This window comes from Bilophila sp. (assembly GCF_057864385.1).
Genome location: NZ_DBMAFI010000018.1, coordinates 1 through 57,671, shown reverse-complemented (window position 1 = coordinate 57,671; position 57,671 = coordinate 1). Strand labels below are relative to the sequence as shown.

Below are 57,671 nucleotides of genomic sequence, written 5' to 3'. Positions count from 1 at the left end.
AGGATGCGGGGGTTTCCGTCAGTGCGACCCTGACCCCCTCCGCCCAGAAATTCGTCACGCCGCTGACGTTCGCCGCACTCGGCGCGGCCCCGGTATACACGGCGGCCTTTGATGATCCGCAGGCGCCCTCGCCCTTCGCCCATCTCGAACCGGGCCAAGTGGCGCAGGCCCTCGTCATCGCCCCCGCCTCCGCCGCCACCATCGCGCGGCTGGCGCAGGGACAGGCCGACGAACTGCTGGCCTGCCAAGCCCTTGCCTTCCGGGGCAAGGCCGTCATCGCCCCCGCCATGAATCCCGCCATGTGGAGCCATCCGGCTACGCAGGCCAATATCGCCGCCCTCCGCGGGAGGGGATGCGCCGTGGTCGAGCCCGGCTGCGGGCGTACGGCATGCGGCGAGGAAGGGCAGGGACGCCTTGCCGACCTGCGGGAAATCTACCTCGCCGGGCTGCGCGCGCTGGCCCCGCAGGATATGGAAGGCATGCGGGTCATGGTCACCCTCGGCCCCACCCGCGAGCACTGGGACGGGCTGCGTTTCTGGACGAACCCGTCTACCGGGACGATGGGCGCGGCGGTCGCCGTGGCCGCATGGCTGCGCGGCGCGCGGGTTGAGGCCGTCTGCGGGCCGGGCACGCCGTGGCTGCCCGCCGGGATCGCCCGGCACAACGTCGGATCGGCCCGGCACATGCTGGAGGCCGCCGCTTCGGTGTGGCCGCAGTGCGACGCGGGCGTGTTTACCGCCGCCGTAGCCGACTTCTCCCCTGTGCCTCCGGCGCAGGGCGGCGACAAGAAGTTTAAGAAAAGCGACGCCCCCGACGGGTTCGACGTCCATTTCGCACCCAACCCGGACATCCTGAAAACGCTCGCCGCAGGCCGCAGGCCGGATCAAAAGGTCGTGGGCTTTGCCGCAGAATCGCAGAACCTCGAAGGCTCCGTCCGCGGCAAGCTCGTTTCCAAAAAAGCCGATATGGTCGTGGGCAACCTGCTCCAGGACGGTTTCGGCACGGCGGACAACACGGTTTTCGTCGCCGACGCCTCCGGGCGCGAAGAACGCTGGGCACGCCTTTCCAAAACAGACGTTGCGTGGAGACTGCTCTCGTGGCTCCTGTCCCGCTGAACATTTCCCCGGCCTTCCGTCCGTGGCGTCAGGCCGGGATCACGCATCTGCTCCTCGACGAGGAGGTCAGGGAACGGCTGCTGGCGCGCCCGGAACCCGAACCGTCCGAAGCCGCGCCTCCCGTCCGCCCCCCCCGGCAGTACGGCGCGCCGCCGCAGCGCGAGGGACGCCGCCAGCCGCCTCCCTACGTCCCTCCCCAGCAGCCGCAGGCTGTTTCCAGCGCCCCCCAAAAAGCGGCGCGGGCCGCCGACATCCTGCCGCCGGACGCATGGCCCGCCTATTGGCAGGCGCTGCTTAAAAAGACCCCGCCCCGCCCCTTGCTGGTCTGGTCTTATCCGTCCCTCAGCCGTGACCTGGGCGGCGACGCCGATGCCGCCCACCGCGATTTCCTGCGCCGTTTGCTTGGGGATATGGCGCTCCCCAAGGGGAGCCATGCGTTCTGGCCCTTGAACCGCTATCCCTATGGGGACGGCGAATCGGAGGCGACGGTTGACGCCCGGATGTTTTTGAGCGGCATAGCCGCGCTCAAGCCCGAAAGCGTCATCCTCATGTGCGGGCAGGTTCCGCCAGCTCTCGGCCTTGCCGATCTGCGCCCGCTTTTGCCGAGCATCGTGCACGGATACCGCTATGTGGTCACGCCGCACGTCGACGGCCTCATTGGGGAACCGCAGCGCTATGCCCAGCTTATCACCTTCTTAAAATCCATTATTGCGGGAAGATAGAAGGGGGTTGGGGAAGACGGGGCAGCCCTTCCGGGTGTGTCCCTTTCATTGGGGGGGGCGGCGTGCCATCCGCAGCGGAACAGCCTTTTTACGGGCAAACTATCGGAGGCGTCCCCTTTGCGCGGAAAGCGCGGCCGGGCACCTCTTCCCACGCATCAATCAGCCAAAGAGGTCTACATGCACGTTCTCGTCACCGGCGCAGCCGGGTTCATCGGATTCCATCTTTCCAAACGCCTAGTCGCCGAGGGGCATACGGTCGTCGGCATCGACAACCTCAACGATTACTATTCGGTACAGCTCAAGAAGGATCGCCTTGCGCAGTTGCTGGCCCTGCCCGGATTCACCTTCGAGCATACGGATCTCGCCGATGATGCCGCGCTGGAAGCCGTATTCGGCCGCAACACGTTCTCGCATGTCGTGAACCTCGCGGCGCAGGCGGGCGTGCGCTACAGCCTCATCAACCCCAAAAGCTACGTCCAGTCCAACCTTGTGGGCTTCGGCAACCTGCTCGAATGCTGCCGCCACGGGAAAGTGGGGCATCTGGTGTTCGCCTCGTCCAGTTCCGTGTACGGCATGAATACGTCCATGCCCTTCTCCGTGCGCGACAACGTGGATCACCCGGTCAGCCTGTATGCGGCCTCCAAAAAAGCCAACGAGCTCATGGCCCACACCTACAGCCACCTGTACCGCCTTCCGGCTACGGGGCTGCGCTTCTTCACCGTCTACGGGCCGTGGGGCCGCCCGGATATGGCCCTCTACCTGTTCACCAAGGCCATCCTCGCCGGGGAGCCCATCAAGGTCTTCAATGAGGGCAAGATGCGCCGCGACTTTACCTACATCGACGACATCATCGAGGGCGTGATGCGCGTCATGGCCCGCATCCCCCAGCCCGATCCTGAGTGGGACAGCGCCAGGCCCAACCCTTCGACCAGCACCGCGCCGTGGCGTATCTACAATATCGGCAACAACAATACGGTCGAACTGGGGACTTTCATCAGCACGCTTGAAGACGCCCTCGGCAAAAAAGCCGTCCGCAACCTCATGCCCATGCAGCCCGGCGATGTGGAAGCCACATGGGCCGACGTCTCCGACCTCATCGCGGACACCGGGTTCCGCCCGCAGACGTCCGTGGAATACGGCGTCGGGCAGTTCGTGAAGTGGTATAAGGAATACTACGGCGCGTAGCCCCCAGTTTTTGGAAGGCGGCGGATACGCTTTTGGGAACTTCCCGCCTGACGGGGGATTCCCTACGAAAAAAGGGAAGACGGCATGCCGTCCTCCCTTTTGCTTTGCGCTTGATGAAAAAGGCTGTGTCATAGAAAATGGTTGATGCTTTTTTCCTTGAAGCTCCAGAGGGATAACCGGCAAAACGCCTTGGCCGTGGTTCCCGCCGAGGGGAAAACCGGAGAAAAAGGCTGTATTTTCACCGCACTGTGGAGATGAAAAACCACATGCTACAACAGAGCCATAAAAAACTTAGATGCGTATGCTGTTGCGGATGTCTTCAAGGCGGTTCTTGGCGAACAGCACATAGGAAATGATGAGTTCGCCGGAGTTGACCTTAGAGGTGACGTACAGCGGATCATAGGTACAGATCCGGTTCATGTATTCTATCGCGGCGGCCATGTTGCCCGCATTCCCCTTGCTGCTGATTTCGGGGTACAGTTCATACAGCGCGTTGATGAAGTCCCTCACGACCAGCACAATGCCCTGCACTTCATAAATGCGGTTGTCCAGCGTGTAGAACGGCAGTTCCTGCGAGTTTTCGAGCAGGCCGAGCGCGTAGCCGAGCAGGTTTTCGCCGATCACAAGGTCAAAGGAGGCATACAGGTCGTCAGTCCGGCAGTTGTACACGCCGGTGCCCTTGTCGAGGCTTTCCTTATACTGCTCAATGAGCTTGAGCCCCTTCTTGTAGGACGACTCGGCGGACGGGAACATGAAGCTGCGCGGATCGATGGCGAAGCTGTTCAGGCGGGCCTTGTAGAGCATCTCGTTCTCGCGGTCGTTGGTGCCGAGCTTGGCGATGGTCATGGAATACAGATCCATCAGCACCTTGGTGGCATGGTACACGCCGTACTGCCGGTACGCCCGGTTGTCCAGCACAAACCGGTTGAACAAAATGTCGTTGATGCTCCATCCGAACGTGGAGTCCAGTTCATAGCGCATCTGATGCGTGATGGCATCCACCAGCGCCTTCCCTTTGGCGTTCTCATCGAGCTTGTCGGCTTCGGCGATCTGGACGGGGGTGGGGAATTCCGTGCGATCGATCTTCGCATACAGAGCCTGGCTGCCCCACGCGAGCAGCAGCAACGTAATGAACAAACAAACCTGCACCAGCAGCGTCTTGCCGACAATCTTGCATTTTTCCAAAAAACCAAATTCGGGGAGTTTCACCAAAACACCTCGTCTCGCTACGTTTGTACGGAAAGAAGAGGAAAGCCGGAGCGCCCGGCTTCCAAAGAAAATCGCCTTATAACGTTAATGCCGTTTCCGTAAAAGACAAGCACGCCGCCCCCTCCTGAGGCCGCCTTTCCCGCCCTGCCCGCAGGCCGTCCCTATTGCCCGCTTCCGCAAGCAAGGATTCAAGATAGGGCAAACGGCTTGAAAGATAAAGGGATAGGCTCAATCGAGACATTCGCCTTTTTGATGATTTTCTAAGGCTCTGTCAGAGTACATGGTTGTTTTGTTTTAGCAATATACTGAAAATATATGTTTTTTCTCAAAATTTTCCGCTGATGGGCTCTGTGATTGGGGGATTTTATTGGTTATTTCTTTGAAATTTCAAGGAAATAAAGCATCAACCGTTTTCTACGGCACAGCCTTTTTTAAAAAATTCATTTTGAATTTCAGATAGCTGGAATGTTGTTTTCATTGCAGAAGCGAATCTCCCGCACAATCCGGGCCGACACTCCGGGAAGGGGCAGGGGCCTTTTCCAGAAGATGCCGCCACAGTAATCTGTTGATATTTTTCTTAAAATCACAATAACCACAATGCCGTTCTGCAGCCACGCTGTGCGGGCCCCTCGTCAACAAGCCGCGTGAGAAGTGCCTGTTCACCGATCCAGCCACGCTGTGCGGGCCGCTTGTCAGGCTTTCGCCCCCCCCAAAACAAGTTGCCTCGGCCATGAGGTTCGCCAGCAGAAAAAGGAAAAGCCCTGCCTTCACCATATTGTGGAGAAGCCCCCCCATTTCACTTCCTGACATCGCCGGATCAGCGGTACAATGCCATCTCTGGCGGAGCCTTCCGAAACTTGTGGGGATGAAACAACACGCTATGGCGGATCCTTTCGGAAAGGCTCTGTTAAAGTATGTAGTTGTTTCATCTCCGCAGTGCTGTGAAAAATAGAGCTTTTTTCAGTTTCCCCCTTGGCGGGATCCGCGGTTAAGGCATTTTTCCGGTTATCCCTTTGGAGTTTCAAGGAAAAAAGCATCAACCATTTTCTATGATACAGCCTTCGGAAAAGGCCGCTTCCCCAACGGCCCATCAATATGCCGGGATACGGTCAACCGCTTCTGTCAGAAGAAACTCGCCTTTCCCGATCCACGCCTTGAGCGTATCGGCGATTTCAAGGGAAATCACATGGCTGGTCAGAGGCACGGTCGGGATCTTGCGGCCCTGGATTTCCACCTCGCCGGAAAGCAGGTCGGAGAAACGCACATGCTGGATGATCCGGGGCAGCCCATTGGGGTAGTCATACCCGTAATCCTTCACGGGCATCAGGATGTCCTCGTTGGAAACCCCGGTGAAGGCCGCCATGTCCTCATTGAGGATCGGGATCGGAATCCCCACGCCCACCGCCAGCGAAACGCCGTATCCGGTGAGGGACAGGCCGCGCAGGTAGCGGGGCTTCATGCCCTTGAGGTCGCCGCGCACCATGAGCGTGCCCGATCCGCTGAGGGGGAGCCCTTTTTCAGTGCGCTGGGGTGAGGGGTCGTGCTGCGTGCCCGCACCGATGACGTAACCTTGCCCGCCTCCGAGGAAAATGCGCGTCCCGGTGCCGATGGTACGGAACCACGGATCATTGAACAGCGGCGAGAGGCAGCCCGCCGTGGCAAAGTTCACATTCCGCATGTCCGGCTTGAGCGGCCCCATGTACGTATAAATGGTGCGGCTGGTGCAGTTCACCGCCGCATTGTAATTCTGGTAGCAGTTGCGCGGGTTCAGAAGCTGCGCGAAAGCCAGATCCGCCAGCGTGATGGTGCGGTCGAGGGCCCGGCGGGGATAGCAGTCCGTCCCGTATGAAGCCGCCCGCAGATGGACGCTGCGCCCGGCTACGAGATCTTCGATGACGTGTGCGCCGCCGTATTTGAACTGGCCCGGATAGACCTTGTTCTGGGGATCGTCTTCGGGCAGCTCGGTAGCGCCGAGATAGGCGTCCACGGCGGCAAGCCCGGCATAGGCGGGGACGTCGTTCATCCAGACCTTGGTGGTGCGGATCTTCGGCGGTTCGGGCTGGCCGATGTTGAACAACAAGCCGGACGAGCACATGGGCGAGAACGTGCCCGTGGTCACCACGTCGACTTCACGGGCGGCTTTTTCCGGGCCCATGCGCCGGACGGCCTCGACCATTTCCTCGGCGTTGAGGACTACGGCCTTGCCTTTTTTGATGCGCTCGTTGATTTCCGCAATTGTCTTGATAACCTTGTGAAAAGACACGATAGTTTTCCTCGGCAGATGGTTGGTTCCCTCGGCGGGCGCGGTTCGGTTCGTTTGCCCTTTACCGTTATCATACCCCCTTCCGCCAGTCCATGACCGTGCTGGGGCGGGGATTCGCCTTTCCGATGCCTTTTGAAAGGGTTCGGATGCGCTTTTTGGCCCGTTATGGCGTCATGCCTATTGAAAGTGCCGATGTCCCGTGTGCGGCTCAGGGAAGACGCCCCAGCGGTGGAGAGGCGGGCCATAGCTTGGCGGACGGCACGGCTTTATGATACTACCCCAGCTTGAAACCATACCAATGGTGTCCATCACCAAGCAATGGAGCATACATGAACCTTTCCAAATACGAACATGCGGAGCGCAAGGAGGCCGAAGCCTCCAAGGATGCCCCCGAAACCCCGCAGGACGGCGGCGCGGAACAGAAGCACCACACGCTGTTCGGCAAGCAATTCACTGAAAAAGAGCAGAAGACCTTATTCCTCTACCTCGTCATCGGCATCGTCCTCATGGAGCTCGCGGTAACGGTGGGCGCCATCATCATCAGCATCACCAACGCCCAGCCCTCGTCCAGCGGCGTGCCGCACTTCCAATTCCCGTGGATAGGCTATCTGGTCGCCGTGGTCATGGTTCCCGTGCTCGCCATGCTGCTGGTCAACCTCGTGAGCCTCGGCTTCTCGCGGGGGGCGCGCGGCGGCGAAGACGTGAACCTTGAAGGCGTCCCGCAGCGGATGCAGACGTTTTACGCACTGGTCCGGGGAGCGCCCACGGTGATCCTGTTCGCAGGCTTCGTGCTCATGTGCGCCGCGATCTACTATCTCGACGGGGTGATGAGCCTGCTCCTGAAACTGGGGGAAAACTTCCATATGGTCGCCATATGGGTCGTGGGCGGCTTCGCCGCAGCCTGGATCATCAGCTATGTCGTCCGGGCGTGGATGCACTACAAAACCAAGCAGATGGAAGCGGAATACGCATTCCGCCACGAAGTGCTGGAACGTACCGGCATGGTCATCCTCGACACCAAGCACGCGCCGACCACGGAACTGCGCATGCTGCCCTCCGTCCCCGGCGGCCAGTCCGGGGCCCTGCCCCCCGCCGTGGATGTGGACGCTTCAGCCGCGCTTCCGCCCTCCGAAGGGGATGCGGCGCAGGAGGATCCCTCCCAAACAGCCGTGGACATCGACGGCGGGAAAAAATAGCGATTCCCTCACGCGCCCGGAAAACTTTTCCCGCGAACGGGCATTACCTCAATAAAACAGGCCCGCTGCCCCACCAAAAACCATCACGGCGCACAGCCCATCAACCAAACGGCAAGCCCTTCCGCCATATATCGGAGGGGCTTGCCGTTTATCAAGTGAGGATGAGGTGGACGGGAGGGGATTCTCCCGAAGAAAAAAGGGAAGGAATCTTTCGCCCAAAAGGGCACGGCGATCAGCCGCCCGCCTTAAGGGTCTCCTCCCACCCGCATGATGCGTTCATGGCGTTGAGAGGAAAGGGAGGAATCCCCGGCTTCCGCCTTTGGGTGAGGATTCCCCCTTCATCATACGCCTACTGGATCTTCTTGTTGCCTTCCCACATCTGTCCGGCCTTCGGCAGGGGCTTCAGGTACGCGAACCACGGATGGGTCTTGAGGTATTCGGGGTCCTGCTGGAGCTTGCGGCTCATCTTGAGGATGGGCGGCACAACCTGCTTGATGTCGCCTTCCAGCTTCGGCGCGATGCCGTAGTTGGTGGCCTTGAGCGCCGCGTTGATGGCGTCCTGGCTCAGGGTGATGGAACTGGTCAGGGTGTCGAGGGCCTTGGCGGGGTTATGGAACCCGACGCTGTTTTCGGCGGACACGAAATCCCAGAACATCTGGCCCTTGCGGACGGCTTCCTTGGCCCGGATGATCAATTGATCATAATCGGCGGGCTTTTCTCCGGCGTACTCAAGGGCAAGGCGCACGGCTTCGTGGGCGCGCACGGAGTATTCCTGCGCCACGAGAAGCTGCTTATAGGTCTTGTCCTGCGTGTATTCGATGCGCCCGCGCAGGTAGGCAGCCGTCTTGTCGGCATGGCACTGGCGGCAGGCGCGCAGTTCGGGGTCACGCAGGGGCGAGGTCCACCAGTGGCTGGACATCTTCTTGCCTTCCTCGCGCTGGTACGGCATGTGGCAGTCGGCACAGGCCACACCGGCGGCGCCGTGCGGACCGTCGATCCACGTTTCATAGTCGGGATGCTGCATCTTCAGCATGGGCGTCTGGGAAACGGGGTGCACCCAGTCGGCGAACTTGCCCTTGAAGCCGGGCATGTCCACATTGCCGTTGTCTTCATACACGCTGTAGATGGCTTCGGGCGTGAAGCCGTTCTTCCACGGGAAGACAGGGCGCTTGGTGGGGCCATGGCCGGGATCGTTGAAGTAGTATTCCACATGGCACTGGGCGCACACGAGCGAACGCATCTCGCTGCGGGGGAGCTTTGCGGGGTCCTTGCCCACGGACTTCAGATAATCCTTGAGCGGCTCGCTGTAGAGCTGGAGCTGCATGGTTTCGGCGTTGTGGCAGGTCGCGCAGCCGATGGAATCGTCGTCCGTGACTTCCGTACGGAACTGGTTGAAGTCCTTGGCCCAGAAATCGTCGCCGTACTGCTTGATCCACTGCACCATCTTGGGGGTCTTGCAGTTCCAGCAGGTGGCGGGCATCCCGCCCTTTTCACCGTACCGGTTGATGCGGTCGATTTCGAGGATGTCGTGGATCGCATACGTGTGGCCGCGCGCTTCACGGTATTCGTACATGAAGGGATAGCCGAGCCACAGGTTCTTGAGGTAGGGCTGGGCCGCCTGCTTGTAGCCTTCGGGCAGCGGGTCCACGTCGTCGTTCTTCATGAAGTTGACGGAACCCTTGTACTTGCTCATGAACGTGGATTCGTTGTTGCGGTCGTAGCTGGCGGCCTGAAGGGGAAAGTCCTTGCGAAACGCCGAGGTCTTGTTGTCGTCGGAGTCCTTCAAGCCCGTCTTGTAGACCGGGGTCTTCAATTCGGCTGTGGACACGTCGTCGCAGCCCGCGGCAAGTCCCAAGGCGGCGCACACCACCGCCAACCTGATCAGAGTGTAAAATACTCGGCTATTCATCGGCCACCATCCTTGTGCTGATGGGCTTCATGCGCATGTGCTGCGCACTACGGTGACAGTCGACGCAGTAGGGCTTGGCGTCCATGCTGGCGACATTCTCGTTGGTTGCAAAATGACAGGCCTTGCAGTTCGCGTTGACGACGTCCTTCGTCGCCATGCCCGCCACAATGGGAAGGTCCACATCGCCCAGAGTATTCATGTAGAAATCCCTGGCGCCTTCCTTCGCCTTAAAGGGCAACTTCGACAGCAACGCCGCCGGAGCGTGACATTCGTTGCAAGCCAGCTTGGCATGGGGGGACAGCTTGTGCGTCCGTGCGGCCTGTTCCATGATATGACAACTGGAACAGAAAGGACGCGCATCCGTCACCCGCATACCCCACGCCAGCCCTGCCAGCACGAGCACGCCCAGCGCAACGCCGCCCAGCAGTATCTTCAACCACGGGCACTTGCGGGGTGACACCTCAGACATTCTTGCCTCCTCTTGCAACAGATACCAAAACCGCTTTGGCGGGCCGTCTCCCGGCGCGCCGCGAACGGCAATCCTCTCAGCCCTTCCATCAAAAACCATGCCGGGATTGCGCCTTTTCGTACGAGATGCAATCCTCTTGAAATGACAAAGGATACCGGAGCGGCAAAAATGAAGAGGGGGTTCTATCCTTCCTTTTCCCTTGCTACAGTATGGTTTTTATGACAGCTAGTCAGAAAAAACTGACAACTTGTCCGATTCAGGCAACCTGTTAAGAATGATTCCTCTTTTATCATAGCCCAAACGCCGCCCCGCCGGTTCGAGAGAGCAAAAACGGTGCGGGGGGCGGCAGGCACCGGGCAAGCCGTCCATAATTTCAGGGATGCGGACAGCCGGGACCACGGATTCCCCTGCCTCTGTTCCTGAGAGGAGCCTTCCATGTCCACGTTCTCATGGCGCGTACTGCGCCTTCCCCTGCTGATCACCCTGCTCTGGGGGCTGCTGCTGTTTACGTTGTTCCGCTGGACCGCCCAGCGCGAGGACGAGTACACCACGGGGCTGGCCCGCATCCAGACGGCGACGCTCTTCTCCAGCATCGTGGATACCCGCAACTGGAACGCCAACAACGGCGGCGTCTGGGTCCGCGAGCACCCCGGCTGCCCCGCCAACCCGTGGCTGCCGGAGGAGGAACGCACCCTCCGCGCCGAGGGCGGCACGACCCTCGTGAAGGTCAACCCCGCCTATATGACCCGGCAGATCGCGGAAAGCTTCACCTCCACGCTGGCGGGCTTCCGCATTTCCAGCCTGTCCCCGAAGCGCCCGGAAAACCGGGCCGATCAGTGGGAAACCGGGGCCCTGCTCTCTTTTGAAAAGGGCGGGCACGAGCTTTTCGATCTCGTTTCCGACGAGGAGGGCATGCGTTACCGCTATATGGCCGCCCTGCCCGCCAAGGAAAGCTGCATCCAGTGCCATCAGGACAAGAAGGTCGGCGACGTGCTCGGCGGCATCAGCGTGTCCATCTCCGCCGAGCCCCTCTTTGAAGCGGCGACCGAACGCAAGCGCACCACCGGGCTCGCATTCGGGATCATCGGGATCATCGGCATGGTGGGGATCGGCGGGGCCACGTTCCAGATCAACCGCAAGAAGGAGCTTGCCGAAGCCGCCAACCGCACCAAGAGCGCCTTCCTCGCCAACATGACCCACGATATGCGTACCCCGCTGACCGGCATCCTCGGCATGGCCGAACTGCTGGAACGCGAAACGCAGGATTCGCGCCACCGCTATCTGCTTGCCAACCTTCGGAAGGCCACCGGCAGCCTGCTTGCGGTCGTCGACGGCATCATGCGCTATTCCCTGCTTGAGGCCGACAGGCAGCCCACCTGCTGCGCGCCGTTCTCCCTGCGCGCCGAGCTCGACGCCTGCATCGCCGTGCTGCGCCCGGCCTGCGCCAGCCGGGACATCCGGCTTTCGCTCGTGACGGACGACGCCGTCCCCGACAGGCTCATAGGCGACGGTTTCCGGCTGCGCCAGGCGCTCGGCAACCTGCTCGGTAACGCGGTGAAATTTACGGAAAAGGGTTCCGTGACCCTGCGCGTCACCCGGTCGGAAACGCAGGCCTCCGAGGGCCGGTGCGCGCTGTCCTTCCAAGTCATCGACACCGGCAGGGGCATCCCTACGGATGAACAGGAACGCATCTTCGAGAGCTTTGAGCAGGGTGCGGGCGTCCGGGATTCGGGCGGCCCGCACGAAACCGGCGTCGGCCTCGGGCTTGCCATCGCCCGCGGCATCGCGCGGCGCTTCGGCGGCGACCTGACGCTCTCCAGCACGCCCGGCATGGGCAGCGTGTTCACCTTCACGGCCCTGTTCCGTCTGGCGGCCGACGCGGACGGCCTGCCGGAAACGCCCGCCTCACCTTGCCCCGCTTCCCCCTCCACCCTCGCCCAGCCTGAGCGACCCGCGGAAACGGGGACGAGCGGGCGGCTGGTCGTCGCTGAAGATACGGCGGTTACGGCCCTGTTCCTCAGCGAAGCGCTGACGCAGGCCGGATATGCCGCGCACATGGCGAACAGCGGCGAGGACGCCTTATACCTCATCCGCAAGCTGCAGCCCGACGCCGTACTGCTGGACATGCGCCTCCCGGACATGACCGGGCTCGACATCGCGGGGCAAATCCGTTCCGGGGAACTCGGCGTCGCGCCGGAAACCCCGATCCTTGTGCTGACCGCCACGCTGAACCCCGGCGACGAAGAGGCATTCCGCCGCATGGGGATCAACCGCTGGCTGCTCAAGCCCGTACAGGCCGGCAAGCTGGCCTCCGCCGTGGCCGGCCTGCTCCCATCCACCCGCAGGAAACAAGGGGAAACGCCCATGCCCACATCCGAACAGCCTGAACAGCACGCCTCCGTCTTCGATCCCGCCGCCGCGCTGGATGCTCTGGGCGGTGAAGCCCTCCTCAAACGGCTGGCGGGGATATTCCTCAGCGAGGAGCCCAACATCCGGGCCAACCTGCAACGCTTCGCCCTGTCACCGGAAACGCTTCCCGATCTCTGCCCTGAACTGCGGCGTCAGGCGCACAGCCTCAAAAACGGCGCGGGCATGCTGCACCTTGGGAACCTGCGCAAGGCCAGCTCCGATCTGGAACAGGCCGCCGCGTCCCCGGACGGGCAGGACTTTGCCGCCCTGCTGCGCACCGCCATCGAAGCGCTGGAACAGGCTTCCGCCGCTCTTCGCAAACACTGCGGGGCGTAAATATGGCACGTATCCTTGTTGTCGATGACGAAAGCCTGATCCGGGCACTCGTGGCCGATGTGGGGGAGTCCCTTGGGCACGAAGTGCTCACCGCAGCCTCGATCAAAGAAGGGCAAGACCTCGCACAGCGCGGCGTGGACATCGTACTGCTGGACGTCCTGCTCCCGGACGGGGACGGGCTCGCCCATGTGGAAACCTTTTCACAGCTTCCGGGCCGTCCTGATGTGATCATCATTACGGGGCATGGCAACGCCGACGCCGCCGAGTCGGCCCTGCGATCCGGGGCGTGGGAGTATCTGGTCAAGCCGCTCCGCGTCCGCGACCTCTCGAAGGCGCTCATGCAGGCCGTACAATGGCGAAACAGCCGGGACAGCCACCCCCGCAGCCTCCTGCGGCATCCCGACATCATCGGGGAAAGCCCCGCGCTGGCCGAAGCGCTGGAAGCATTGCGGGAAGCCGCCGCAAGCAACGTCAACGTGCTCATCACCGGGGAAACCGGAACCGGCAAGGAACTGTTCGCCAGCGCCCTGCACGCCAACAGCCTGCGGGCGTCCGGCCCGTTCGTCACCGTGGACTGCACCACCCTGCCCGAAACGCTGGTGGAGGCGCATCTGTTCGGGCACGCACGGGGCGCGTTCACCGGGGCAGACAGGGCGCGCGAAGGGCTTCTCGCCGCCGCCGACCACGGCACGCTGTTCCTCGACGAAGTGGGCGAGCTGCCCCTCCCCGTACAGGGCGCCTTCCTGCGGGCGCTGGAGCTGCGCCGCTTCCGCCCCGTCGGTGAAGTGCGCGAAGTGGAAAGCGATTTCCGCCTCGTCGCCGCAACCAACCGGGATCTCGACGACATGGTGAGCATGGATCTCTACCGGAGCGATCTCCGCTTCCGGCTGCGGGGCATGACCATCCATGTGCCGCCGCTCCGCCGCCGCACCGAAGACATCCCCCTGCTCGCCGAGCACTTCACCGTACGCTACTGCCAGCGCCACGGGCTCCCGGACAAGGAGCTGACCCCCGACTGTTACGCGATGCTGACGGACTATTCGTGGCCCGGCAACGTGCGCGAACTGCGCCACACCATCGAACGGGCCTGCGCAGCAGCGGGGGACGGCACCCAGCTGTTCACCCGGCACCTGCCCACGGAAATCCGCATCGAACTGGCCCGCAAACGGCTTGTGCCTCTCTCCAAGCCTGAGAAGCCCGCGCCGGCCGAACCTCTCCCGAAACCGGAACCCTCCACGCAGCCCCGGAAGCCCGAAACCTTCCCCACCCTGCGCGACATGAAGGCCAAAGCCGAGCGCGATTACATCGCCGGGCTGCTCGCCGCCTGTCTGGGGGATGTCCGCCGCGCCGCCGGGATTGCCGGCGTTTCACGCGGGCATTTCTATGAACTGCTGAAAAAATACGGGTTGGACAGGTCGTCTTCCATTCCGAAATTTCCAGCCGTTTGACGCCGGGCTCAGAGGCCCTTTCAATTGGAACGCCACTGCTTCAAAGCCCGGAAACATTGGGCCGTGTCGCCAAGTAGATATAATCTATTGAAACCATTTCATTACTCTTCAAGCCATAAAAGGATCATTTTTAATACTTTCAAATAGTTATATACAAAATGGCGACACAGCCTAGGGCGTGTTCACACTATGCCGCATTTTTTCCATGATTGAAAAGAGTTGAAGGAAAATGCAGCATCGCTCAAAAAAATCATAACCATTTGTAAAAATACATTTATTACCTTTTTGCGTGGACAGGCCCTAATCATCCCATGCCATTCCGACGATACGGTATTCGCCGTCCTCCTGTTTCTCCCAATAAAGGCGGCGTACCCCCGTCTCCGCGCCCCCGCCGGGCAAAGCCGTGCGCTGGGCAAACCACGAAACCACATACCCCGGCCCTTCCAGAACCCGGACAGGCCCGAATGTGGTCCGCGCACGTTTTTCTTGGCGCTCTATCTTGCTTATGGATGCGGCACGTTCCGGCGCAATGTACCCGTCCCCGGCCTCGCCGCGGCGCCAAGCCTTACGCCAACCACGGGTACGCTCCTCCACTTCGCGCACGACACCCTTCTGAGGCACAATTTCCACCCGTTCACCGATAAGCACGGGCGTTCCCCGCTTCAGTTCCGGCCCCACTTCAGCGATGCCCTTGAGGTTCAGGACGACACATCCACGGCTCTCAAACGGCGTGATAGCCCTGCCCCGGCTGTGTACCCAAATTCCCGATCCCGTCTTGCCGCGCAGCCGATCCACGGGATTCGGGTAGTCAAGGATATAGGCTTCCCCGCCGTACTCCTGAAAATCCAGCCGTTCCGTCCGCTTCCGCACAACAAAATAAACGCCCTCCGGCGTCTTCAAATCGCCGCGTACCTGTTTGTCGCCCCGCGCCTTCCCGGTCGTACACGGATAACCGCGGGCTCTCCCCTTCTCCATGAGAAAAAAACGCTGCCGCGACTTGTCCACGGCAACCACCGCCTGATCGGGCAGCCCACCGGTTACGGCCTCCCATGCCCTTGCCTCCGGCACGCACATCAAACCGACAGCCAACAGCGCGGCACAACACCATCCCCTCACGGGAACACACCCAAACGGCATGGACATCTCCTTTTTGCAGAACCCAAGCCGTTACCTTCCATTCCTCACACGTTTTTGTCGACCCCCTTATTCTTTTTGGCTGTGTTCAATTTTACGTTTGATGATTTTTTCAATGAAAATCAATAGATAAAAGTCCATTCCACGTCTAGTGATGTGGGCCTCTCTCATTTTTTGTTCATTACATGAAATCCAGTTTTGAAAAATTGTTGTGAGATCTCCAGATAATTTCCAAAGAACTCTTCCTTTCCAGTTGGAATCTTGTATCAACCACAAACTTAAACACAGCCTTCTTTTTCCCTGCCCGCCAAACAAAAGCCCCCCGGAGATTCCTCCGAGGGGCCTCATCACAAACGCCAATGCGCCCGGCTAGTCTTCTTTGGCAAGCTCGACCAGTTCGGGACGGGTGAACAGCGCGCGGAGCTGGTATCCCGCAGCTTCGATGGCCTCACGGCCGCCTTCGCCGCGGTCAAGCACGGTGCATACGGCAACCACGTTCAGGCCCGCGTCCTTTACGCGCTCGCACGCCTTCAGCAGGGAACCACCGGTCGTGACCACGTCTTCGACCATCGCCACGGGATCGCCGGGCTTGAAGTTGGACAGGCCTTCCACATACTGGTTGGTGCCGTGGCCCTTGGATTCCTTGCGCACGATGAGCCCGGCGAGCGGACGGCCCTTTTCGTGGGAAATGACGGTTGTGGCGGAAATCAGCGGGTCGGCGCCGAGCGTCATGCCGCCGATGCCCTTGATGTCCAGATCGGCCAGCAGTTCGTTGAACAGCGTACCGATAAGCCACGAGCCTTCGGGGTGCAGCGCAGTCTGGCGGCAGTCGAAATAGTAGTCGCTCTTGCGGCCCGAAGCGAGGGTGAAGTCCCCTTCACGGTAGGAACGCTCGATCAGAATCTTGGCGAGGCGCTTTTTGAGTTCGCGCATGATGGCTCCTGTATGGTAAGTGTGAAACCGGGGGAGGGGAGAAGGAACCTTTCTGGAGAAAGGCTTCCTTCTCCCCTGCCCCGGCCCCCCTCCCCTCATCTTCCCAAGACTTTCGACTAGTGGGGAGGCGGCGCGGAAAAAGTCCAGAAAAACGAAAAAAAGCCCTTCCGTCAAATCGCGGACACTCCCCGGCCCCCATTACAAAAGTCTTTGGAGGGAAAAGGGGAGCTTTGGGGGAAAAGAAAGCCCTCTCCAGAAAAGCTCACTTTCCCCTTCCAAGTATCTTCCTTAAAATGCGTTTGAGCATACCCCTCCCCCCATCTTTCCAAGACTTTCGGCTAGGGCCTGTTCACATAAGCAGAGAATAAACATATTTTTACAAAGGCTCTCTGTTAGAGTATGTGGTTGTTTCATCTCCACAGTGCGGTGAAAAAGACAGCCTTTTTTCCTGTTTTCCCCTTGGCGGGATCCACGGCTAAAACATTTTGCCGGTTATCCCTTTGGAGCTTCAAGGAAAAAAGCATCAACCATTTTCTATAACACAGCCTTTACAAATGATTATCCCCATTTTTGAGCGATGCCGCATTTTTCTTCAACCCTCTTCAATCATGGGGAAATGCAACATAGCTTGAACACGCCTTAGCGGGAAAGCGGCACGGAAGAAGCCCAGAAAAACGGAAAAAAGCCCTTCCGTCAAACCACAGCCACTCCCCTACCCCCATTACAAAAGTCTTTGGAGGTGGAGAGGTGGGGGCTTGGGGGAGGAGAGGAGGAAGCCTTTCTCCAGAAAGGTTCCTCCTCTCCTCCCCCAATCACACAATCCTACTCCTCAAACACACGCTTGAGGATGTCCCCTTCATGGCGGAGATAGAACTGGGGATCGAACAGCCCGGCGAAGGTCTCCTCGCTGAGGCGGCTGTTGATTTCGGGATCGGCCTTGATGAGTTCCGGGAACGGCTGGCGGGTTTCCCAGCTCTTCATGGCGTTGCGCTGCACCATGACGTAGGCTTCCTGACGCGGGATGCCCGTCTCAATGAGCGCGGTAAGCACACGCTGGGAGAAATAGAGGCCAAAAGAACACTCCATATTGCGGGCCATGTTCTCAGGCATGATGCGCAGCCCTTCGAGCAGGCGGCAAAGGCGGTGCAGCACGTAATCCGTAAGGATCGTGGAGTCGGGCATGATCACGCGCTCCACGGAGGAGTGGCTGATGTCGCGTTCATGCCAAAGCGCCTGATTTTCCAACGCAGCCAGCGCATTGGTGCGGATGAGGCGGGACAGGCCGGTCATGTTCTCGGCGGAAATGGGATTCTTCTTATGCGGCATGGCGGAGGAGCCTTTCTGCCCCTTGCCGAAACCTTCTTCCACTTCGCGGACTTCGGTACGCTGGAGGTGGCGCAGCTCGACGCAGAGGCGCTCGATAGTCCCTGCGGTCACGGCCAGCGCGGTGAAATAGGCGGCGTGGCGGTCGCGCTGGATGACCTGCGTGGACACTTCATCCACCTTGAGGCCGAGCAGGCCGCACACGATGGCTTCCACTTCCGGCGAAAGCACGGTGTACGTCCCCACGGCCCCGGAGAGCTTGCCTACGCGCATGTCGTCGAGGGCGGCGGCGAAACGGGCACGGTCGCGCTTGAATTCGGCATAGAAGCCCGCCATCTTGAGCGAGAAGCTGGTGGGTTCGGCATGGATGCCGTGGGTGCGGCCCATGCAGAGCAGCCCCTGATGTTCCAGCGCCATCTTCTTGAGCACGGCGAGGACGCGATCAAACGCCTTGAGGATCAATTCCCCGGCTTCCACCATGAGCAGCGAACCGGCGGTATCCACGATGTCGGAAGAGGTGCAGCCCAGATGGATGAACCGGGAAACGGGGCCGACCTTCTCTTCAATGGCGGTCAGGAAGGCGATGACGTCATGGCGGGTGGTTTCTTCGATTTCGTTGGCGCGCTCGACGAAGGCGCGATCAACGGTGAAATCGGCTTCCTTGCGGAGCGTTTCCATGTCGGCATCGGAGATTTCTCCGACGCGGTTCCACGCCTCGCACACGGCCAGCTCAACGCGCAGCCAAGCCTGATAGCGGTTTTCGGGCGTCCAGATTTTACCCATTTCCGGGCGGGTATAGCGTTCAATCATGGGATATCCTCGCAAAAAGAGTAAGAAAACGGCGCGGGCAAACACCCACGCCGCAAGAAATCAGGCCGTAGCCGCCTCGGAACCTCCACCCGAACCGGAAGCAGCCGCCTCCGCCTTCGCGGGAGCCGCATCAGCCTTTGCCGGGGCCTTGTCCCCAGCCGGGGCGGCATCGCCGGCGGAACCGGATTTCCCGCCATAGCAGGACGCGAACCAGCCGCCGCCTTCAAGCTTAAAAGACGTATTGGAAATGATCCGTTCGGCATCGCCGCCGCATTTGGGGCAGGGCTCAAGCTCAGGAGAATCAAAGGTTTTTACCCATTCTTCAAACACGTTGCCGCACTTCCGGCAGCGGTATTCGTAAATCGGCATCGACTCGCTCCACCAAAGGCATTCGGGCCGCTCCAAACGGCCTTTACTGACAAAAACAACCGGAAAACCTGATGATTTCCCGGAATTCGGACAAAAGGAGAAACAGCGGAAGCGCCGGGGCGCATCCGCTGCTTCGTGCCGGGGCTCCGGCACAAGAAAGATCGCCAGACTTACTTGCTGTTCTTGGCAGCAGCCTGAGCTTCGTGAATGCGGGCCTTGATGCGCTCGGCGCGACGCTTGCGACGGCGATCAAGTTCCTTCTTACGCTCGATTTTCTTATGGGCCATGATAGTACTCCTCAAAGTGAAAAACGTAATCTGTGGATAAGTACAGCCAATCCCCCCGTTTGTCCAGTACAAACATACGGGAGACATTCGCTTCTGCAATGAAGGCCGCACTTCAACCATCTGAAGTTCAAAATGAATTTTTTAGAAAATCATCGAAAAGGCGAATGTCTCCATACGAAAGGGAAAACGGGGCGCCTCCAGAGGGGCATGGAGAACCGGCCCCCATGTACGGCAGACCGCCCTGAAGAAAAAGGCCCTGTCAGAGAGTATATGGCTGTTTTATTTTTGGCTGTGTTATAGAAAATGGCCGACGCTTTTTTCTTGAAGTTCCAAAGGGATAACCGGAAAAATACCTTAACTGTGTATCCCGCCACGGGGAAAACTGGAAAAAAAGCTCTATTTTTTCACCGCACTGTGGAGATGAAACAACTACATGCTCTAACAGAGCCTTATTTTTGCATTATGCTGAAAATAGAGCCTTTTTCTCCAATTTTTCCGCTGATGGCTCCATGATTGGGGCGTTTTATTCGTTATTCCTTTGGAATTTAAAAAAGGCTTTGTTATAGTTTGTGGTTGTTTCATTTCCACAGTACGGTGAAAATACGGCCTTTTTCTCCGGTTTTCCTCTTGGCGGAATACAGGGCTAAGGCATTTTATCGGTTATCCCTGTGGAACTTCAAGGAAAAAAGCATCAACCTTTTCCATGACACAGCCAAGAAAAATACCGGGGAAAAGGCCCCGCCCGGCGTACAAGCCCGCCGCCCTCGGCATATCGGCATCAAAAGCCAGCGTCGCCAGCGAACCGGCATGCGGCCTGCCGCCTTCGGCACCACGCCGGGGGACGGAAAGGGCCTCCCCGGAGAGCGGCCCTTCCACGGCAGCGCCCTTTTCAGGCTACTTCCAGCCGCCCCCAAGCGCGAGGCAGACATTGACGATGGACGACAGGCGTTCGCTGCGCGCGGCGGCGAGCTGCATTTCGCTGTCGAACAGCGATCGTTCCGCGTCCAGCACTTCCAGATATGAGGAATAGCCGTTGTCGTAGCGCGTATTCGCCAGCTCCACGGAAAGCCGCAATTCCTTGACCATGCGTTCCAGCGAGGCGACGACGTTGCTCATCTCCTGCTGGCGGGTCAGGGCGTCGCGCATTTCCTTGAAGGCGCCCTGAACGGTCTTTTCATAGGTCGCCAACGATTCGCGCTGCTTGGCCTCGGCAGCCTCGACGCCGTACTTCACGCGCCCGAAATCAAGCAGCGGCACGGAAGCCGCCCCGCCGTAGCTCCACGTCTGGAGCGGGTTGCTCATCAGGGTATGCAGTTCGGGGCTGACCACCCCGAAGAGGCCGGTCAACGAAATGGACGGGAACCATGCGGCCTTGGCGACGCCGATGTTGGCGTTGGCGCTCTTGACGGCCATTTCCGCCTGCTGGATGTCCGGGCGGCGCTCCAGCAGATCGGAAGGCACGCCCGCCGGGATGACCGGAGGCGTGGGGATGGATTCCAGCGTCATGCCGCGCTGCACGGTGCCTTCCATGATCTCCTTGGGCGAGCGTCCGAGCAGGGCTTCCAGGGCGCTTTCCGCCGCATCGCGGGAAATGCGCGTCTGGTAGAGGGCGGTCTTGGCGGTTTCCACCTCCGTCTTGGCGCGGCTCAAGTCCAGTTCGCTGATGAGGCCCTGTTCATAGCGGGCCGTATAGATCCTGAGCGCATCCGTACGCGTCTTGACCGTCCGCTCGGCGGTCGAGAGCTGGAGATCAAGGCTCCGCAGCAGGAAATAGGCATTGCTGGCCTGCGCCGCGATGGAGAGCCTCATGCCGCGCTGCGCCGCCTCGGTTCCGAGCACCTGATACATGGCGGCTTCCTTGGCGTTGCGGAGCTTGCCCCAGAGATCGATTTCCCACGTCGCCCCGACCCCCGCCGAGAACGGCGACGTCGAGCCGTTCGTGATCTTGGTGTTGTCCACCCAGGTCTGCGTCCCCTGCGCCTGCCCGCTCAAAAACGGAAGCAGTTCCGCACGCGCCACGCCAAGCTGCGCCCGCGCGTAATCGACCCGCGCCACGGCCGCCGCGATGTCGCGGTTGGCGGCCAGCGCCTCCTGAACCAGCGCGTTCAGCGTGGAATCGTCGAAGCGCTTCCACCACTGTTCGTCAAGCTGTTCCCCCTGCCCGGCATCTTTCCACGCCTGCGGCAATTCCATTTGGGGGCGCTGGTAGTCCGGCGCGAACGAGCACCCCGCCAAGCCAAGCACCATCAGTCCTACGACAACAATACGCATGTGTTCCCTCCTCAGGGGAATGCCTCCGGCGGCCGGGCTGCCGCCCGAACCTGCCCGGGGGGAATGATTCCCCCCGGCCCCCCTCAGAGCGGCGTGGGCCACGGCTGCGCCGCGTCCCCCGCCGCTCCGAAGGCGTCAGGAATGTCTTCGATTTCCTCCGGCGTGATGCCGTGCAATGCAACGATGAGCCAGTATATGCCCCTTGCCTCCATTACAAAAGAGGCCCGGAGAGGCGGGAAGGGGCAGTCTTTTGAAGAAGGGCTTCCCCCTCTCCCGGTTATTCCTTTTCCTTGCTTCCCGCGCCCATAAGCTTTTCAGATGCCCTCATGATCCAGCGGAAAAAGAAGGGCACGAACAACGGCGCGACAAGGGTCGCAACGAGCATGCCGCCGATGACGCTGGTGCCGATGGCGTGGCGGCTGGCCGCGCCCGCGCCCGTACTGACGGCAAGGGGCACGCAGCCGAGGATGAAGGCCAGCGAAGTCATCACGATGGGCCGGAAACGCAGGCGGGCGGCTTCTTCAGCCGCATGCGCCGCGTCCCTGCCTTCGTTGCGGTATTGCTCGACGGCGAATTCCACGATCAGGATGGCGTTTTTCGCCGACAGGCCGATCAGCGTCACGAGGGCGACCTGAAAATACACGTCGTTGGAGATGCCGCGCAGCCAGATGGCGGTGATGGCCCCGAACACGCCGAACGGCACGGCGGTCAGCACGGTGAGCGGGAGCGACCAGCTTTCATACTGCGCGGCGAGGATCAGGAAGACCATGACCAGCGCGAGCACGAAAACGAGCGAACCGCCGCTGCTGACCAGCTTTTCCTGATACGACGAGCCCGACCACGCGATGGCGTACCCGTCCGGCAGCACTTCCTTGGCCACTTCCTCCATCGCCGCCATAGCCTGCCCGGAGCTGTAGCCCGTGGCGGGGCTGCCCATAAACTTGGCGGCCTGAAAGTTGTTGAAGCGCTCCACGGTCTGAGGCCCGGACGTGGGCTTCACGTTGATCAGGGCCGTCAGGGGGATCATCTCGTCCCGCTTGTTGCGGACGTACACTTCAGCCAGATCTTCAGGGCGCGCGCGGTAATCCTTTTCCGACTGCGTGTAGACGCGGAACGTCCGCCCGTACAGGTTGAAGTCGTTGATGTAGGAGGAGCCGAACGTCGCCTGCATCGTCTGAAAGACATCGGACACGTTCACGCCGAGGGTGCGGGCCTTCTCGCGGTCAAGCTCCACAAAAAGCTGCGGCGCGTTGACCGTAAACGACGTGCTCACGCCCTGCAGTTCGGGCCGCTTGTTCGCCGCTCCCGCGAGCTTCTGCGCAACGTCGGAAAGCGCTTCGCTTCCCTTGCCGTTGCGATCCTGGAGCCACATTTCAAAGCCGCCGGTGTTGCTCATGCCGCTGATCGGCGGCGGGTTGAAGGCGATGAACGAACCCTGCTCCAGCCCGAAGCCCATGCCGTACAGCTTGCGGGCAAGATCGAAGGAACTGTCGCCGGGGGCCTTGCGCTCGTCCCACGGCTTGAGGGTGAAGAAGAACGTCGCCACGTTGGTCTTGGCCGCACCGCTCACGGCGTCCATGCCGGAGAAGCTCATCACGTCCGCAACCAGCGGATCGCCCATGATGGCCTTGTCGAGCTTTTCCACCACGGCGGACGTGCGGCTGATGGCCGCGCCGTCGGGCATGGTCATGAGCGCGATGAGGTATCCCTGATCCTCATCGGGGACGAGCCCGCCCGGAACGCGCTCAAACACGCCGCCGATGCCCACGAGCACAAGCGCGAACAGCCCCACGGCAAGCAGGCTGCGCCGGAGCAGCATCTTGACGATGCTGACGTATTTTCCGGTGAGCCCTTCAAACCAACCGTTGAATTTGCGGAAGAGGGCATTGGGCTCCCCATGCCCCGGCTTGAGCAGCAAGGCGCACAGGGCGGGGGTGAAGGTCAGGGCCACCGCACCCGATATGACCACGGACACCGCGATGGTGATGGCGAACTGCTGGTACATGCGGCCCGCCATGCCGCCGGTGAAGGCCACGGGGATGAACACGGCGCACAGCACCAGCACGATGGCGATGACCGGGCCCGTCACTTCCTGCATGGCCTTGGCGGTCGCCTTGCGCGGCGGCAGACCGTCGCTGATGTGCCGCTCCACGTTTTCGAGCACGACGATGGCGTCGTCGACCACGATGCCGATGGCAAGCACAAGGCCGAACATGGTCAGGGTATTGATGGAGAACCCAAGGGCATACATGCCCGCGAACGTCCCCACGATGGACACGGGCACGGCAAGGCAGGGGATCAGCGTGGCGCGCCAGTTCTGGAGGAACAGGAACACCACGAGGAACACCAGCACCATCGCCTCGAACAGCGTCTTCACCACCTCCTCGATGGAAATCTTCACGAAGGTCGTGGTATCGTAGGGGATGCTGTAGGCCACGCCCACGGGGAACGCCTTGGACAGTTCCTCCATCTTGGCCTTGACCACTTCGGCGGTGGCGAGGGCGTTCGCGCCCGGCGAAAGGTAGATGCCGATGGGCACCGCTTCGAGGCCGTTGTACTTGCCCACGAAATCGTAGCTCTGCGCGCCGAGTTCGATGGTCGCCACGTCCTTGAGGCGGAGGATGGAGCCGTCCGGCTGCGTGCGGAGGATGACGTCGCCGAACTGTTCCGGGGTGGTCAGGCGGCCCTGCGTGGTGATCTGCCACGTCACGCCCACGCCGGGGGACATGGGCTCGGCGCCCATGCGCCCCGCCGCGAACTGGGCGTTCTGATCCCGCAGGGCGGTGGCGATGTCCTCAGGCGTGACCCCAAGCTGGCTCATGACGTCCGGCTTGAGCCACACGCGCATGGAATAATCCTGCGCCGCGAAGTTCTTGGCATCGCCCACACCGGGAAGGCGTTTCAGCTCGTCGACGATGTTCAGCAGCGCGTAGTTGCTGAGATAGATGGTGTTGTACCGCTGATCCGGCGAGGTCAGGAAAATGATCTGGAGCATGGAGGACGACTTTTTGAGCACCGAGACGCCCATGCGCTGCACTTCCTGCGGAAGCTGCGCCAGCGCAAGCTGAACCCGGTTGTTCACGTCGATGGTTGCCTGATCAGGATCAGTGCCCACATTGAAAGACACGGTCAGGCTCATGCTTCCGGTCCCTGAGCTGACCGAACTCATGTAGATCATGTTGTCGACGCCGTTGATCTGGCTTTCGAGCAGCGAAGCCACGGTCTCGGCGACGACGTTGGCGCTCGCGCCGGTGTAGCTCGCGCTGACTTCCACCTGCGGCGGGGTCAGGTCGGGATACTGCTCAATCGGCAGCACGGAAATGGCGATCGCGCCCACCAGCGTGATGATGAGCGAGATGACCGTGGAAAAGATCGGACGGCGGAGGAAAAAGCCTTCCTTGATTTCGGAAGCCTGTTCCGGTGACGGGGCGTGTTTGTTTTCCATGACGCTCCCCTACTCGGCCTTGCCAGGGCCTGTGCCGACGGGCTGATCCGGCAGCTCCACATCCTGAACGGAGGCTTGCCGAATCCGCACGGGCTGGCCGGGAACGGCTTTGTTGCCGCCTTCCACCACGATGCGCTCACCGGCCTTCACGCCTTTGTTCAGCAGGAAACTGTCGCCGTAGTTGTCGCCGAGATCCACCGGGCGCATCTCGGCCTTGTCGCCCTCGCCTATCACGACGACCATACTGCCCTTCTGCGTCTGGATGACGGCCTGCTGCGGGATCAGGATGGCGTTGACCAGCTCCATGCCGGAAAGGGTGACGCGCACGAACTGGCCGGGAAGGACGAACAGATCCGGGTTGACGAACTCGGCACGGGCCGCGACCACGCTGGTATTGGTATTCACCTGCTTGTCGATGAAGGTGATCGCCCCCTTCGTCCGGTAAACCGTCCCGTCCGCGAGGGTAATTTCAGCCACAGTCCCGTCGGACTTGAGCCGCCCCTGTGCCTGAAGCGCGCGCAAGCGCATGAACTGCGGGCTCGGTATGGCGAAGTTGGCGTAGATGGGATCGTTCTGGTTCACCACGGTCAGGAGGCTGCCGTCCTGCGAACCGGCGGTGATGAGGTTGCCGACCGTCCGGTATTCGCGGCTGGCGAACCCGGCGACCGGGGCGGTCACATAGGCGTGGCTGAGCTTGATTTCCGCTTCGCTCACGGCGGCCTTGGCGGAATCGAGGTCGGCCTTGGCGCTGTCGTAAGCGGCCTGGGCGTCGTCGCGGTCCTTCTGGCTGACGGCGTTCTTCTTGTACAGCGGCAGGACGCGGTTCAGGTTCTGGCGGGCCTGCGTGAATCTGGCCTGCGCCTGCTCCATGACGCCTTTGGCCTGACGGAGCGCCGCCCTGTAGGTATCCGGCTCGATCTCGAACAGCAGTTGCCCCTGCTTGACATACTGCCCTTCGTTATAAGCGCGGCGCATGAGGATTCCCGAAACCTGCGCCCGCACCTCGACGGCGCGGGAGCCTTCCGTCTGCCCCGCATAGGTGAAGCTGACCGGGACATTGCGCTCCTCGACGGTCATGACGCCCACGAGCGGCGGGGGAAGCGAAGCCGTCCGGCCCTTTTCCTCTGACTTGCACCCGCCCACAAGCAGCAAGGCAAACAGCGTGCATACGGACACCATCAACGACAGAGGGGTACCAACTGGAGATTTCATCAGCTATTCCTTACGTTATCCGTTTCCCTAACGCCGCATCGAACCGATGCGCATTGACATGCCGCCGCCGCATCGACTACTCAAAAGATCTCGTTTGGGCTTGACGGTAGCATGTACCGTACATGGAGAAAAGAGTCCTATACTCATAAATCGTTAGAGACAGGGATATCATGCGACATTTTCTGCTCCGCGGCATTCTCATCGGCGGTTCGATGGGCGTCCTGTATGCGCTTGCCGGTTTTTCCGACAGCCTTCCCAGAGCCTTCGGCGTAGGCATGATCGGGGGGGCGCTTGCGGGCCTGACCCTCGCCATCCGGAAGCGCAAGCGCAAGGATCGGCAATGACCCAAGCATCCGGCGAGGCAAACGCCCCATTGGGGAACAGCCGTTTTGAGGCCATCGCCTCCAGCGCCCTTATCGGGCGCTTCTTCGGCGTTCCCTTTTTCCGCCCTTCCGTCAGCTCCGCCCTGCTCTTCAACGTCTGGGCCTACCTGCTCGGCCCGTTCGCCTTTTTCCTCTTCGGCCTTTGGCGCAAAGGCATCGTGCTCCTTGCCGTGGGCCTGTTTCTGTACGCCCCGCTCATCCTGCCCACGGGCGCCTCCGCGCTCACGGACATCCTCATTGAGGTCTACACGCCGTACTATCAAGCCCTTCAAGGCCTCGCCCTGCTCTTCGTCCTGTTGTTCTGCCTTGGGCGCGGCTTCTGGGCCCTGCTCGCTTTCCTCACCTTTACCGCCGTCTTTTTGTACGGCTCGTTCCACACCGAACGCCTGTACATCGGGCCTGCTTTTGGAACCGCCTATGCATGGCTGAACATGGGCATTGTCTGGAAGGCGTTGTTTCAGGCCGGGCTTTTTTCCCTTCTCGGACGGTGCTGGCCGGGCCTTGCCGCCATCCTCATCGACGGATTCGCCATCTGGTATATTGGCCTGCCCCTGAACCTGCCCGTTTCCGTCCTCCCCGCCGCGGCCTTTCCCATCTTTTGCGGCATGATGGCTACGTATGACCGGTATCGGAAGGATGTACTGCGGGAGACGTTTTGGTGGTAATATGAAGAATTGGAGGGGGAAGGGGAAACTTTCTAAAGAAAGTTTCCCCTTCCCCCTCCAAGCCTCCCCCATCCCCTTCAAAGACTTTCGACCTTATCGAATCCCTTCCGCCATGTTTCCCTGTCGGCAAAAACCGTTGCCTGCGATAGGATGTGTTCGCCTTATCTCTACAGGATAACAACAATACAGCCTTTTTCTCCATTTTCCGCTGGAGGGCTCCATGTTGGGGGATTTTATTGGTTGTTCCTTTAGAATTTCAAAAAATAAGGCTGTGTCATAGAAAATGGTTGATGCTTTTTCCTTAAAATTCCAAAGGAATAGCCAACAAAATGCCTTAGCCATAGATTCCGCCAACGGAAAAACCAGATAAAAAAGCCGTATTTTTATCGTACAGTAGAGATAAAACAACCACATACTATGACAGAGCCAAAAATAAAGCATCTACCGTTTCCTATGACACCAACCCCTTCCCTTCCAACAAGCTGAATGGGACGTGGCGGCTGCATACCTTGCCGCCAGCCAATCCCCCGTATAGTGTGGTTCCTTGTTTCGGACACTTCATATCCTCAACATACTGAAGCCCATAAAGAAAGCCGCCCGAAAGATATTCGGACGGCTTTTTATTTCCAAACCAATGTTTCCGCTCACGCCGGAACGAACTCCCTCCGCGCCGCCTCCCCACCAGTCGAAAGTCTTGGGAGGGAGAGGGGTGGGGTTTGGGGAGGGGAGAGGGAAACCTTTCTCCAGAAAGGTTCCCTCTCCCCTCCCCAATATTCTACTTCTCTTCCTTCTTGTCCTTCGCTTCCTCACGAAGGCGCAGGCCGAGCTCACGAAGCTGCTTCGCGGACACCACGTCCGGCGCGTTGGTCATGAGGCAGGTGGCCTTCTGCGTCTTGGGGAAGGCGATGACGTCACGGATGGACGGCGAATCGGACATCAGCATGATCAGGCGATCCAGGCCGAAGGCGATGCCGCCGTGCGGCGGGGCCCCATGCTCAAGCGCCTGAATGAAATAGCCGAACTGCGATTCGTAGGATTCCTTGGAAAAGCCGAGGGCTTCAAACATCTTGCGCTGCACGGCCGCTTCGTGGATACGGATGGAGCCGCCGCCCACTTCGTTGCCGTTCAGCACCATGTCATAGGCGCGGGCCTTGGTGGAGGCGGGATCGGACACCATCTTCTCCAGATCGCCGTCCTTGGGCGCGGTGAAGGGATGGTGGCAGGCCACATAGCGTTTTTCCTCCTCGCTGTACTCATACAGCGGGAAGTCCGTCACCCACAGGAAGTTCCAAGCGTTTTCGGGAATCAGGCCGAGCTTTTCGCCAAGGTGCACGCGGAGGTTGCCGAGCGCGGCGTTCACCATGCCGGGCTCGCCGGCCTGGAAGAACACGATGTCGCCCACGGAAAGGCCGAGGGCTTCGGCGAGGCCGGCGCGTTCCTCATCGGACAGGAACTTGGCGATGGGCGACTGCCATTCGTTCTCGCGGATCTTGATCCACGCGAGCCCCTGCGCGCCGTAGATTTTCACGAACTCGGTGAGCTCGTCGATCTCCTTGCGGGTCAGGCTTTCGCCGCCGGGCACGCGCATGGCCTTCACCAGCTTGGCGGAGGCGAACAGCTTGAAGCCGGAATTGCTGACGATGGAGGTCACGTCCTGAAGCTCAAGGCCGAAACGGGTGTCGGGCTTGTCCACGCCGTAGCGGGACATGGCCTCGTCCCACGTCATGCGGGGGAACGGGGCGGGAATGTCCACACCGAGCGCTTCCTTGAATACGCGGATCATGAGGCCTTCGGCCATATCCATGACCTGCTTTTCGTCAGCGAAGCTCATTTCGATATCGACCTGCGTGAATTCCGGCTGACGGTCGGCACGGAGGTCTTCGTCACGGAAGCAGCGCGCGATCTGGAAATAACGGTCGAGCCCGGCGATCATGCAGAACTGCTTGAACTGCTGCGGCGACTGCGGCAGGGCGTAGAACTGGCCGTGGTTCAGGCGCGAAGGAACGAGATAGTCGCGCGCGCCTTCGGGGGTCGACTTGGTGAGGATGGGCGTTTCCACTTCAAGGAAGCCCTGCGAGGCCAGCTCGTTGCGGATGGCCATAGCGGTACGGCTGCGCAGCGCGAGGTTGCGGGCCATGCGCGGGCGGCGCAGGTCGAGGTAGCGCCACTGGAGGCGGAGGTTTTCGCCAGCCTCCACGCGATCCTCAATCTGGAAGGGCGGGGTCTTGGACGTGTTCAGCAGCTTCCATTCGCTGACCACGACTTCCACTTCGCCGGTCTTGAGGTTGGGATTGACCATACCTTCCGGGCGGGGGCGCACCTTGCCCTTCATGGCAAGCACATATTCCGAACGCAGCGCACCGGCCTTTTCGTGGGCTTCGGGGGCGTATTCGGGGCTGAAAACGATCTGCGTCAGGCCGAAACGGTCACGCAAGTCCACAAAAATCAGGCCGCCGTGGTCACGCCGGTACTGCACCCAACCCATGAGGCAGACTTCCGCCCCGTTGTCGGCCCCGGTCAACTCTCCGCACGTGTGGGTGCGCGTCCAGCCGCCAAGCGGCTGGCAGGCGACCGACAGTTCCTTCTGTTCTTCGCTCATACCAAACATTCCTTTACAAGCTATTTCTGAAGCCGGGCCACAACATCGGCAAACGCCACGGAAGCCTGTTCGCCGCTGTCCATATCCTTGAGCATGACCGTTTGGGCGGCGAGCTCGTCTTCACCAATGAGGAGGCAGAAGCGCGCGCCGGACTTTCCGGCCTGACGCATAGCGCTCTTGACGCTGCGGGAAGAAAAGCCCATTTCGCCGCGGAACCCCGCATCGCGCAGGGCCTGCGTCAGCCCGTAGGCGGCGTCGCGGGCGGCGTCGGTCAGCACGACCGTAAAGAAATCGGGGCGGGCGGCTCCCGCTTCCGGCTGGGGAAGCAGCAGCGCGAGGCGTTCCATGCCGCAAGCGAAACCAAGGCCGGAGACGTTGGGGCCGCCAAGCTGTTTGACGAGGCCGTCATAACGCCCGCCGCCGGCCACGGTGCCCTGTGCGCCGATCTGGTCGGACACGATTTCAAAGGTGGTGCGGGTGTAGTAGTCCAGCCCGCGCACCAGCCGGTGGTTGATCACGTAGGGCACCTTTTCGGCGTCCAGCAGGCGGCGCACCGTATCGAAATGCGCGGCGCAGTCGGGGCAGTTGTGATCCAGAATCTTGGGCGCTTCGGCGGTGTGCTCCTTGCACGAGGGGACCTTGCAGTCCAGCACGCGCAGGGGGTTGGTCACCATGCGGCGGCGGCAGTCTTCGCACAGGGCGCTCTCATCCAGCTCGGAGAGCCACTTGCGCAGCGTCTCGCGGTAGGCGGGGCGGCATGTGGGGCAGCCCAGCGAATTGAGTTGGAGGCTCAACCCCTTGAGGCCCAACGCTTCGAGGAAGCGCATGGCCATCGTGACCAGTTCGGCGTCCGCGTAGGGTTCGGAAGGCCCAAGGCATTCGCAGTTGATCTGGTGGAACTGCCGCATACGGCCCTTCTGGGGGCGCTCGTAGCGGAACATGGGCCCGATGGTAAACAGCTTGGTTACGGCGTCGCCGCTCCGTCCGCTTTCGATATACGCACGCATGACCCCGGCGGTCGCTTCGGGGCGCAAGGTCAGGGAACGGCCCTTACGGTCAGGGAAGGTATACATTTCCTTCTGAACCACATCGGTTTCCGTCCCGATGCCCCGGCAGAAAAGTTCCGTCCGCTCAAGGATGGGGGTGCGCAGTTCGGTAAAGCCGTAACGGGAAAAGGTTTCCCGCGCTACGGCTTCCATATGGGTGAAAGCGTCGCTGTCTGGGGAAAACAAATCGGCGAAGCCTTTGATCGCGGTAACATTATCGCTCATGGCCTGTACTCGTGGTTCGGTGTGACGTTGGGATCGGATGGGCGTCCGAACGAAACAGGATAGAGCAATCGCAGGCCGTTGTCAAAAAAGGACGGCCCGAAGCCCACATATCTTCCCCTCCCTTTTGCCGCCTCCGGTCACGCAACAAGCATGAGGCCGCTCCGTTACACTTTCCAGCCGGAACCTCCGGCTATCCATGCAGCCATGCAGCCTTTCGGGCTTGCTGCCCTTGAGTTTTGCCCCACCGGTTATACATGCAGCCATTACAGGCAGCCAGACCTACCGTCCGCCGGATATGCTCCCCTCTGGTTCCAGATGCAGCCACGCAGATGGCGTGCCCCTGAAGAGGAAAGGGCCTCCTGTTACGGATGCAGCCATGCTGCGAGTCCGAGCAGGGCGGACGACAGCAGCAGGGACAGCGCTGCGGCGGCGGAACAGCAAGGAACCATCAGGCAGCCAACGAACCCCGCCAGCACAAGCGATTCCCGCGCCCGGCGGCCTCCCGCCCCGTTCCTCCGGGAGAAAAATGCCTTGAAGACACAGGCGAAGGGCCACGAAACCGCCCAGAATAAAACCGGAAAACAGCGTTTCACCGCTCCCCCAAAAAACTCCGCACGCGGCCCCCTCCGGGCCCCGTGAAGCCAAAGGATCCGGCAAGGCCGAGCGCCAGCCGGAACGCCGCCGCACCCGAAACGAAGGCAATGAGCAGGTTCTCCAGCGTAAGCATCCTCCAGCGTTCCATAAATACGGCAAGGCAACATGCCGCAAGCGGAGGCAGCAGATCCGCCGGGCCAAGGCAAGCGTCCACCGCCGTTTCCCGCCCGCTACATGGCAAGAATCCCGCGAATGGCGTTCACAAGGATAAAACCGCCGCAGAAGATGCAGACCCATGCGACCATCTTGCGGAGCTTCATGGTGTCCATACGGTTGGCCATGTACACGCCGAGGAGGATGCCGAGGATCTGGATGACGATCATCAGCGCCCCGACCTTGTAGTCAATGGCCCCGTGCAGGAAATTGGCGACGGTGCCGGAAAGGGCGACCGGCACGGAATAGACCTGCCCCGCCCCGATGGCGATGAGCGGCGGGAAGCCGAGCGCGATCATGATCGGCACGGAGAGCACAGGCCCGCCCGCGCCCGTCAGCCCGGCGACGAAGCCCACGCCGCTGCCGACGGCGAACAGCACCCAAAAGCGCGACCGCCGCCCCTCTTCCATAAAGGAAAAACGCCGCCCCTTCACCGGGCAGAACACCAGCGCGCCCGCCAGCAGGATCAGCAGGGCAAGGATGAGATTCAGGTACGGCGCGGCGGTGAGGGCCTTCACGTCAGCCCCCACATACGTAAACAGGAACCCGCCGATGCAAATGGGGATCGTCGCCTTCCAGTCCACATGGCCGAGCCTGATGTACAGCCAACTGCACAGGCTGGTCGTGAAAATGAACGTAAACAGGGTAGTCCCCATCGCCACATGGCTGCCCAGCCCGGCAAGGTAGACAAGAGCCGGAATCAGGATGATCCCCCCCATGCCGGTACACCCGACAAGAAACCCGACGATGAAGCCAACGATGATCATCATTCCCATCAACATGGACGTGCTCCTTCCTTTACCGGGAAGCCTTCCCCTCCCAGCATGACAAAGCCGCACCACCCCTTGGCGGTACGGCATCCTTTCCGCGTCAGGCCCTGCTTATGCTTCCGAAGGGCGCTCCGCCCTCGCCAGCAGGAACGCCGCTTTCTCGGCGCGGGGGCGCTGCTTCACCTCCCACTCCAGACGGCACGCGGAAGAGGCGTCCGGCTGCGCCACGCAGCACACCAGCTCGACGGGGCGGCGCGCCCGCGTATACTTCGCGCCGCGGCTTCCCGCGTTGTGTTCCTTCAGCCGCCGCCCCATGTCCGTCGTCACCCCGCAGTACAAGGTGGCGTCGGCGCATCGGAGCAGATAGACATACCACATGGCTTCCCCTCGTGCGGAGGCCCCCATGCAACGGCCTCTTCCCGCTAAAAAACAGCCCTTCAAACGTGTTCCGAACCCAGCCCGGAAGCTCCACGCGGGGCATCCCGGATTCAATCCCGCCCCCAAAGGGAAGCGCACGCTTCTTTCCCGGATTTTTTCCGTACGAGGCCGTATCGTTGTCTTACATTTAACTATTTGAAACTATTGAAAACAACATTTTACAATCTGAAAACAATTAAAATAGTTTCAACAGATTATATCCAGTTGACGACACGGCCTAGGCAATGGGGCGTACCGGGCGGACTCTCGGAATGCCGAACAGGATGGCGAATACGGCGGCCACCGCGAGCAGCATGCAGTACCAGTTGTTCCCGGCAATGGACAGGGGCGAAAGCTTCGCAATGGAACCGGCCAGCAGCAACTGCGCCCCATAGGGGATGAGCCCCTGCACGACGCATGAGAAAATATCAAGTAAGCTGGCGCTGCGCCGCCTGTCAACTCCGTTCGAGACCGCGATTTCGTGCGCCACCTTGCCCGTCAGGATGATGGCCACCGTATTGTTCGCCGTACACAGATTGGCAAGCAATACCAGCAGGCTGATGCAGCATTCGCCCGCCTTCACCGGGGACTCGGCGGAGAGCTTCCGGGCCAGCCCGTTCACACGCTCCAGCAGCCAACTGATGCCGCCGTGGTAACGCATGAGCTCCCCGAGGCCGCCCACCAGCATGGAGAGCACCATGATCTCGTTCATGCCCACAAAACCGCTGTAAATATCCTTGCACCACCGGATGGGCGTATAGCCGTCTACGGAGGCAATGCCCACCGCGCCGGTAAACACGATGCCCGCCAGCAGCACGATGAACACGTTCACGCCCGCGAGCGCCATGACCAGAATGGCGAGATACGGGATCACGCGGATAAACTGATACTCCTCATGCCTGACCACCTGCCCCGAAGCCCCGGCGAACCACAGCAGGGCCAGCGTGACGAGCGCGGCGGGCAGGGCGATGAGCAGGTTCATGCGGAACTTGTCCTTCATCTCGCAGCCCTGCGTGCGGGTGGCGGCAATGGTCGTATCCGAGATCATGGACAGGTTGTCCCCGAACATGGCCCCGCTCATGACCACGCCGAGAAGCAAGGCCAGCGGGATGTCGGTCTGTTCGCCCACGCCCACCGCAATGGGCGCGATGGCGGCCACGGTTCCCATGCTGGTGCCCATCGCCGTGGAAATGAACGCCCCGATGAGGAACAGCCCCGGCAGGATCATGGACGGGGGCAGCATCGAGAGCCCGAAATTGACCGTGGCCTTCACCCCGCCGATGGCCGAAGCCACGGATGCGAACCCGCCCGCAAGCAGGAAGATCATGCACATGGTAATGATGTTGATTTCACCCACGCCCGAAAGGAACACGCCGATCTTTTTGTTCAGATCGTCCTTGCCCTGAAGGATGGCGAGCACGATGGCGGGGATGATCGCCACCGTCGCGGAAAGCTGATAGAACGGCATATCCGTCCCGGCTACGGTCAGGGCTATGCCCGTCCCAATGAACAGGGCAAGAAAGACGATCATGGGCAGCAGCGCCCTGAAGTTGGCTTTTTCGGACATGGGACACGCTCCGCGGCAGGTCTCGGTTTGGGAAAGGCCCGGTTTGGGCAAACGACGGGCGTTCAGCTTATATCAATGTATGCAGATAAACAATGCCCAATCCGTCCCTCCCCGTCCCTTCCCCCTTGTCGGCGGGAACGGCTTTACGCTACACTTACGGCATGGAGACGAACCGCCCATGAAATCCTGCCGGCTCACCGAGGTCAAAAGCTACAATGTCCCGTTCGCCAGACTGCCGCGCCCGGTGTTCTGGTTCAACGACTCGTTTGAGGCGGGCACATGGAGCGACCTGCACCGGCATGAGCACTGGGGCGAGCTGGCGTTCATGCGCTCAGGATACATGGTCATCTGCACTGAACTCGGCAACTATGCCGCGCCGCCGCAAAGGGCCGTCTGGATACCTCCCGGCCTGACCCACGAATGGTACATCCCGGAACCGTCCGTGGACAACGCCCTGTACATCATGCCCCACGTCCTGCCTCCCGGCCCCCGGTTCCAGCGTTACCACGCCATGGAGGTTTCGCCCCTCGTCCGCGAGCTCATCCATGCCCTCGCCCCGCAGCCCTGCGACTATGAAGAGCCCGGCCCCGTGGCCCGGATGGTCTCCGTCCTGCTCGACCAGCTCCCCCTGCTCCCCGAAGTGGGCTTTCCCCTCCCCATGCCCCGCGACCGCCGCCTCGTCGCCCTGTGCACCGCCCTCCTCAACGAGCCGGACTCCCCGGAAACGATCCGCGAATGGTGCACGCGCCTCGGCATGTCCGAACGCACCCTCGCCCGCCTGTTCCAGCGCCAGACCGGGGAATCCTTCGGGCGCTGGCGCCAGCGCATCCGCCTGCACCATGCCCGCGCCCAGCTTGAAGCGGGGGAAAGCGTCACCGCCGTGGCCCTCAACTGCGGCTACGCCTCCGTTTCCGCGTTCATCGCCGCCTTCAAGAAGCTCTTCGGACGCACGCCGGGCCAGCTCGCCCGCTGACGCGCACGCCGCTCTCCCGCCCCTTCGGGGCAGCCATCTCCCCACGCCCGCACTCCAACGCCCGCCTCCAGCCCACCGTGTCCACGCGGTATCTGCCGGATGTGGGGACTCAAGTATTATGCCTGTCCATCCCACCGCGCCTGCGCAGGCATCCTCGCCAACAATGCCGACTTCCCAATGATGCCAACGGATTCATACCCCTTGATTGATGCCGTGTTACGCCCATTGATTCCCTTGAGCCCTTCCAAGGCATTTGCTGGTGAGCCCAATGACGAAAAGCTGCGTCATAAAAAGGCTGATGCCTTGTTTCTTAGGCTGTGTCGCCATGCTACTTATAATTATTTGAAATCATTAAAATAATCTTTTTTCGTAACTTGAAAAATAGTTAGATAATTTCAATAGATTATATCTAATTGACGACACAAGCTAAAAAAATAGGTGTGTTATAGAAAATGGTTGATGCTTTTTTCTTGAAGCTCCAAAGGAATAACCGGCAAAATGCCTCAGCCGTGGATCCCGCCAAGGGGAAAACCGGAAAAAAAGGCTGTATTTTCATCGCACTGTGGAGATGAAACAACCATAAACTATAACAGAGCCCAAAAATAACCAATAAAAATGCTACTCATCAGACTACTAACGAAGGACAGGATAAAAATTTGTATTTTCAATATGTTGTAGAAACAAACAAAAAAACACACATGCCGTAATAGGGCAAAAAAATTTCCCCAGCGTCTATCTGGAATTGCATACAACAGCATATCAGTCTGTTGCTATGGCAGAGCCTTTGCCAAAGGCTGTGTCATAGAAGCGGTTGATGCCTTATTTCTTGAAACTCCAAAGGAATCCCCCCCAAAAATACCTCAATCATGGAGTCCCTCAGCGAAAATTTGGATAAAAACCTGTATTTTCAGCGTACTGTAGAGATAAAACAACCACACGCCCTGACAGGGGCAAAAAAATTTCCCCAGCGTCTATCTGGAATTGCATACAACAGCATATCAGTCTGTTGCTATGGCAGAGCCTTTGCCAAAGGCTGTGTCATAGGAAGCGGTTGATGCCTTATTTCTTGAAACTCCAAAGGAATCCCCCCAAAAGTGCCTCAATCATGGAGTCCCTCAGCGAAAATTTGGATAAAACCTGTATTTTCAGCATATTGTAGAGATAAAACAACCACATGCCATGACGGGGCCTTGCCCAAAACCGCATACGTTTCTTTACCGCCTCCCGATATGCTGGCCTCATTCATCGGCCTTTTTCCAATGGCTGTGCCATAAAAAATGGCTGACGCTTTTTTCCTTGGAGTTCCAAAGGAATAACCGGCAAAATGCCTTAGCCACGGGTTCCGCCAAGGGGAAAACAGGAGAAAAAGGCCGTATATTCACCATGCTGCGGAGACAAAACCGGGGCATGTTTTCGGGCATGTTGATGCTGTAGATTTTCACCATGTCACGGGGACAAAACCAGGTTCGCACTTTTCTGGCCTCATTGCCGGGGACTTTCACCATGTTACGGAGACAAAACAGCCACATATCCTGACAGAGCCTTTCCAATTCCCTTTCTCTCCCACTCCAACACCCTCCATCCTCTTCCGCCTCCCGCCGGAACGGACTCCCGCCGCGCAGCCTCCCCACCAGTCGAAAGTCTTGGAGGAGGATGGGGTGGGGCTTGGGGAGGGGAAGGAGGAACTTTCTTCAGAAAGCTCCTCCTTCCCCTCCCCAATATCCCCCTCGCCGCCCCGCCTACCCGCCATCCCCGCCCATTTTGGCAGGATCGCGATACTCTTTGGCAGAATGCGAGAAGACGGGAAGGCCGGAAGGCGCGTATAGGGGAGTCATGGGCCGAGATCCCAAAGCGGGCCTATTCCCACACCCACCCAGAATACGTTTGGAGGCAAACCCATGATCCAGATCCGCAACTTCATCAACGGCCAGTGGCAGGAAGAAACGGGCGGCAAAACGGTTCCCCTGTACAACCCGTCCACCGGCGAAACCATCGGCTCCGTGCCCATTTCCAACATGGAAACCTGCGAAGCCGCCATCGCCACCGCCGCCGAAGCCTACAAAACGTGGCGCCTCGTCCCCATCGCCAAGCGTATGACCTATATCCACAAGATCCGCGAATGCATGATCCGCGATCTGGAAAAGCTCGCGCAGGGCATCGCGCTCGATCAGGCCAAACATATTTCCGAAGCCCGCGGCGAAGTCCAGCGCGTCATCGAAATCGTCGAAATGGCCTGCTCCATCCCCGCGCTGATTCAGGGCGAAACCCTCGATCAGATCGCCGGGAGCATCACCGGCAAGGTCACCAAACAGTCCCTCGGCGTATTCGGCGGCGTAGCCCCCTTCAACTTCCCCGCACTGGTGTTCGGCTGGTTCATCCCCTTCGCCATTGGCACGGGCAACACCTTCATCTTCAAGCCCTCCACCCAGTCGCCCTATTTCATGCAGTTCATGTGCGAGATCTTCATGGAAATCGGCCTGCCCGCCGGCGTCGTCAACGTCATCCACGGCAACCGCGACATCCCCGGCACGTGGTATGAAGATCCCCGCATCGCGGGCGTATGCCTTGTCGGGTCTACCCCGACCGCCAAAAAAATGGCCGAGGGCTGCGCCAGAGGCGCCAAGCGCTCCATGCTGCTCGGCGGCGCGAAAAACATGCTCGTGGTCATGGAAGACGCCGACATCGACGTTTTCATCGAAAACTACATCAACTCCTGCTACGGCTCCGCGGGCCAGCGCTGCCTCGCCGGGTCCATCGTGGCCATCGTGCCCGAACTGTACGACACCGTGCTCGAACGCATGATCGAGGCCGCCAAGAAGGTCAAAGTCGGCGATGCGCTTGATCCCGACGTCTACATGGGCCCCCTGATTTCCCGTTCCGCCGCCGACAAGGTGAAGGAATACGTGGACATCGCCCTGAACCACGGCCACGGCTGCGAACTCGTCCTCGACGGCCGCAACCCCGAACTGCCCGAAAAGAACAAGAACGGCTATTTCGTCGGCCCCACGATCATCAAGGATGTGACCCCCTGCAACCCGCTGTTCACGACTGAAGTGTTCGGCCCGCTGGTCGCCACGATCAAAATCGCGGATCTCGACGACGCCCTCGAACTCATCCGGCAGTCCGAATTCGGCAACGGCGCGTGCATCTTCACGCAGAGCCAGTTCTATGCCGAAAAGTTCAGCCGCGACGCCGACGTGGGCATGGTCGGCGTCAACGTGGGCATCTGCGCCCCGCATCCGTACATCCCCTTCGGCGGCATCAAGGGGTCGCTCCTTGGAACCAACAAGGCGCAGGGCAAGGACGGCATCGACTTCTTCACCCAGAACAAGGTCACCACGATCCGCACCGTCGATCCCAACGCCAAGAAGGGCGGCGAGGTAGCGAAGCCCAAGTCCGTCCGCTCCTGCGTGGCGTCCTAAACAGCTTCCCGTCCGGTTCCGGGGCACAGGCCCCGGACCCCCGCCGCTTTCCCTCAGCAAGACGGAAACATCCTCTTGGCCTTCTTGCCGGGAGAAAGCGGAACGGCCCCGCCGGAAAAGAGGCTCCCCCATCCTGCTGCGCGCCGTGGACGGCACGCGGCTCCTCCGGCAGGGCCTGAAAGGGCCCCATAAAAACGGCCCTTCGACAGCGCCTGTCGTTTCCCGCTCATCCAACCATGCGTTCCGCCGCACACGGCGCGCACGCAAGACGGCCCCGGTTTTCCTCGCACCGGGGCCGTTTCGCACCTTCCGCCCTTATTTCTCTCCCTTTCCCCAGATGATTCCCTTGACCGGGCGGAAGGCCGTATCTACACTGTTGCTCTTTCCATGCCACGCATGGACGACCGTCAAACCTTCTTCGAGGAAAGTCATGGCTCTGTCCAAACTTCAGAAAGGCCTCATTGGTCTCGGCATCGCCGTTGTCGCCGTCATCGCCGTCGGGTACGGCGGGATGCGCTATCTTGAAAACGCCGTCGTTGACGCCATCCGCACATGGGCGGCTCAAACTCCACAGGATGCCCGCGTGGAGCTTGGAGATGTTTCCTATACGCTGATGGGCAACCATCTTGTCCTCAAAAACGTCCGCATGACGTGCACTACCGAGACGAAGGATACCTTGTCCGTTGCCGTCGAAACGCTGGATGTCCGAAATCCGGGAACCACCCTGCTTTCGCTGCTGCGCGACCCCAAGAGCGAAATCAAGGAAACGGAACTTCCCGTAGCTGACGAGATCTCCCTGCAGAACGTGTCCTTCGGCCCCGAACCGAACATTACGGTACGGCTCCGCACCTTCAAGGGCGTCGCCATTGAAACAGCCGCCGTCAAGACCTTGCTGGACACCGCCGAAGGCAACGATCTGAAAATGGCCTTGGCGATCATCTACGGCCTTTCCTATGAGGAAGACGCCGCCTCCGGCGTCAAGATAACGAGCAAGGCGATGCCTTTCGCCCTCTCCACCGATTCCGCCGTCCAGAAATCCTATGCCAAAGGGCATCTGGAATCTTCCGTGACAAACGGGTTCGTATTCAGCCTGAGGGGGCAGGAGGTTCTGACGATCGGTGAAGTCCGGCTCGAAAACATGAACCTGCCGCCCCGCGATGTCATGAAGAAGCTCTACCTCATGGATCCCATCGAAACCAGCGACGATGAAGCCATCGGGATCTTCCAGAGCTTTTTCGCCGGGCCCAAGCCGCTCGTCGGCCTCCTTTCCCTGAAGGATCTCAAAACCAACAGCATCCTGCTCGATGTTTCGCTGGACAAGCTGAACATCGCGAACCCTTCGACCTCCCCCTATGCCCTTGAAGTGTCTCTGGAACACCTCAAGATGCCCGTGGCCCTCATGCCGGAACTCCAACTGCTCTCGGTCATGGGCGTGCCGGAAATAGACGCCAGCGCATCCTATGCCGTTTCCCTGCCCGACAAGGACAACCGTTTCAACAGCACCGCCTCCCTCAGCGTCGCCAAGCTCGGCACGGCCGACTTCGCCGTCAAGGGCGAATTCCCCTATGAAAAATTCTTGGATATTATCAATAAAACCAAGGATATTAACGATCCCGCCACCGAGTCCGCCATTGAGGACTTTGTTAGAAACAATATCAAGTTCAGCCATCTGGAGCTCGGATACGCTGATGAAGGTCTCCTGCCCCGCCTCGGCATCCTCGGCCAGAAGTTCATGGGCCTGGCCCCCGAACAGTGCGTGGATACGGCCAAGAGGTATGTCACGGAATACCTCATCGCCGCCGAATGGACGGACTACACGGCAAAGCTCATGGAATACCTCGACAAGCCCGGCGCCGTCCGCCTCATCTTCAATACGGAAAAGCCGCTTTCCATCGAAGCCATCGACGCCTTGCCCTATAAGGATCCCTCCATCAAGCTGGACGTGAGCACCGGGCCCAAAACGGCTCTGGAGCTGATGTCCGATCTGGAAAAGAAATAGCCGCCCGATCCGGGGCAAAACAAGGGGGGGAGGATCGGAACGCCTCTCCCCTTTTTCTATCCTGCGGAATCCGTTGACATACGGGATCGCCTGCCCGTAATCAGGTTGCCCGATCCGGGCGCTTTTGGTATAAAAACGGATTCGGGAAGCCTATCCCGGCAAACCCCGTCTACCTTTATGGAGTTTCCCCCAATGGCAAAAAAGCCAACCCTTACCCCTGAAGAAGCGCGCCAAGAGGCGCTGAAAACAGCCCTTGAAACCATCGAACGCAAATTCGGCCAAGGCGCCGTGATGAAGCTTTCCGATGACGTCCATGTCAAAGTCCCGGTGATCCCCACCGGCTCCATCGGCGTTGACCTCGCCCTCGGCATCGGCGGCATCCCCAAGGGCCGGGTCACCGAGATCTACGGCCCCGAATCATCGGGCAAGACGACCCTCACCCTGCACGTCATTGCGGAATGCCAGAAGCTCGGCGGGACGGCCGCCTTCATCGACGCCGAACACGCGCTTGACGTGGCCTATGCCAAGCGCCTCGGCGTCAAGACCGACGAACTGCTCATCTCGCAGCCCGACCACGGCGAGCAGGCCCTTGAAATCGCGGACATGCTCGTCCGCTCCGGCGCGGTGGATCTCGTGGTCATCGACTCCGTGGCCGCCCTCATCCCCCAGAGCGAACTCGAAGGCGCGATGGGCGAAACGCAGGTCGGCGGGCACGCCCGCCTGATGTCCCACGCCCTCCGCAAGCTGACCGGCACCATCCACAAGTCCCGCACCGCCGTCATCTTCATCAACCAGATCCGCATGAAGATCGGCGTCACCGGCTACGGCAGCCCGGAAACGACTACCGGCGGCAACGCGCTCAAGTTCTACTCCTCCGTGCGCCTCGACATCCGCAAAATCCAGACCCTCAAGGACAAGGAAGAAGCCTACGGCTCCCTTACCCGCGTGAAGGTGGTCAAAAACAAGATGGCCCCGCCCTTCCGCGAAGCCAAGTTCGACATCATCTGGGGCACGGGCATTTCCCGTTCCGGGGAGCTCATCGACCTCGGCGTCGATGCCGGCATCGTGGACAAGAGCGGCGCATGGTTCGCCTTCGGGGCCGAAAAGCTCGGCCAGGGCAAGGAAAAAGTCCGTGCCCTGCTCGACGAAACCCCCGAACTGCGCAACGCCATCGAAAGCCAACTTATCGAGCATCTGGGCATGAACCCGCGGCCTGTCGTGCACGCCGCCGAGGAAACCGCCCCGGACGTTGAAAACGTCCCCCTCGTCGACGACATGGACGACGAAATCTGATCCTGATCCGGTGCGGGGAGGGGCCCCCTCCCCGCCCAACCTTTCCCAAGGCGATGCCTCCGGGCATGGCCCCATCCCCCGATCCCTCCACACCCGCAGGAGCCTGTATGCTGACAGCCAATGAAATCCGCCACCGTTTTCTGGAATACTTCAAAAAACACGGGCACACCGAAGTCGCCTCCTCTTCCCTGATCCCCCGCGACGACCCGTCCCTGCTGTTCACCAACGCGGGCATGGTGCAGTTCAAGAAAATTTTCTGCGGGCAGGAAAAACGCGGCTACGTGCGCGCCACCACCTCCCAGAAGTGCCTGCGCGTCGGCGGCAAGCACAACGACCTCGACAACGTGGGCCGCACCGCACGCCACCACACCTTCTTTGAAATGCTCGGCAATTTCTCCTTCGGGGACTACTTCAAGGAGGACGCCATCCGTTTCGCGTGGACGTTCATCACCGAAGAATTGAAGCTGCCCAAGGACAGGCTCTACGTCACCGTCTACAAGGATGACGACGAAGCCTTCGAGCTCTGGCAGAAGGTGGCGGGCGTCGCGCCTGAGCGCATCTTCCGCCTCGGCGACAAGGACAACTTCTGGAGCATGGGCGACACCGGCCCCTGCGGGCCCTGTTCGGAAATCCACTTCGATCAGGGGGCGGACATGGCCTGCGGCCCGGACTGCGGCATCGGCAAGTGCGACTGCGACCGCTTCCTTGAAATCTGGAACCTCGTGTTCATGCAGTTCGAGCAGCTTGCCGACGGTTCCCGCGTCCCCCTGCCCCACCCCTCCATCGACACCGGCATGGGCCTTGAGCGCATCGCGGGCGTGTGCCAGGGCGTGCGCTCCAACTACGACACCGACCTGTTCCAGATTTTCATCAACTACATGGCCGAGCTCGCCGGCGTCCGCTACCGCGACGATGCCGACAACGACACCGCCCTGCGCGTCATCGCGGACCACAGCCGCGCCATCGCCTTCATGATCGCGGACGGCATCCTGCCCTCCAACGAAGGCCGCGGCTACGTGCTGCGCCGCCTGATCCGCCGCGCCTTCCGCTTCGGCCGCCTCATGGGGATGCAGGAGCCGTTCCTGTACAAGACCGCGCTCAAGGTCGTGGAGGTCATGGGCGAGGACTACCCCGAACTGCGCGCCCGCGCCGACTTCATGGCCCGCGTGACCCGCGAGGAGGAGGAACGCTTCTCCTCCACCCTCGACAAGGGCCTCGCCATGCTTGAAGAGGAAATGGACGCCCTCGCCGGCAAGGGCGAGAAGCTCATCCCCGGCGAAACCGCGTTCAAGCTGTACGACACCTACGGCTTCCCGCTGGACATCGTGAACGACGTGGCCGAAAAACGCGGCTTCAAGGCCGACGAAGCCGGTTTCAACGAATATATGCGCCAGCAGAAGCAGCGCGCCCGCGCCGCGTGGAAGGGGTCCGGCGAAAAGGACATCGCCTCCCGCTTCCAGAGCCTGCTTGAGGACGGCCTCAAGTCCGAATTTTTCGGCTACGCCGCCCTGACCGGGGTGGGCCGCGTCGTGGCCCTGCTCGACGGCGACGGCTTGCCCGTCGAAGCCCTGCCCGGCGGCTCGTTGGGCTATGTCGTTACCGATCGGACGCCTTTCTACGGCGCGTCCGGCGGGCAGTGCGGCGACACGGGCCTGCTCGCCGCCCCTGCCGGATCCGCCAAGGTGCTCGACACCCTGAAGCCCTCCGCCGACCTCACCGTCCACCACATCGAAGTGGACGGCGGCACCCTGCTTCCCGATCAGGAAGTGGCGCTGACCGTAACCGAATCCACACGCCTCGACGCGGCCCGCAACCACACCTGCACGCACCTGCTCCATGCGGCCCTGCGCCGCGTGCTCGGCGACCATGTGCGTCAGGCGGGTTCCCTTGTCACGCCGGATCGCCTGCGCTTCGACTTCTCGCACATCGCGCCCATGACGCCGGAAGAGCTGGCCGCCGTGGAACGCGACGTGAACGCCGCGATCATGGCCGACTACCCGCTGACCGCCAAGCTCATGGGCCAGCAGGCCGCCATCGACATGGGCGCTATGGCGCTTTTCGGTGAAAAGTACGGCGACACCGTGCGCGTGGTGACCATCGGAACCCCGGATCACACCGAGTCCGTGGAGCTTTGCGGCGGAACGCATCTGAACAGCACAGGTCAGGCGGGCAGTTTCGTCATCCTGTCCGAAAGCGGCATCGCGGCAGGCACGCGCCGCATTGAGGCCGCCACCGGCTGGAACGCCCTCAGGCACGCCCGCGCCATGAGCGAAGAGCTGCACCAGCTTGCGGCCATGCTCAAGACGCAGCCCGGCGGCCTCGCCGCCAAGCTGGAGGGCCTCCAGAAGGAAAACCGCGGGCTCCGCAAGGATCTGGAAAAGGCCGCCGCGCAGGCCGCATCCGGGCAGGGCGGGGATCTCATGTCCAAGGCCGTGGAGATCAACGGCGTAAAGGTGCTTGCTGCGAAACTTGAGATGAGCAATATCAAGGCCATGCGCGAGCTCATGGACGACATTCGTTCCAAGATGCCTTCCGGCGTGGCCTGCCTCGCCGCCCCCGTGGGCGAGGGCAAGGTGAGCATGATCCTGTATGTTTCCAAAGACCTGCACGGACGCTTTACCGCTCCCGCGCTGATCAGGGAGGTTGCCGCGCCCATCGCCGGTTCCGGCGGCGGACGCCCCGATCAGGCCCAGGCAGGCGGCACGAACCCTGCGGGCATTGACGAGGCGCTGGATGTCTTGAAGGCGAAGATTTGGGGGTAGCATATCGGGGAGAGGAAAGGGAGCTTTCTGGAGAAAGGGGGAGCCCCCATGTTTCCCCTTTCCCTTTCCCAAAACTGCCGGTACAGCCCGTGCCCCTTTCCCCTACAAAAACTTTTGGCCTTATCCAATCCCTGCTCACACTTTCCATGTAACAAAGCCGCTTCCTTCCCGTTTTCTGGAAGGAAGCGGCTTCTTGCCGTTCAGGGAAGCATTGCCCGCAGGCTTTCACACGGAACCGCGCCGCAACACAAACTGCTGGCACGGATACCCGCAGCGCGTGACCAGTTCGGCCTCTTTGAAGCCGAGGCGCTTGTACAGGGCCCGTGGGGCCGCGCCGAGCGGATCGTCTTCCCGGTACGTCGTTACGAAGACATCCTGATCGGCAGGGAGTGCCCCCAGCATCATGCGGACAAGGGCCGAAGCGACGCCCCGCCTCCGCGCCTCAGGATGCACGGCGAGGAAGCCGATGCCGTCACACTGCTCCGAAAGAATCAGCACGCCGAGCAGTCCGCCTGCATCCTTCGCACACAGCGCCCGCCGCTCCGCGATGGCTTTCAGCAGATTTTCCCGGTACTCGCCGAGCGACAGACCGGGGAAGGCATCGCGGACAAGCGCGGCCAGCTCCATCCAAGCGTTAATGTCCGCTTCCGACGCATACCCGACGGCACAGTCATGATTCATGGCTCCCTCCTTTGCGGCGGTACCCGCATAAACGAAGGATCTGTCATAGTACATGGTTGTTTTGTTTCAGCAATACACTGAAAATATATGCTTTTTCTCCAAATTTTCCGCTGGTGGGCTCTGTGATTGGGGGATTTTATTGGTTATTTCTTTGGAATTTCAAGAAAATAAAGCATCAACCGTTTTCTAGGACACAGCCTAAACGAAAAGCGCAAACCTAAAGGGGCTTGCGCTTTTTGAGAGTCGGACACCCGGCGAACAACCGTTACCGTTGCTTTCTTTCGAACCTGGCGGGGTTGGCGGCGCCACCGCCGCCCGACTCTCTTGAACCCTTTGTATAGAGAAAAAAATGCCGCCTGTCAAACGGAAGCCGCCCCCCGCGTGGGAATCAACCGCCTATCCGTTCAGGGCACGGGCATCCCTAAAGACGGTGGCATAGGAAATGGCTGATGCTTTATTTCCTGAAATTTCAAAGGAACAACCAATAAAAAGCCCCAAGCATGGAGCCCATCGACGGAAAGGCCGGAGAAAGGGCCTACATTTTCACCATACTGTAAGGCTTTGTTTTATAAAAGGGTTTATGAAGTAGTTTGAAATGATGATTTTTTTGGAAAATATAAACGCCAAATTACAGATTTTTATCAAAAATATAAAATTATTTCAATATGTTATTAAAACAAACCCTCTCTTGAAACATAACCTGCTGTAAATATAAACAACCGCATACTCTGACGGAGCCTTCCTAAAAAAGCCCCCCCTTGCTACGCATACCGGATCATTTCAAACAGCTTGCGGCGCTGCGTGATGGTGATGTGGTAATACTGGTTCTGCGGGATATAGGTATAGGGCACATCGCTCGGCCTCTGGAACAGGAACAGCGACAGCAGCGTGCGGTTGATGGCCTGATGCCCGACGATCATGAGCGTCCCCTCGCCGGACAGGAACAACGCCCGGCGCAAGCCGCGGGCCACGCGCTCCTTGAGCATCGCATAACTCTCACCGTTGGGATAGATATAGCCGTACTTATTGTGAGAACGCGCCTCATACTCCAGAGGCATGCTGTCGCGCACGTCGGAATAGCGCATCCCTTCGCACACCCCGGCATTGATCTCGTCAAACTCGCTCAGGGCCATGCTGATGGTGTTCGGGCGCGAACGCAGCAACGGCGAGGCCGTCTCGGCGGAACGCTGCTTCGTGGACGTAAAAATGTACGGAAGATCCACGCCTTCAAAATGCGCGGCGAGCTTTTCGGCCTGCTCGCTCCCCTTGGCGGTCAAAGACGGATCCCCTCCAAGGCGGCCCTCGCGGTTATACTCCGTCTCGCCATGCCGCACGAGGTACAGATCCTGCACCCAGCGGGAAGAAATGATGTCGCGGATAGCCGCATAATAGGGGAGGTCGTTGCTTGGGGCTTCGTCCTGAATGCAGCTGTCCACGGCGTCCACGCGTATCCAGCACCGTTCCTTGCGGACAGGCACATATACGCTCTCATAGTAGGCCAAGCGCTTGCGGAAGCTTTCCCCAGCCTCTTCCTGCGTCATGTTGGCGAATTCGGGCAGGCGGGTCTTACGCCGGATGGAGGCATCCAACAGCAACGGGTCATCATTCACGCATTCGATGAACAAGATGGGCCGATCCCGGAGCGTCGCGCTCAGATCCACACGCTGCTGCACCGTCCCATTGGTCGCGTCGATGATGGCCACGTCGCCGCCATCATCAAGCCACGCGCGGGCGCGCTCCATATTCTGGTGCGTAATCTGATCGCGCAGCCGCCGGGCGCGCGTGTTGTCGGGATTGAAAAACTCGGCGGAACCGCTCTCAAGGCCGAAAAGCGTCCGGCGCAGCTCACCGTTGTTGAAAATTGCGGTGCGGATGCCCTGCTGCTCCAGCCCAGACCGGATACGCTTCGCCAGCGTGCTCTTGCCTCTGGCGGGCAACCCCACCATTGCGACATACAGTTTCATGTCATTCCTCAGTTGCCGCACGCGGGCGGCGGATCGCCTCACTCACGGCGGGCGTTATAGGGGCCAAAAAACGCCTCCCATACTGGGAAGCCCTTAGAAAATGGCTACGACGGGGCTTCCGTCGGGAAAGCCTCTCCCCATACGGGGAAAACATCAAACAACAAAACGGAATACCTATCGAAGCAGGAAAACCTTTCCCACACACATAGGGAGAAACTCACACCTTCAGATGGACACCCTTTACCTTCACAAAAACCTCTCCCCCACACAGGGAGGAAACCGCAGCAGGCGCAGTCCGAAGCCATGCACAAGGAAAAACTCTCCCCGCACAGGGGGAAACTCCTGACGGACGCCGCCCCTTCATTAGGGCAGGACAAACCCTCCTCACACGGGGAAAGTTCCCGGCAAAACCAGAAAAGCGCACCTCTGAGGCCGCCCCATACACGGAAAGGCCATCATTTCTTAGCAATGCGCCTCGGCTTTGCTTCACCAGCCTCCACGTACAAAGGAAGGCATCGAACACATGCAGACGTTCCCCACGCGCGTGGAACAGACTAAGCACTGACGAGCAGTCGGGGAGGGGAAAGGAAATGTTCCCCCCGCGTGGAACAGACGCGCATTGAAAAGCCTGCCCCCAGCCTCCTTCGAGACGTTCCCCCGTGCGTGGGGCAGACACCAGTCCGCCGCAGCCTGCACGACCTCGCGCAAGACATTATCCCTGTGCGTGGAGCAGGTTCCGTCCGCAGAGCAGGCAATCCCCCCCGACAAGCGTGTTACCTCAGCGCGTGGAGCAAACTCCATGAAAATCATCCTACTCAGAAACCCGAAGCACGTTGCTCCAGCGCGTGGACAACCTCCCCGCACACAGGAAAACCCTTATCCGATATCTCCGAGGCTTCCGGGTTACAGCCTCCGCACACGGAGACCCCTTTTTGCGTGTCTTCCCGGCTCACCCTGCGGCGGGTGCAATCTCGTACCCGGAGCCCCCTCTCAGAGGGCCACACCAGATGCAGGCCGCTGGCAACCTCCCCACACACGCGGGAAGGCCGCTAGTGTTTGCGCCGGACGCCGATGATATTGGGCAACGGAGCGCCAAGGCTCCCAGAAGCCCAGAACTCCGGCAGGGAACGCCCCAGCCAGATCCGGCTGCGGGCTGGAGTGCGCAGGAACAGGCCAGCCAAGCTTCCGCCCTCGGTATACATCACCACCCGGACATCAATGGGCAACGCCAGCAAAAGCGCCCCAAAATCCACGCCGGTTATCGGTTCCCGGCACAGGATAAACAGGATGGCCCCCGTGCCGTCACGGGCCACAGCGGAAATGGAGTGCTTCGGGCCGCCGGGTTTCCAGAGCAGACGCCGATCCGAACTGATCATGCGGTAATTCTGCACGACCATACTGTAATGCGGGAGCAGGTTCTCCCAGTCGTCCGTGGAACGATCCAGCAAATCCGCGCCGGGCAAATCCGGGCTGTCCGGGCCAGCGACGAAAAACGCCCCGAACTTGGATACCACGCGCCCGTTATTGATTGTCCCGCCGGTACGAAGATAGCCTGTGCTCGTAACGCCATCGGGCAGATACATGCTGGCATTGGTGGCGGCTATCAATCCCTTGCGCGTGGCCCAAGCCTCAAGCGGCAGCGACTGCCCCTCAAAACTCGCCGTTTCCACAGTAAAATCGAAGTATGCGGGATCAATGCGCAAAAATACCACTTCAAACGGCTCGCCCCCGTCGAACTGCGCGGTGAACAAACCAAGCTGGAGGCCTTCCTCCAATTTTTCCCACGGCGGGAGCGCCTCAAAAGCCCAGCGCGGCGGAGGCGGGGGAGCCTGCTGCGCCACACCCGGCTGTGGCGGGACAAGCGCGTTCTTGATGGCCGTGAGCCCATCCTGCGCCTCGGAAGGCATGCCCTCAGCACAGGCAGGGACGGAGGACAACGCCAGCACGCACAAAAGGAACAACTGGCGGAACACGGCGAACGCCAGCGGCGCGAGGCACAAGTCGTAGCCGCCGTGGACTTGATCACGCCCCCGCCGTTCTCCCTCATGCCGGAACAGGCCGCGTCCGCCGCGGCATATGGCATGGCGTATGGATAAAAAAAGGTGCAGCGTCATGATAATCAGGTCTCCAATGCCCCGAATAACCAGAGTTTACGGTAATTCCAGCAAAGGCGCAACGCACCGGGGCCCTCCCAAAGCCGTGGGCGGCATGAGCGCCGCAGAACGAAAGGCGCCCCCTTCCCAACGCACGGCGGGGCGTTGCCCTTCGCGGAAATCCGGCATAGAATAAAGAACTTGGGATTATGACTGACTTTTGAAACGAGGTTTTCCATGAATATCGGCCAACTCATTGCGGAAAGGGGCAAACCTTTCTATTCCTTTGAATTTTTTCCCCCGAAAGACCCTGACCAATGGCCGGATTTCTTCAAGATGGCCGAACGGCTGGCTCCGCTGGAACCGCTGTTCACCTCCGTTACGTACGGGGCGGGCGGCTCCAGCCAAGACGCTACGCTGGAAATCGTTTCCCACCTGAAGAAAGAATTCCAGTTTGAAACGATGGCCCACCTGACCTGCGTCGGCGCGACGCAGGAGCATATCACGCAATATCTCCAACGCCTGCGCGACAACGGCGTGGATAATGTTTTGGCCCTGCGCGGCGACATCCCCAAGGGGCAGGACATCGACTGGGAAACCGCCGAATTCCGCCATGCCGCGGATCTCGTCCGCTTCGCCAAGGCGCATTATCCCGACATGGGCATCGGCGTCGCCGGATATCCGGCCCCCCATCCTGAATCGCCGAGCTTCGCCAGCGACTGGCGCTACACCGTCGCCAAAATCCGTGAAGGCGCGGACTTCGTGATCACGCAGTTGTTCTTCGACGTGCGCGAATACCTCCATTTTGTGGACAGGCTCAGCGACATGGGCGTGTCCATCCCGGTCATCCCCGGCATCCTGCCCATCCAGAGCCTCGAATCCATCCGGCGCACCCTCGCCCTGTGCGGCGCGAACATCCCCGGCAAACTCTACCTTGCCCTTGAGGAAGCCAATGCCAAGGGCGGCGCGGAAGCCGTGCGCGAAGCGGGCCTCAAGTTTGCCGTGCAGCAGATCCGTACCTTGCTGGACAATGGCGCTCCGGGCATCCACCTGTACACGCTGAACAAGGCACCCATGTGCCTCCGCATCGCGGAAGAAGTGGGCGCACTGTAATGGCCGTCGATCTCGCCACCTTTTCGCCTCAGCGCATCCTTGTCTGCCAGCTCAGGCAGATCGGGGATGTGGTGCTCGCCACGCCGTCCATCGAGCTGCTCAAACGGCGCTACCCGGACGCCGAAATCCACCTGCTGACCGAAAAAAAGTGCGCCCCGCTCCTTGAGCACAACCCGCATCTCGGCAAGGTATGGAAGCTGGACAAAAAACTTCTGTCCTCCCTGCCCCAAGAGATCGCATGGTATTGGCATGTCGCCCGCACAGGCTACGATCTCGTCGTGGATTTTCAGCAGCTTCCACGCTGCCGCTGGGTGGTGGCCTTTTCCGGCGCCCCAGTCCGCCTCTCCTATACGCCGCCGTGGTACACGCGCCTGCTGTACACGCATTCCGCCGACATGCTCGACGGCTATTCAGCCATGAGCAAGGCCAGCGTACTGCGCCCTCTCGGCATCGAATGGAACGGCGAGCGCCCGCGCGTCTATCTCACGGATGGGGAACACGCCTTCGCGTGCGCCTTGCTCGCCCAAGCGGGGTTGCAGCCGGATCAGCGCCTCATCACGCTGGACCCCACGCACCGCCAGCCCACGCGCCGCTGGCCTCTGGCGCACTACGCCGGGCTGGTCAGCCTGCTTGCGGAGCGCGACGCCTCCCTGCGTTTCCTGCCTCTCTGGGGGCCGGGCGAGGAAACCGAAATTCAGGAGCTGGCCCGCCTCTGCCCCGCCGGTTCGCTGCTCTTGCCGGATCGGATGCTGTCGCTGCGGGAAATGGCGGCCTGCATCGCGGAAGCGGATTTGCACATCGGCAACTGTTCCGCACCCCGGCACATCGCCGTGGCGGTGGACACGCCAACCCTCACCGTGCTTGGTTCGACCTCCCCGGCGTGGACTTTCCCCTCTCCCGAACACACCGACATTGCCCTGAACCTTCCCTGCCAGCACTGCAACCGCAACCACTGCCCCGATCCCCGCTGCCTCACCGGGATGCTGCCCGGCCCTGTCGCGGACAAGGCGATGGGGATGTTGAAGAAGTAAGAGAAGCGGGGAGGGGAAGGGGAGCCTTTTCCAAAAGGCTCCCCTTCCCCTCCCCGAACCCCTCCCCTTCCCCGCGAAAACTTTGACTGGTGGGGAGGCCGCGCAGCAGGAGTTCCGTTGTCTCGAAAGGCGGCTGAAAAGAATCTGTGAGGCTTATTTTTCTGAGAGTATTGCCCCTTGGGTGAGGTTGGCTTTGATTCTGCCATAAGATGTGTTTGTCCATCTCCACAGTATGGTAACAATGCGGCCTTTTTCTTTGTCTCTGGCTAAGATATGGCAGATTCCCTCCACAGCATAATCAACCTACCGAATTTTCCTCATATATTTTCGTTACCAGACCCTATGGTGGAGGCACCTTATCAAATATCCATTCAAAATGTAGGCTCTGTCATAGGATGTAGTTGTTTCATCTCCACAATAGGATGAAAACACAGCTTTTTTCTCCAGTTTTTCGCTGAAGGGCTTCATGGCTGAGGCATTTTATTTGGCTATCCCTTTGGAGCTTCAAGAAAGCGTCAACCATTTCCTATGACACAGCTATGACTAAAGACTGTGCCATAGGAAATGGTTGACGCCTTATTTCTCAAAAATTCCAAGAGAATAACCGATAACCCCCTCCAGCCATAGAGTCCATCAATGGAAAAATGAGAGAAAAAGCCTCTCTTTTCACCTTACTGTGAAGATAAAACAACCATATTCTATGACAGAGCCAAAAACAAAAGGCTCTGTCATAGTACATGGTTGTTTTGTTTCAGCAATATACTGAAAATATATGCTTTTTCTCAAATGTTTCCGCTGGTGGGCTCCGTGATTGGGGGATTTTATTGGTTATTTCTTTGGAATTTCAAGGAAATAAAGCATCAACCGTTTTCTATGACACAGCCAAAAACAAAACACTAACCGATTACTATGGCGTACCCTTCCCGTTTCCTCTGCAACGCCGCCCCGCCATTGACCGGGAACGCTGCGAACAGGGATTCGATAAAAAGAAAAGTCTTAGGAGGATGAGGGGGTGGGGTTCGGGGAGGGGGAGAAGGAAGCCCTTCTCCAGAAGGGTTCCTTCTCCCCCTCCCCGATATTCTCCACACCCCGCCTACTGCCTACCCTTCCATCAGCGGCAGGCACGCAATGGCGAGGGGGGTGAGCAAAAGGGGATAATCGGGGCACTCGACCTTGATGCCGAGCTCTTTTTCAAACAGGGGCGCGATGCCGGGGAAACAGCACGTGCCGCCGGTGAGATACACGGTATCCACGGCATGGCCGGAAATATGGGCCTTCACGATGTCGGAAATGCGCTCGAAAACCGGCTTCACGATGGGCGCGTACTGGCGGTTGTCCGCACCGCGCTTCTTGAGCTCGGCTTCCTCGTAGGGCACCGAAAGCGCGCCGGACATGGCGAGGGTCACATGATGCCCGCCTGTGGCATCGTCAACGGAGGCGATGACCTTGCCGTTGGAAATGACCGCCGTACCGGTCGTGCCGCCGCCGATGTCCACGACCGCAGCGCGATCCAGCCGGGCCAGACGCGCAAGGCAGCTCGGCTCGTCCGCCGTGCTCACAAGGCGCAGGTTGGCTGCGTCCAAAATGTTCGTCGAAAGCCGGGCATCCGTTCCGGGCGGGTAGGATGTGGACGCCTCAGTGATCTTCCGGCCAAGACGCTCCTCCGTCATGCCCACAAGCCGCTTTACGATGGTGATTGCGCCGTGGTAGTCCACGACCACGCCGTCACGCACGACGGTGGCCCACTCAAGGAACGCCGACACGGGCACCCCGTTGTCGTCCACCGCCATGACCACCACGTCGGCGGTGCCAAGGTCGACACCGACGTGAATGGGCCCTTCCACCTGAACGGGAGAGGCGTCGTTGCAAATCTTCGAGGCCACTTCCAGCCGCTTCATCACTTCATCCCATGCAATCTGCTTCATCATGCTCCAGCCGTCGTTAAATGGGAAAACAACGCCGCGCGGTCAGGCGGCGCTTCGTTTCAAAAGGAAAGACGCTCCCGAAGCTATACGGCGCGGGCAGAACCTGAGTCAAGGCGATGGCCCCGCTTCCTTTCTCATGCGGGCGCGCCCAAAAGACTTGACAGGGGACGAAAACAGCAGGAAAAACACATTAAGCGTCTCTCTGTGCCCCGAAAGGCGGCCCCATTTCGATCATCGCCGGAAGACGGCGGACGACCCGTGCCCTTCTGCTCTGAAAGGCCGGCACAAAAGGATTCCTTGATGAAAACCAAAATTCTGGCAACCATCGGCCCCGCGTCCAACAAACGTGACGTCCTTTCCAAACTGATCGCGGCTGGCGTCCGAATTTTCCGCCTTAATTTCTCCCACGGCGACAGCTCCTCCTTCGTCGACCTCATCAAGATGATCCGCGAACTGGAAATCGTCCACAAGACGCCCATCACGATCCTCCAAGACCTCTCCGGCCCCAAGATCCGTATCGGCACCTTCCCCAATGAAGGTTCCCTGAACGTGCTCAAGGGCGATCAGCTTCTGCTCGGCCTCTCCGCGCTGATGTGCAATGACGAGCTCCCGTATATCCCTTTCGATCACCCCGAAATTTTCGCCGAACTCGAACAGGGCGATCGCCTTGTACTCGCTGACGGGACCCTCCAGTTCCGAGTGGTCGAACACCGCAAAGATGGGCTCTTCAAGCTCGAAGCCAACAACAACGGCATCGTCACCTCGCGCAAGGGCCTCGCCCTGCCCGGCAAGTCCATCCCTCTGCCCGCGCTTACCGAAAAGGACAAGAAAGACCTTGTGGACGGGCTCGCCCTCGGCGTTGACGCCGTGGCGCTCTCCTTCGTGCAGTCTCCCGAAGACATCCGCGAAGCCAAGGCGATCATCCGCAGCCACAGCGACCGAGACATCCCGGTCATCGCCAAGCTCGAACGCCGCAACGCGGTGGATCGGCTCGACGCCATCCTCAAGGAAGTCGACGTCGTCATGGTGGCCCGCGGCGACCTCGGCATCGAGTGCCCGCTGCCTGAGCTCCCGGCCATGCAGAAACGCATCATCCGGGCCTGCAACCGGGCGTCCAAGCCCGTCATCGTCGCCACGCAGATGCTGCTTTCGATGGTGTCCAGCCCCTCCCCGACCCGTGCCGAAACCACGGACGTCGCCAACGCCGTCCTGGACGGCGCGGATTGCGTGATGCTTTCCGAGGAAACGGCTATGGGCAACTATCCCGTTGAAACGGTGCAGTTCATGAGCGAAATCGCTTCCAAGGCCGAAGAGCTCATGGCCGAGACCCGCCGCATCGCGGAGCCCGAAAACGACGGCACTGCCGAATTCCTCGCCTACGCCGCCTGTCTGCTGGCCCAGAAGGCCAACGCCAAGTCCATCGTGGCGCACAGCCTTTCCGGCAGCTCGGCCCGCCTGCTGTCCGCGCGCCGCCCCGTGCAGACCATCCATGCGCTGACCCCCGACGTGACCAGCCTCAAGGCCCTGAACTTCTCGTGGGGCGTGCTCCCGCATCAGGTCGGCAGCGACAACGAGGGCCATCTCGCCCGCGCCGAACGCTTCATCGCCTCGTCCTCGCTGTTCGGGATCGGTGAAGATGTGGTCATCACCGCCGGACAGCCGACCTCCTCTTCCCCACAGCCCCGCGGCACCAATCTGGTGAAAATCTACAGGAAGTAGCCCCCTGAGGGAAACGGCCCAGAATTATCACAGGGTACAGCCCAAAACGCCTGAACGGAATCCGTTCAGGCGTTTTGGCCGTTTAAGGCTGTGCCATAGCAAATGATTGGTGCTTTTCCTTGAAGTTCCAAAGGCATAACCAGCAAAATGCCTTGGCTATGGATTCCGTCGATGGGAAAACTGGATAAAAAGGCTGTATTTCCACAGCATGGTGAAAATACAGCCTTTTTATCCAACTTTTCCGCTGATGGACTCCATGATTGGGACATTTTCGAGCAACTTGACATTTGGCTCTGTCATAGTACGTGCTTGTTTCATCTCTACACACGTTGAAAATACAGCCTGTTCTCCAGTTTTCCCCTTGGCGGACTTCATGGCTGAGGCATTTTGTTGGTTATTCCCTTGGAACGTCATACAAAAAGGCATCAACCTTTTTCTATGGCACAGCCTAACATTTTACCATTTTAACGTTTAAGACGCGCTCGCTCCGGCATTGAACAGCGCAAACACACTGTGCTTGTGCCTTCGCAGCGACCGTCTGCTTCCCGCAGCCGGAAGAGCCTTTTCAACATGAAAACGCCCTATTGGTTATTCCCCTGGAATTTCAAGAAAAAAAATCACCAACCATTTCCTATGGCACAGCCTTGAAAAAGGCTTTCCCGCCCTCTGCGCCCTTTTCAGGCAACGGCTCAGGCTGGGCGGCATTACGGGAAAGGAAGGGGAAATCCTTCAGCCCCCCTTCCCAACACATTTCATTAAAAAAGGCTCTGTTAGAGTATGTGGTTGTTTCATCTCCACAGTGCGGTAAAAAAATAGAGCTTTTTTCCAGTTTTCCCCTTGGCGGGATCCGCGGTTAAGGCATTTTTCCGGTGATCCCTTTGGAACTTCAAGGAAAAAAGCATCAACCATCTTCTATAACACAGCCTTAAAAAACACGTATTTTTTCAATGCCTACAGCGTCACGCCGTGCTCAATGCACGCAAAGGCGTTGTGGGCATGGATGGACTCGTAGCTCTCGACTTCGACGCGGAACCCGCTCACATGCGGATGATCGGCAAGGCGGCTGGCTACGTTGCGCACCACGTCCTCAACAAAGGTCGGCCTCGAAAAGGCGTCTTCGGTCACAAACTTCTCATCCTCGCGCTTGAGCAGCGAATAGACGGGCGACGAGCCGGACGCCTCGGCGATCTCAATGAAATCCTCGATCCAGCAGAACCCGCGCATCCGAACCGCTATGCGCACGTCCGCCCGCTGGCTGTGCGCCCCTTCACGGCTGATGGCCTTCGAGCAGGGGCATACGGTCATTACGGGAACCGTCACTTCAAGCAGGAACGACGGCTTGCCGTCCTCAGGCAGTTCCCCGGTCAGCCTGCACTCGTAAGGCAGAATGCCGGGGCAGGCCGTCGCAGGGGCGCTCTTCTGCACAAAATACGGAAAATGGAAAACGATATGCGCACGGCGGGCGTTCAGGCGCTCCCGCACGTCCTCAAGCAGGCGCTTCATCCCCGCGTAGTCCAAATCCTCTGTCCAGTTCGCCAAAGCCTGCACAAAACGGCTCATGTGCGTACCCTTGAACGCGGCGGGCAAGTCCACGCTGACGTCCACATTGGCGACCGTATGCTGCGTCCCCTGCGCGCGATCCCGCACCAGCAAAGGCAGCTTCAACCCCTTGACCCCTACCCGGTCGATGGGCAACGCCACCGGAGCCGGACTGTTCTGTACGTCTTCCATTCTTTTCCTTTGGCTGTGTTATAGAAAATGGTTGATGCTTTTTTCCTTGAAGTTCCACAGGGATAACCGGCAAAATGCCTTGGCCGTGAATCACGCCAAGGGGAAAACCGGAGAAAAAGGCCGTATTTTCACCGCACTGTGGCAATGAAACAACCACAAACCATAACAGAGCCTTTCCTTTATCGGGGGTACGGGCTTCCGAATGCTCCTTCCCCCAAAAAACTACCGTTGCGGCATATGGATCCCCAACCATCCAAAGGCCGGCACGTTCCCTTTATTTTGACCAAAGAGCCAAAACCTTCCCGCCGGCAGGGGAATACCCCCCTACCCCGCGCGCCCCACATCCGCCCCCAAAGGCCCAACATCCAACGGGACTCCCGACGCGCAGCCTCCCCACCAACGGAAAGTCTTCGGAGGGAGGGGATGGGGGTTCGGGGGAAG

General features: G+C 60.0%; 43 protein-coding genes and 1 other RNA gene (1 of these 44 running past the window's edge). 17 read left to right on the top strand and 27 right to left on the bottom strand.

Going from position 1 to position 57,671, the window contains the following annotated elements; all coding sequences use genetic code 11:
* From coaBC to ACZM8Y_RS07900, 3 genes are all read left to right on the top strand, one after another.
* Window positions 1–1,115 carry the 3' portion of a bifunctional phosphopantothenoylcysteine decarboxylase/phosphopantothenate--cysteine ligase CoaBC gene (coaBC, locus tag ACZM8Y_RS07910; protein ID WP_482332379.1) on the top strand. The gene continues 106 nt to the left of window position 1, outside the view, so the window shows 1,115 of its 1,221 coding nt (coding positions 107–1,221); its start codon lies off the left edge, out of view; its stop codon occupies window positions 1,113–1,115.
* Window positions 1,082–1,837: a hypothetical protein gene (locus ACZM8Y_RS07905; protein WP_487480019.1), complete on the top strand. Its 756-nt coding sequence runs from the start codon at window positions 1,082–1,084 to the stop codon at window positions 1,835–1,837. The genes coaBC and ACZM8Y_RS07905 overlap by 34 nt, the downstream gene beginning before the upstream one ends.
* Before the next feature lie 177 nt (window positions 1,838–2,014).
* The gene (locus tag ACZM8Y_RS07900) at window positions 2,015–3,022 is read left to right on the top strand and encodes an NAD-dependent epimerase (protein ID WP_482332390.1); all 1,008 of its coding nucleotides are present in this window, start codon (window positions 2,015–2,017) and stop codon (window positions 3,020–3,022) included.
* 291 nt (window positions 3,023–3,313) lie between these two features.
* On the opposite strand, the gene ACZM8Y_RS07895 is transcribed toward ACZM8Y_RS07900, so the two are convergent.
* Both ACZM8Y_RS07895 and ACZM8Y_RS07890 read right to left on the bottom strand, forming a co-directional pair.
* Window positions 3,314–4,231, bottom strand: coding sequence for a DUF2333 family protein (locus tag ACZM8Y_RS07895; RefSeq protein ID WP_302552732.1), 918 nt, complete (start codon window positions 4,229–4,231; stop codon window positions 3,314–3,316).
* Window positions 4,232–5,321: 1,090 nt separating this feature from the next.
* Window positions 5,322–6,494, bottom strand: a complete 1,173-nt coding sequence (locus ACZM8Y_RS07890) for a homocysteine biosynthesis protein (RefSeq protein WP_482332396.1) — start codon at window positions 6,492–6,494, stop codon at window positions 5,322–5,324.
* Between the two features lie 329 nt (window positions 6,495–6,823).
* On the opposite strand from ACZM8Y_RS07890, the gene ACZM8Y_RS07885 reads away from it, so the two are divergent.
* The gene (locus ACZM8Y_RS07885; RefSeq protein WP_308770420.1) at window positions 6,824–7,690 is read left to right on the top strand and encodes a hypothetical protein; all 867 of its coding nucleotides are present in this window, start codon (window positions 6,824–6,826) and stop codon (window positions 7,688–7,690) included.
* A 349-nt stretch (window positions 7,691–8,039) separates the two neighbouring features.
* Here the strand turns inward: ACZM8Y_RS07885 and ACZM8Y_RS07880 are convergent, their stop codons facing one another.
* Both ACZM8Y_RS07880 and ACZM8Y_RS07875 read right to left on the bottom strand, forming a co-directional pair.
* Window positions 8,040–9,599: an ammonia-forming cytochrome c nitrite reductase subunit c552 gene (locus ACZM8Y_RS07880; protein WP_482332403.1), complete on the bottom strand. Its 1,560-nt coding sequence runs from the start codon at window positions 9,597–9,599 to the stop codon at window positions 8,040–8,042.
* Window positions 9,592–10,068 (bottom strand): cytochrome c3 family protein, encoded by a 477-nt coding sequence (locus ACZM8Y_RS07875; protein WP_009733472.1) that lies wholly within the window; start codon window positions 10,066–10,068, stop codon window positions 9,592–9,594. The genes ACZM8Y_RS07880 and ACZM8Y_RS07875 overlap by 8 nt, the downstream gene beginning before the upstream one ends.
* 435 nt (window positions 10,069–10,503) lie before the next feature.
* Between ACZM8Y_RS07875 and ACZM8Y_RS07870 the strand changes: the two genes are divergently transcribed.
* Together ACZM8Y_RS07870 and ACZM8Y_RS07865 are read left to right on the top strand one after the other, a co-directional pair.
* Window positions 10,504–12,813: an ATP-binding protein gene (locus ACZM8Y_RS07870; RefSeq protein ID WP_482332410.1), complete on the top strand. Its 2,310-nt coding sequence runs from the start codon at window positions 10,504–10,506 to the stop codon at window positions 12,811–12,813.
* Between the two features lie 2 nt (window positions 12,814–12,815).
* On the top strand, window positions 12,816–14,261 hold the full coding sequence (locus ACZM8Y_RS07865; RefSeq protein WP_482332415.1) for a sigma-54-dependent transcriptional regulator: 1,446 nt from the start codon (window positions 12,816–12,818) through the stop codon (window positions 14,259–14,261).
* Window positions 14,262–14,561: 300 nt separating this feature from the next.
* On the opposite strand, the gene ACZM8Y_RS07860 is transcribed toward ACZM8Y_RS07865, so the two are convergent.
* The 10 genes from ACZM8Y_RS07860 to ACZM8Y_RS07815 form a co-directional block, all read right to left on the bottom strand.
* Entirely contained in the window at window positions 14,562–15,398 is an 837-nt protein-coding gene (locus ACZM8Y_RS07860; protein WP_482332419.1) for a L,D-transpeptidase family protein, read from the bottom strand.
* Window positions 15,399–15,464: 66 nt separating this feature from the next.
* Window positions 15,465–15,743, bottom strand: coding sequence for a hypothetical protein (locus ACZM8Y_RS07855; protein ID WP_489501699.1), 279 nt, complete (start codon window positions 15,741–15,743; stop codon window positions 15,465–15,467).
* 21 nt (window positions 15,744–15,764) lie between these two features.
* Window positions 15,765–16,328: an orotate phosphoribosyltransferase gene (gene pyrE / locus ACZM8Y_RS07850; protein WP_005025172.1), complete on the bottom strand. Its 564-nt coding sequence runs from the start codon at window positions 16,326–16,328 to the stop codon at window positions 15,765–15,767.
* Window positions 16,329–17,150: 822 nt separating this feature from the next.
* The gene (gene purB / locus ACZM8Y_RS07845) at window positions 17,151–18,461 is read right to left on the bottom strand and encodes an adenylosuccinate lyase (protein ID WP_302552724.1); all 1,311 of its coding nucleotides are present in this window, start codon (window positions 18,459–18,461) and stop codon (window positions 17,151–17,153) included.
* Between the two features lie 60 nt (window positions 18,462–18,521).
* The gene (locus ACZM8Y_RS07840) at window positions 18,522–18,830 is read right to left on the bottom strand and encodes an FmdB family zinc ribbon protein (protein ID WP_302552723.1); all 309 of its coding nucleotides are present in this window, start codon (window positions 18,828–18,830) and stop codon (window positions 18,522–18,524) included.
* A 947-nt stretch (window positions 18,831–19,777) separates the two neighbouring features.
* The gene (locus ACZM8Y_RS07835; RefSeq protein WP_479859066.1) at window positions 19,778–19,993 is read right to left on the bottom strand and encodes a hypothetical protein; all 216 of its coding nucleotides are present in this window, start codon (window positions 19,991–19,993) and stop codon (window positions 19,778–19,780) included.
* Window positions 19,994–20,011: 18 nt separating this feature from the next.
* Window positions 20,012–21,388 (bottom strand): efflux transporter outer membrane subunit, encoded by a 1,377-nt coding sequence (locus ACZM8Y_RS07830; RefSeq protein ID WP_482330683.1) that lies wholly within the window; start codon window positions 21,386–21,388, stop codon window positions 20,012–20,014.
* Between the two features lie 83 nt (window positions 21,389–21,471).
* Window positions 21,472–21,600 (bottom strand): hypothetical protein, encoded by a 129-nt coding sequence (locus ACZM8Y_RS07825; protein WP_482330684.1) that lies wholly within the window; start codon window positions 21,598–21,600, stop codon window positions 21,472–21,474.
* 65 nt (window positions 21,601–21,665) lie between these two features.
* Complete coding sequence (locus ACZM8Y_RS07820) at window positions 21,666–24,833, bottom strand: efflux RND transporter permease subunit (RefSeq protein ID WP_482330685.1); 3,168 nt, start codon at window positions 24,831–24,833, stop codon at window positions 21,666–21,668.
* A 9-nt stretch (window positions 24,834–24,842) separates the two neighbouring features.
* Window positions 24,843–26,045, bottom strand: coding sequence for an efflux RND transporter periplasmic adaptor subunit (locus ACZM8Y_RS07815; protein ID WP_482330686.1), 1,203 nt, complete (start codon window positions 26,043–26,045; stop codon window positions 24,843–24,845).
* Between the two features lie 170 nt (window positions 26,046–26,215).
* On the opposite strand from ACZM8Y_RS07815, the gene ACZM8Y_RS07810 reads away from it, so the two are divergent.
* On the top strand, window positions 26,216–26,389 hold the full coding sequence (locus tag ACZM8Y_RS07810; protein WP_482330687.1) for a hypothetical protein: 174 nt from the start codon (window positions 26,216–26,218) through the stop codon (window positions 26,387–26,389).
* Window positions 26,386–27,093 carry a hypothetical protein gene (locus ACZM8Y_RS07805; protein WP_482330688.1) on the top strand — a complete coding sequence of 236 codons (708 nt, stop codon included), beginning with the start codon at window positions 26,386–26,388 and terminating at the stop codon, window positions 27,091–27,093. Before ACZM8Y_RS07810 ends, ACZM8Y_RS07805 begins: the two co-directional genes overlap by 4 nt.
* 775 nt (window positions 27,094–27,868) lie before the next feature.
* On the opposite strand, the gene aspS is transcribed toward ACZM8Y_RS07805, so the two are convergent.
* The 7 genes from aspS to ACZM8Y_RS07770 all read right to left on the bottom strand — a co-directional run bounded on the left by aspS (window position 27,869) and on the right by ACZM8Y_RS07770 (window position 34,524).
* Window positions 27,869–29,692: an aspartate--tRNA ligase gene (gene aspS, locus ACZM8Y_RS07800; protein WP_302551386.1), complete on the bottom strand. Its 1,824-nt coding sequence runs from the start codon at window positions 29,690–29,692 to the stop codon at window positions 27,869–27,871.
* A 20-nt stretch (window positions 29,693–29,712) separates the two neighbouring features.
* Window positions 29,713–30,963, bottom strand: coding sequence for a histidine--tRNA ligase (gene hisS / locus ACZM8Y_RS07795; protein ID WP_302551387.1), 1,251 nt, complete (start codon window positions 30,961–30,963; stop codon window positions 29,713–29,715).
* Between the two features lie 362 nt (window positions 30,964–31,325).
* A complete protein-coding gene (locus ACZM8Y_RS07790) occupies window positions 31,326–31,556 on the bottom strand; it encodes a hypothetical protein (protein ID WP_482330689.1) in 231 nt (76 codons plus the stop codon).
* Complete coding sequence (locus tag ACZM8Y_RS07785) at window positions 31,553–31,771, bottom strand: hypothetical protein (RefSeq protein WP_482330690.1); 219 nt, start codon at window positions 31,769–31,771, stop codon at window positions 31,553–31,555. The genes ACZM8Y_RS07790 and ACZM8Y_RS07785 overlap by 4 nt, the downstream gene beginning before the upstream one ends.
* Before the next feature lie 16 nt (window positions 31,772–31,787).
* Window positions 31,788–32,552, bottom strand: coding sequence for a sulfite exporter TauE/SafE family protein (locus ACZM8Y_RS07780; protein WP_337430969.1), 765 nt, complete (start codon window positions 32,550–32,552; stop codon window positions 31,788–31,790).
* A gap of 99 nt (window positions 32,553–32,651) precedes the next feature.
* Entirely contained in the window at window positions 32,652–32,918 is a 267-nt protein-coding gene (locus tag ACZM8Y_RS07775; protein WP_337430968.1) for a GIY-YIG nuclease family protein, read from the bottom strand.
* Window positions 32,919–33,195: 277 nt separating this feature from the next.
* A complete protein-coding gene (locus ACZM8Y_RS07770) occupies window positions 33,196–34,524 on the bottom strand; it encodes a Na+/H+ antiporter NhaC family protein (RefSeq protein ID WP_337430967.1) in 1,329 nt (442 codons plus the stop codon).
* Window positions 34,525–34,702: 178 nt separating this feature from the next.
* Here ACZM8Y_RS07770 and ACZM8Y_RS07765 point away from each other — a divergent pair, with 178 nt between their 5' ends.
* From ACZM8Y_RS07765 to alaS, 5 genes are all read left to right on the top strand, one after another.
* Complete coding sequence (locus ACZM8Y_RS07765; RefSeq protein WP_308771313.1) at window positions 34,703–35,497, top strand: helix-turn-helix transcriptional regulator; 795 nt, start codon at window positions 34,703–34,705, stop codon at window positions 35,495–35,497.
* 1,898 nt (window positions 35,498–37,395) lie between these two features.
* Window positions 37,396–38,919, top strand: coding sequence for an aldehyde dehydrogenase family protein (locus ACZM8Y_RS07760; protein ID WP_302551391.1), 1,524 nt, complete (start codon window positions 37,396–37,398; stop codon window positions 38,917–38,919).
* 430 nt (window positions 38,920–39,349) lie between these two features.
* Window positions 39,350–40,918, top strand: coding sequence for a hypothetical protein (locus ACZM8Y_RS07755; RefSeq protein ID WP_482330691.1), 1,569 nt, complete (start codon window positions 39,350–39,352; stop codon window positions 40,916–40,918).
* Between the two features lie 192 nt (window positions 40,919–41,110).
* Window positions 41,111–42,211: a recombinase RecA gene (recA, locus tag ACZM8Y_RS07750; RefSeq protein WP_308771475.1), complete on the top strand. Its 1,101-nt coding sequence runs from the start codon at window positions 41,111–41,113 to the stop codon at window positions 42,209–42,211.
* Window positions 42,212–42,318: 107 nt separating this feature from the next.
* A complete protein-coding gene (alaS, locus tag ACZM8Y_RS07745; RefSeq protein ID WP_482330692.1) occupies window positions 42,319–44,973 on the top strand; it encodes an alanine--tRNA ligase in 2,655 nt (884 codons plus the stop codon).
* Between the two features lie 225 nt (window positions 44,974–45,198).
* Here the strand turns inward: alaS and ACZM8Y_RS07740 are convergent, their stop codons facing one another.
* From ACZM8Y_RS07740 to ACZM8Y_RS07725, 4 genes are all read right to left on the bottom strand, one after another.
* Window positions 45,199–45,654: a GNAT family N-acetyltransferase gene (locus tag ACZM8Y_RS07740; protein ID WP_308771592.1), complete on the bottom strand. Its 456-nt coding sequence runs from the start codon at window positions 45,652–45,654 to the stop codon at window positions 45,199–45,201.
* Between the two features lie 234 nt (window positions 45,655–45,888).
* Window positions 45,889–45,979: signal recognition particle sRNA small type (gene ffs, locus ACZM8Y_RS07735), an RNA gene on the bottom strand.
* Between the two features lie 436 nt (window positions 45,980–46,415).
* Entirely contained in the window at window positions 46,416–47,618 is a 1,203-nt protein-coding gene (locus tag ACZM8Y_RS07730) for a bifunctional nucleoside/nucleotide kinase/histidine phosphatase family protein (protein WP_302551396.1), read from the bottom strand.
* A 1,049-nt stretch (window positions 47,619–48,667) separates the two neighbouring features.
* Window positions 48,668–49,732, bottom strand: coding sequence for a phosphodiester glycosidase family protein (locus ACZM8Y_RS07725; protein WP_482330693.1), 1,065 nt, complete (start codon window positions 49,730–49,732; stop codon window positions 48,668–48,670).
* A gap of 216 nt (window positions 49,733–49,948) precedes the next feature.
* Between ACZM8Y_RS07725 and metF the strand changes: the two genes are divergently transcribed.
* Together metF and ACZM8Y_RS07715 are read left to right on the top strand one after the other, a co-directional pair.
* Window positions 49,949–50,824: a methylenetetrahydrofolate reductase [NAD(P)H] gene (gene metF, locus ACZM8Y_RS07720; RefSeq protein ID WP_302551398.1), complete on the top strand. Its 876-nt coding sequence runs from the start codon at window positions 49,949–49,951 to the stop codon at window positions 50,822–50,824.
* On the top strand, window positions 50,824–51,855 hold the full coding sequence (locus ACZM8Y_RS07715) for a glycosyltransferase family 9 protein (RefSeq protein ID WP_482330694.1): 1,032 nt from the start codon (window positions 50,824–50,826) through the stop codon (window positions 51,853–51,855). The genes metF and ACZM8Y_RS07715 overlap by 1 nt, the downstream gene beginning before the upstream one ends.
* Window positions 51,856–52,955: 1,100 nt before the next feature.
* On the opposite strand, the gene eutJ is transcribed toward ACZM8Y_RS07715, so the two are convergent.
* Complete coding sequence (gene eutJ, locus ACZM8Y_RS07710) at window positions 52,956–53,783, bottom strand: ethanolamine utilization protein EutJ (RefSeq protein ID WP_308771956.1); 828 nt, start codon at window positions 53,781–53,783, stop codon at window positions 52,956–52,958.
* Between the two features lie 297 nt (window positions 53,784–54,080).
* Here eutJ and pyk point away from each other — a divergent pair, with 297 nt between their 5' ends.
* Window positions 54,081–55,499 carry a pyruvate kinase gene (pyk, locus tag ACZM8Y_RS07705; RefSeq protein WP_482334690.1) on the top strand — a complete coding sequence of 473 codons (1,419 nt, stop codon included), beginning with the start codon at window positions 54,081–54,083 and terminating at the stop codon, window positions 55,497–55,499.
* Window positions 55,500–56,083: 584 nt separating this feature from the next.
* A complete protein-coding gene (locus ACZM8Y_RS07700) occupies window positions 56,084–56,356 on the top strand; it encodes a hypothetical protein (protein WP_487480056.1) in 273 nt (90 codons plus the stop codon).
* 94 nt (window positions 56,357–56,450) lie between these two features.
* Here ACZM8Y_RS07700 and folE2 read toward each other — a convergent pair whose 3' ends face one another.
* Window positions 56,451–57,230 carry a GTP cyclohydrolase FolE2 gene (folE2, locus tag ACZM8Y_RS07695; RefSeq protein ID WP_302551403.1) on the bottom strand — a complete coding sequence of 260 codons (780 nt, stop codon included), beginning with the start codon at window positions 57,228–57,230 and terminating at the stop codon, window positions 56,451–56,453.
* Window positions 57,231–57,671: the final 441 nt, after the last annotated feature.

Coding starts and splice junctions, on each gene's coding strand:
- ACZM8Y_RS07900 (WP_482332390.1), top strand. CDS start 2,015: ATGCACGTTCTCGTCACCGGCGCAGCCGGGTTCATCGGATTCCATCTT.
- ACZM8Y_RS07885 (WP_308770420.1), top strand. CDS start 6,824: ATGAACCTTTCCAAATACGAACATGCGGAGCGCAAGGAGGCCGAAGCC.
- ACZM8Y_RS07880 (WP_482332403.1), bottom strand. CDS start 9,599: ATGAATAGCCGAGTATTTTACACTCTGATCAGGTTGGCGGTGGTGTGC.
- ACZM8Y_RS07875 (WP_009733472.1), bottom strand. CDS start 10,068: ATGTCTGAGGTGTCACCCCGCAAGTGCCCGTGGTTGAAGATACTGCTG.
- ACZM8Y_RS07870 (WP_482332410.1), top strand. CDS start 10,504: ATGTCCACGTTCTCATGGCGCGTACTGCGCCTTCCCCTGCTGATCACC.
- ACZM8Y_RS07865 (WP_482332415.1), top strand. CDS start 12,816: ATGGCACGTATCCTTGTTGTCGATGACGAAAGCCTGATCCGGGCACTC.
- ACZM8Y_RS07860 (WP_482332419.1), bottom strand. CDS start 15,398: ATGCCGTTTGGGTGTGTTCCCGTGAGGGGATGGTGTTGTGCCGCGCTG.
- ACZM8Y_RS07855 (WP_489501699.1), bottom strand. CDS start 15,743: ATGAGGCCCCTCGGAGGAATCTCCGGGGGGCTTTTGTTTGGCGGGCAG.
- pyrE (WP_005025172.1), bottom strand. CDS start 16,328: ATGCGCGAACTCAAAAAGCGCCTCGCCAAGATTCTGATCGAGCGTTCC.
- purB (WP_302552724.1), bottom strand. CDS start 18,461: ATGATTGAACGCTATACCCGCCCGGAAATGGGTAAAATCTGGACGCCC.
- ACZM8Y_RS07840 (WP_302552723.1), bottom strand. CDS start 18,830: ATGCCGATTTACGAATACCGCTGCCGGAAGTGCGGCAACGTGTTTGAA.
- ACZM8Y_RS07830 (WP_482330683.1), bottom strand. CDS start 21,388: ATGCGTATTGTTGTCGTAGGACTGATGGTGCTTGGCTTGGCGGGGTGC.
- ACZM8Y_RS07825 (WP_482330684.1), bottom strand. CDS start 21,600: ATGGAGGCAAGGGGCATATACTGGCTCATCGTTGCATTGCACGGCATC.
- ACZM8Y_RS07820 (WP_482330685.1), bottom strand. CDS start 24,833: ATGGAAAACAAACACGCCCCGTCACCGGAACAGGCTTCCGAAATCAAG.
- ACZM8Y_RS07815 (WP_482330686.1), bottom strand. CDS start 26,045: ATGAAATCTCCAGTTGGTACCCCTCTGTCGTTGATGGTGTCCGTATGC.
- ACZM8Y_RS07810 (WP_482330687.1), top strand. CDS start 26,216: ATGCGACATTTTCTGCTCCGCGGCATTCTCATCGGCGGTTCGATGGGC.
- ACZM8Y_RS07805 (WP_482330688.1), top strand. CDS start 26,386: ATGACCCAAGCATCCGGCGAGGCAAACGCCCCATTGGGGAACAGCCGT.
- aspS (WP_302551386.1), bottom strand. CDS start 29,692: ATGAGCGAAGAACAGAAGGAACTGTCGGTCGCCTGCCAGCCGCTTGGC.
- hisS (WP_302551387.1), bottom strand. CDS start 30,963: ATGAGCGATAATGTTACCGCGATCAAAGGCTTCGCCGATTTGTTTTCC.
- ACZM8Y_RS07780 (WP_337430969.1), bottom strand. CDS start 32,552: ATGTTGATGGGAATGATGATCATCGTTGGCTTCATCGTCGGGTTTCTT.
- ACZM8Y_RS07775 (WP_337430968.1), bottom strand. CDS start 32,918: ATGTGGTATGTCTATCTGCTCCGATGCGCCGACGCCACCTTGTACTGC.
- ACZM8Y_RS07770 (WP_337430967.1), bottom strand. CDS start 34,524: ATGTCCGAAAAAGCCAACTTCAGGGCGCTGCTGCCCATGATCGTCTTT.
- ACZM8Y_RS07765 (WP_308771313.1), top strand. CDS start 34,703: ATGAAATCCTGCCGGCTCACCGAGGTCAAAAGCTACAATGTCCCGTTC.
- ACZM8Y_RS07760 (WP_302551391.1), top strand. CDS start 37,396: ATGATCCAGATCCGCAACTTCATCAACGGCCAGTGGCAGGAAGAAACG.
- ACZM8Y_RS07755 (WP_482330691.1), top strand. CDS start 39,350: ATGGCTCTGTCCAAACTTCAGAAAGGCCTCATTGGTCTCGGCATCGCC.
- recA (WP_308771475.1), top strand. CDS start 41,111: ATGGCAAAAAAGCCAACCCTTACCCCTGAAGAAGCGCGCCAAGAGGCG.
- alaS (WP_482330692.1), top strand. CDS start 42,319: ATGCTGACAGCCAATGAAATCCGCCACCGTTTTCTGGAATACTTCAAA.
- ACZM8Y_RS07740 (WP_308771592.1), bottom strand. CDS start 45,654: ATGAATCATGACTGTGCCGTCGGGTATGCGTCGGAAGCGGACATTAAC.
- ACZM8Y_RS07730 (WP_302551396.1), bottom strand. CDS start 47,618: ATGAAACTGTATGTCGCAATGGTGGGGTTGCCCGCCAGAGGCAAGAGC.
- ACZM8Y_RS07725 (WP_482330693.1), bottom strand. CDS start 49,732: ATGACGCTGCACCTTTTTTTATCCATACGCCATGCCATATGCCGCGGC.
- metF (WP_302551398.1), top strand. CDS start 49,949: ATGAATATCGGCCAACTCATTGCGGAAAGGGGCAAACCTTTCTATTCC.
- ACZM8Y_RS07715 (WP_482330694.1), top strand. CDS start 50,824: ATGGCCGTCGATCTCGCCACCTTTTCGCCTCAGCGCATCCTTGTCTGC.
- eutJ (WP_308771956.1), bottom strand. CDS start 53,783: ATGATGAAGCAGATTGCATGGGATGAAGTGATGAAGCGGCTGGAAGTG.
- pyk (WP_482334690.1), top strand. CDS start 54,081: ATGAAAACCAAAATTCTGGCAACCATCGGCCCCGCGTCCAACAAACGT.
- folE2 (WP_302551403.1), bottom strand. CDS start 57,230: ATGGAAGACGTACAGAACAGTCCGGCTCCGGTGGCGTTGCCCATCGAC.